We start from the raw sequence: 57469 nt of genomic DNA on the forward strand, positions 1-57469 counted from the left end.
CACACGCGCCGGGCCGATCGCCGCCAATACGGGGGAGTCGGCGGCCCGTGCAGCGCCAGGCGATGAAGTGCGGCGGCGGCCGTTGCGCGCGCGGGCGGCGCGCGGCCGATTGCGATTGCCCGATGCGGGTTCGTCCGTTATCACGGAGGTCAGCATGTTGAACTGGATCAGCCGTTGGGCGTTGCGGCACGCCCCCACGCCGGAAAAAACCGCTGCGTCGATGCTCGTCACGGCACGCATGGAACTGTTCACGGCCGAGCAGCGCGTCATCGATGCGAAATTACAAGCGGATTACTGGCGTACGCGCGTGTCCTTTCTCGAGGAGGTGCAGAGGCAGGGCATCGAACCTTGGGTGAGCGCGCAGCCGACGCAACGGCCTGAAATCGAGTCCAGTTCGCGCGGCACGGGCCCGCGTCTCGCCGCCAGCACCTGATGGTCGCGCGCGGCGCGCGATCGCTCGCGGCACGCAGCGGCGCGCCGCGTCATTCGGTGCGCACCTGAGATGCGTTGCCTCGCAGGTGCGCACGTTTCCTCACGTCGCTCATGCTGGATCGCGCGCGACGACAGCCGCATCATTCCCGACTTCGCCAGGGCCCGCGCACCATGCGCCGCATCTGCGCGAGCGCGCGTCGCAGCCATCCACCGCGCATCGCGTACGCGGTCGTGATCGACGCCTCGGCCGGCCGGTCGCCGTCCGTGCTCAGCCAGATGCGTTCGCCGCGGGGGATGCGCAGCACGTCGCCGGGCTGGATCCAGTAATCGTCGACGCTCGTCTGGCGCGTGAGCCACAGCGGCGCGTCGTGCGAACGGATCTCGGCGTCGTTCGGCGCGCGCCACGTCAGCGTCTTGCGCGGCGCGACGGCGAAGTGAATCACGACTCTCGGCAATGCGATCGCGCCGGGGCGGCGCAGATCGGGACGAACAAACAGCTGGCTCGCTTGGTCCATCGTCATCTCCATCCGTTGAGCCGGGCGGATGACGCGCACCAAAACAAAAAAGCCTCATCCGTTTCCGGCGAGGCCTTGTGACATGCAGTGCTGCTCTGGATGCTAACGCACAAGCGCCCCCGGTGATTCGCCCGCATGGGCGTCCACTCGATGATTAATCGCGATGGCGATGAGCTTGAACGTAGGCATGCGAACGAGTTTGTCGTGCAGGCGCGGCGTTGTCAACGGAAATTTTCGAGGCAAGCGCGGGTCACGCGTCGCGCTGCGCGAGCCCGTTGACGAGCAGTTCGGACAGCAGGCCGGTCATGCCGTCCGGATGCGTCGCCGCGCGCGCCTTCAACTGCTCGACGAGTTCCGCGTTGAGCTTGCACGCGAACGGCACGAGCCCTTGTTCCTGGTCGAGCTTGCGCTGCGCGCGGCGGTCGAGCGGCGTCGCCGTTTCGCTGCCCTTGCCGAAACGCGCGGAGCTGGATTGCTTCATCGCGTGCGTCAGCTTGAGCGCCTTGTTCTTCTCGAGATCGGTTTTTTTCATGGCCATCGCGGCACCTCCGGGGAAATGAAGCCGCGATTGTACGCATTTCGGCGCGGGCCGCGCGCGCCGCCGCGCGTCATGCGCCCTTCGTCGCGCCCCAGTTGCCGCCGTGCGCGGCCGCCTGCGCGGCCGGCGAGCGCGCCAGATAGGCGAGCGCCTGCTCGGTCGACCCTTCGTGGTGCGGCGTGTAGCTCGGCTTGAAATAGCGCAGCGCCGCGCCGATCACCTTCCAGAACGACGGCAGGTGCCCACGTCGCGAGCCCTGCCACCACGACCGCACGAAACCCGGATAGCGGCCCGCGCCCGGGTCGCGCCGGTACATGAACTTCGCGCCCTTCGTGATGTAGTAGAGCAGCAGCACGATCACGAACGCCATGTGCATGCAGCGCTCCGGATACGTGCCGCCCAGGTGGCGGTAGATGTCGAACGCGACGGTGCGGTGCTCGACTTCCTCGGCGCCGTGCCAGCGCAGCAGGTCGACCATCGTGGGATCGGCGTGGCCTTCGTCGAGCCCGTGCGCGTTGAGCACCCAGTTGCCGAGATAGCCGAAGAAGTGCTCGAGCGATGCGATCACCGCGAGCTGCTGGCGCAGCCAGAACCGCGTATGGCCGATCTTCAGCCCGAGCGGCGCTTCGCCGAGCACGCGCGTGAACAGCCAGTTGAGCTTCTGCGTGAACGGCTTCGTGTCGATCCCGTGGCGGTCGTAGTAGTGCTTGAGCACGCCGCCGTGCGAGCGCGAATGCACGGCTTCCTGCCGCAGGAAGCCTTCGGCCTCGTCGCGCAGCCGCGCGTCGGTGATGAGCGGCAACGCCTTGTTGTACACGCGGCAGAACCACAGCTCGCCTTCCGGAAACAGCAGGTTCAGCGTGTTGATGATGTGCGTGCTGCCCGGATCGTTCGGCACCCACGTGACCGGCGTGTCGCTGAAGTCGAACTTCACGTGGCGGGCCTTGATCTTGTGGTAGTCGGCGGTAGCGGTCATGCGTGTCTCCCTGTGCGTCGTCGTTGCCGTGTTGTTGCGCCGTCAATGCGATGCCATGCTGACGCGGGCGATCATCCGGCCGAGCCACGGCATGAAGCGGCCGACGAAGCGCAGCGCGTGCGCCTCGGCCCCGACCGCGACGACCGGCCGGTTGCGCAGCACGCCGTCGACCATCGCCTGCGCGACGGTTTCCGGCTTCAGGCCGCGCATCTGGTAGAGCTTCGTCGCGCGCTTGCGCAGGCGCGCTTCGTTCTGCGCATCGGCGCCCGCGTACTGCGTCGACGCCATGATTCCGGTTTCGGCGAAGCCCGGGCACACGGCCGTCACGCCGATGCCTTGCCCGGCCAGTTCCGCGCGCATGCATTCGCTGAGCATCAGCACCGCGGCCTTGGTCGTCGCATACGCGGGCAGGTCGCGCGACGGTCCGAACGCGGCCGCCGACGCGGTGTTGACGATGTGGCCGCCGGCGCCGCGCGCGGCCATCTGCTGCGCGAACAGCCGCGAGCCGTGGATCACGCCCCACAGGTTCACGTGCAGGATCCGCGCCCAGTGCGCGGCGCTCGTGTCGAGGATGCCGCCCGCCATGCCGATGCCCGCGTTGTTGATCACGACGTCCGCGCCGCCGAGCTCGCTGCCGACCCAGCCGGCGAGCGCTTCCATCTCGTCGGCGGAGCCGACGTCGACGCGTTTCGCATGAGCCTGCGCGCCGATCAGCCGGACCAGCAGCGCGGTGCGCTCGGCGCTTGCCGTGTCGATGTCGACCGCGACGACCGTCGCGCCTTCGCGTGCGAACGCGAGCGCCGCGCAGCGGCCGATCCCGCTGCCCGCGCCAGTGACGACCGCGACCTTGCCGCTGAAGCGTCCGCTCGTCGCGCGGCGCCGCGCGTTGGCGAGCGCGGGCGGTTCTTCGCCGCGCTCGACCGCGTCGATCAGCTGCTGCGCGAGGCCCGCGAAGCGCGCGGGATCGGCGAGCGGCAGCCAGTGTCCGGCGGCGACTTCCCGACGGTAGTACTGCGGCACCCAGCGCGACAGGTTCTCGGACAGCGCGGGGCTCACGTACTTGTCGCCGAGCGACACGATCGTCTGCACCGGCGCATGCGCATGGCGCTCGCGCGGCGTGAAGATGCAGCGGATGAAGTTCGCGCGATAGAGCCGCACGCCGCGCGCGCCGTCGTCGGCCTGCGTCGCGCGCGGCGCGGCGCGCGTCTTCTCGACGCGGTGCAGCAGGCCCGGCCAAGCGCGGCCGAGCCACAGCCGCCAGCTCAGCTCGGGAATGAACGGCAGGTGGAACAGGTACACGTACCACGACCGCGCGAGCTGGCCGCCGAGCCTGGCCAGCGACGCGGGCGTCGGACGCAGCAGGCGTTCGCGCAGCCAGAAGCCGACATGGTCGAGGCACGGGCCCGAGCACGACGTGTACGACGCGATGCGGCCCGCGAGCTGCGGCTCGGTGACGAATTCCCAGCCCTGGATCGAGCCCCAGTCGTGCGCGATCAGGTGGACGGGGCGGCCGGGGCAGAGCGCGTCGATCACCGCCACGAAATCGTCGGTCAGCTTCGCGAGCCGGTAGTCGGCCGTGCGCCGGGGCGCGCCCGACAGGCCCGCGCCGCGCACGTCGTACGCGATCACGTAATGCTGGCGCGCGAGCAGGGGCGCGACGTCCTGCCAGACGCTGCTGTTGTCCGGATAGCCGTGCACCAGCACGACCGGCGTGCGCGCCGGGTCGCCCCAGGTTCGGACCGCGAGCGTCAGGTCGCCGGACGCGACGGCGGTCTCGGTGAAGACGGAATCGAACAGGGCCAGCGGCGCTTCGTCGGAAAGTGGCTGCATCGTGGGTCCGCTCAGGTTCGGGAAAGGGTGGGGCGTCAGGCCGTGACCGCGTGCTCGGCCTGGCGGCGCTGCCAGCGGCGCACGTGCGGCAGGTCGTCGTCGAGCCAGTACGCGTCGTCGTCGGTGATCACGAGCAGCTCCTCGAATTTCGCGCCGACGCCCGCGAAGCCCAGGTGCGGCTCGACCGCCCACAGGCCCGGCACCGGCGCATGCTCGGAGCGGCGCTCGGTCGACCACAGCGGCGACCAGCCCTGCTGCTTCGCGGCGCGGCCCTGGTCGAGCAGCAGGTTGCGGGTCGCGTTCAGCCCGAAGCGCGCGACGAAGCGCGGCTTCGACAGCTTGTGGATCTTCGCGACGCGATGCGCGAGCACCTTGAACGGATAGGCCTTGTGGCGCGGCTCGACGCCCTGGCGGCGGCACAGCGCGTCGACTTCCTGCGCGACTTCGGCCATCGGCCGGCGCGCCTTGACGAGCCGCACGATCAACTCGCGGTGGTCCATCAGGTCGTCCTGCAGCTGCTCGAGGATCGGGTTCTCGCCGACGCAGTGCGCATAGCCGACGTCGGCGACGATGCCGTCGAGCACCGGCGCGACGTCGAGGATCACCGGCATGTCGGCTTCGAGCTGGCGATTGCTCGGGAAGAACGCGAGATTGAAGCCGCCCAGGTGCCTGAGGCCCGAGAAGCCCTCGAACGCGGTGCGCTCGCCGAACCACGCGAACGGCTTGTGCAGCCAGTCGCGCACGCCGTGGTCCTGCAGCCATTCGGCAAGCAGGCGCGCGGCTTCCTTCTCGGTGATCCCGGGGTAGAGCAGGTCGCCGACGGTTTCCACGCAGCGGTACGCGAGCTGCTGCACGGCACGGAACTGCGGCAGTTCGTCCAGGTGGACTTCCGGCAGGGGATGGTCGGTCATCGTGGCGTCTCCGGTTTCATGCAGGCTTGTCGTCGCTGATCCGGAACGCCCCGCCGGGCGTTGCCGCCGCCGGGTTATTCAGTCAGCTTTAAATGTGCCATTGAATAATGTAATTATCATAGACGGTTCCGCCGGACGCGCCAGCCCCTGGAGATGAGGATTTCTCCCAATGGAACGGGGAATTGGAGGGGACGCTCTAGCGTCCCGTTGCGAGGTTTCCCGAACGACGTCGGTGCAGCTTGCCGGCCCCGAATCGGGGCCGTGTCACTGCCACGATCGCGGCGAGAGGGAGAGCCGCTTGTTCTGCTCGGCAAGCGCCTGGATCAGCCCGTCGACGCCCTTTTGCTGGATGATTTCGTTGAACTGGTGCCGGTAGATCTGTACGAGCCACACGCCCATCACGTTCAGGTCGTACACGCGCCAGCCCGTCGGCGAACGGTAGAGGCGGTAGTTGATTTCAACGGGTTCGCCGTTGTAGACGGCCACCGTCTTGACGACGGTGTCGGTCGCGTCGGCCGGCCCGTGGGACGGCGGATACCGGAACTCCAGGTTGGGCGTCACGAGCCCGAGCGCACCCGAATACGTATGGATCAGCAATTGCTCGAACTGTTTCGTGATCGCGTCTTGTTGCTCGGGCGTCGTCTTTTTCCACGACGGGCCCATCGCCAGTCGGGTCGTGCGGCGCAGATCCGTGTACGGAAGGATGTTGCGATTGACGATTTCCATGATTCGCGCGGTGTCGCTCGGCGCGATCGCGCGGGTGCGCATTTCCTCCTGGATCTCGCGGGTGACGGTCTGGATCAGGGATTGCGCGGCGGACTGGTCGTCGATGTGAACCTCGGCCGTTTCGCAACGCGCCGCTGTTGACCAGGCAACCAGTGGCGCGGCCAGAACCAATGCCGTGGCGAATGTGATGATTCGTGCGTGTTTCGACATGTTTGATCCGACGAGTTGCTGACCTGATTGAGCATACTAAAAATGTCGTCGTCGGATGTGTCCGTGAAATCAATCTTTGCTTGCGGGATTCAACGTTCCCGCGACGACCCACGCGAGCCTTCTCAGCGCTTGCCGAGCAGCACGGCGACATTGCGCTCGGCCAGCGCGGCGATCGTGCGCGAAGGATTCAGTCCCAGCGCACGCGGGATCGTCGCGCCGTCCATCACGTACAGCCCGTCATAGCCGAATACTTTTCCGTCCGCGTTCACCACGCCGTCCGCATGCGTCAGCCCCATGTTGCAACCACCGAGCGGGTGCGGCGTGATCAGCTTGTGGAAAGCGCTCCACGTCGGAGGGACGAAGGGTTCGCCTCCCGTGGCGGCCGACAGGCGCCGGTGCACGTCGACCATCGCCTCGACGACGGGCAGGGATCGCGTATGCGACCAGTCGAGCCGCAGCTCGCGGCGCCATGGGGCAAACCAGCTGCGACCGAGACGCATGCGTCCGTCCCCCGGATCGACCGCCTGGCCGAACCACGGCATCATGTTGTCGACCGGGTCATCGCAATCGAAATGGCGCGCAAAGGCCCGCCAGAACGTTCGCATTACCCCGCGATGCGAACGCTGCAGGCGGCGGCGCACGAAATCGTGCGCGAGATCGGGCACGCCGCCGTCCTCCACGAACAGCGCCTGGCCATTGGCGGCGCTCCGGTCGAGCAGGTCGATCGCGGCGGAAATGGTGACGCCGTGCGACGGCGAGATCTTGCGGCGGCTGTAGAAGGTGGGAGTGACGAAGTCGCCATTGAAGGCCCAGCCCCAGCCAAGCCGGGCAGACAGATTCGGCAGCGTGCGATGCTCGTCGCGGCAGCGGAGCAGCAATTCGGTGCTGCCGATCGAGCCGGCGCCGACGATCACCTTGGCCGCCGTGGCGGTTCCGGGTGCGCAACTGCCGGCGGCGGGATCGATGACGTTGAAATGCACGCGCCATCCCTGGTCGAGCGGCTCGAGTTTTTGCACCACGTGCAGCGGCAGGATTTTTGCGCCGTGGCGCTCGGCCACGGCCAGATAGTTGAGGTCGAGCGTATTCTTCGCCGACACCTGGCATCCGATGTCGCAATTGCCGCAGTGCACGCACGTGCCTTGCGATACGCCATGGACGTTGACGTACTTGACCGAATGCCGGTCGTCGCGCGCATCGGGCAAGGACGGATCGTAGCTCGGCCAGAAGGACACCGCGAGCGGCAGCTTGCGAAAGCGATCGCCCCAGCCGCAGGCGTCGGCGGCGTCGCGCAACAGGCGGGTGCGTTCGCTGATCTGGTTGTCGGGCACCTCCTGGACCGACAGCATCCAGCCCACGCGCTCGTAGTACGGCTTGAGCGCGTCGTAGGTGATCTCCGGCGGCCAGCCGCGGTCGAAGGCGTCGGGCTTGGCCTCGACCGAGACGTTGGCGTAGATCAGGGATCCGCCGCCCACGCCCGCGGCCGCGACCACCGACATATTGGAAAAAACGCGGAAGTCGGCCCAGCCATGGAATCGTTGCGGGTCCTGCTGGTTCCAAAGCCACGGGTCGGACTCGTCTCGCGGATACGTATCGGGCGTCCAGCGGTGACCGCGCTCCAGCACCAGCACGCTGCGTCCTGCCTCCGCGAGACGGCAAGCCGCTACCGCCGCGCCGAAGCCGCTCCCGACGACGATGACGTCGTATTCCATCGCGTTCATGATGGCGATCTCCTGACATAGGTGCGCCACAGTTCCGATGCGAAAAACCTGAAGAACCGCCAGATGGCATTCGCGGCCCGACCGGACGTCCGGGCGTTCGTCGCATGTACCGTGCTCATCAGCCGCGCGAGCTCGGGCACGCCGAGATGCAGCACGCCGGCGCCGACCACCTTGCCGCTCGCATCGCAGCCTTCGTGCAGCGTCGTATAGAGCGTCGTCGTCTCGCTCCACATCCGGAACGGGCTGCCGATGCGCACGTGCTTCTTGCCCGCCAGGTAGTACGAGCGGCCTTCATGGCGAAAGCCGATTTCGTAAACCATATAGGTCAGCCCTGGATCGCCGCTCGGCGTAAACAAGCCGAAGACGCCGGACTCCGAAGGCATCGCGGCGCCCAGCGGCGCGAAGTCGATGTGGCCCGTCAGGCCGCCCACGTGCCGAGGATCGTCGATGAAGGCCGCGACATCCTCGATGTGGATCGTCGCGTGCATGGTCAACGCGAACGCACGGACATCGCGTTCGCCGGCTTGCGGGTCCGTCGCCCCGAGGCAAAAGCCGCCCGCCATCGTCTCGCGGAAGCCGAGGCCCACGCCCGGCTCGCGCATCGCGGATGCCGTCGGATCCAGCGGCGCCGATGTACCCGTGCGCAGCGTGCGCCGCGCGTCGCGGTAGCCCATGTCGATCAGCGTCGCGGCATCGATCCGGCCGCGGTAGAAATCCGGATCGAGCGGCAGCGGCACCTCCGGCTTGATCACGTGCACGACGATCGGCTGATCGTGACCGAACACGGCCTCGCCACGCGCGATGCGTCGATTGATGTCGGCAATCATGGCCAGCTCCCCGTTCAGCGCGCCCACGGCGCTCATTTCGATCATGTGCACGTACTGGTTGAACGCGCCGTTGTGGTAGACGGGCGTATCGCCGATGCACCAGACGAGCCACAGTTCGCGCGCGCCGCGCTCGACGCAGCTCATCAGGTTGGCGTCCTTGATCCACACCGCGTCGGTCCAGGTCTTGCCGTCGGCCACCACGGCCGGCATGAAGATGGGCAGCGAGGCCGCCGCGACCAGACGCTGCAGGTCGAGGTGCGGGTGGGGGATCGGCACCACGGTCTTGTCGTCGAAGCAACAGACGTTGAACGAGCCGTCGATGCCGATGGCCGTGCGGATGCGATCGACGGCGATCCCGAGCGCCGGATACACGTGCTCCGTCAGCCCCGACGCACTGCCCAGCGCGCTCATGTCGGCCACATGCAGATATTCGGTCACGGGCCTGAGCGCGGCGAACGCCTTGACGGGCAGCGCGCGCCAACGCGCGCAGAGTTCGTCCGGCAGCACGCCGGACAGCAGCGCGGACAAGTTGATCGTGCCGCCTGACGCACCGTCGGCGTGACTGAATCGCAAGCCTTCGTCGAACAGTGCCTTGACCGCGCCGGCCTGATAGGCCACGCGCATGCCGCCGCCCGCCAGCACCAGCGCGCGCCGGGCCATCGGATCGTCGGCGGCGATCGGGGGGCGATGCGCGGTGCTCATGACGCCCTTCCGCGAATGAACGTGCGCGAGCGCTTCATCGGTCACCCCCCTCTGCGTCGCAAGTCGAGATAGAGCAGGCCGCTGGCTCCGTCGAATGCCGCCACCAGCAGCGCCGCGTAAACGAATACGCCGTGCATCACGCCCCAGGTCACGAACGCCGACGCAAGCAGCTTCTGGAACGCGCCCCACAGCAGTACCACGGAAAGCGCTCCCGCGGCGCGCTGTGCATGCAGCAGGCTGCCCCCGAACAGCACCATGAACATTCCCACCGTCGCGAACAGCTGGGCCCCGAGCCCATCGGGCGGTGCGGCCGCGATGAGCGCCACCAGCCCGCCGGGAGCGAGCACCTGGGTCGCGCCGGTCAGCACGGTGACGGCGGCGATCGCGGTCGTCATTCGGCGCTCGACGCTCAGGACGTCCATCGTCACCTCAGCGCGGAATAGCGGGAGCGATTTGCCCAGCGGGCGAAATACCAGGCCAGCGCCAGCCACTGAATGCACCACAGCGCCACGCGCAGCCGATTGAGCCGCATCCAGTCGTCCAGCACCTGCCGCAGTCTCGCCGCATCCTTGATGTGGCCGGCCAGTTCGGCGTTGAGCGGGAAGATCCACCTGAGCGTGACGAACGTGGCGACGAGCACGCCGAGCAGCACCACGATCGGCACCCAGCGCGTGGGCTGGCGCCATTCGGCCACCAGCATCACGCTGCCGCTGGCGAGCATCAGCTTCGTCATGACCGTGAAGAACGCCGTGGCCGCCGTGACCTGGGGAACGAACTGCAGGTAGTAGTTGTCGGTCGTGAGTTGCGGCGCGACGGGAAACGAGAACAGCACGAGCGAGGCGCCCGTGCCCAGGTACATCGATGCGCACAGCAGCAGGAACGCGTGGTTGGCGATCAGCAGGCGGCCGCTCATGGCGCGGACTCCCAGTCGGCCGGGCGGGCCGGCGGCGCGAGCCATTGCTGCGACTGGTCGAGCGGGTAGGTGGTCTCGAGGCCCGGCATCGGCTGCGCGGGCGGCTCGGTCTCGGTCACGAACCAGCATTCGAAATAGTCGTCGAGCACACCCGCCGTGGACGGGAAAAACCCGGTGGCGATCGGCGTGGGATCGATATCCAGTGCCTTCAGCCAGGCCATCCGCGGGTGGTCGCCGATGAACAGGCGCGCCGAGCCGGGTGCGAACAGCGAGAAGCCGAGCTTGCCCTTGAAATAGATGTAAGACTTCATGAGCATGCCGCGAAAGCAGCAGTAATTGACTGCGCCCGTGCTGACCGGCAGCCATGCCGATTTCGGCTTCGTCACGTCGATGCGCATCATCATCTGGCCGTCGAGGTCATACTGGCTGCTCACCCAGCGCTCGCCGATCACGAAGTCGAGATTGGCCTGGTGCTTGGGCATGCCCCAGATGCCGCGGCCGCCCTTCACCGAAATATCGGTCGACACGGGCAGGTCCACGACGTATTGCCCGGTGCCGAAGGGCTTCATCAGCAGGCCCGGCAACAGCCGCGGAGGAGGGCGCCGGCCGTGCGTGCACGCGATGGCGATCGAGTACTCGACGTAGCGGCCGATGTTGGTGACGACATAGTCGATCACCGTCACGACGAGCAAGCCGCGGCGCCAGAGCTGAAACGGATGCACCTCGTTGCCCGGAATCACGCGGCGCGCCGCGTCGAGATCGATCGAGAACACCGCCATCAACGCCGGCGACGTGTCGGAGGCGACCGGCATCCGGAACGGGATGTCGTCGACCAGCGCATGGCGGCCCGCGAGCCGCGTCTGTCGCATCGGTATAGCCATGTCCGGCCTCCGCCAGGAGTCAGTGACGCGCAGCCAGTGCCGCCAGCAGGACGGGAAATACGTCTCGCGCGGCGTGCTTTCCAATGAAGATGTCGAGGTGGCCGTAGCCGCCCAGCACGTGAAGCTCGTGATAGTTCGGCCGGTGGCGCGCGAACCAGTCGAACGTGGCTTGCTGGCTCTGCCACTTGAAACAGTCGTTGAGCTCGCCGGCGATGAACGCGAAGCGCGCCTGCGTTCGCGGCGGCTGCGCCGTCGGGTCGGCCTGCAGCCCGGGCAGCTTCGACACCAGGTGGCCGGCGTCCAGGCACCGGGCCATCTGCCGGAAGAACGAGATCGGGACCTGCGCGAATTCCTGCCGGATCCAGTCGTGCACCGCGTCGCTGAGGTTTTCGTGGCGCCACAGCACGGGGAAGCCGGTGCCGTAGGTGAAGCTGGAAAAGCGGCAGACGCCGTTTGCGCATTCGTGGTGCGTGAGCAGCACGAGGCCCTTGAGCAGATTCGGCACGACACCCGTGGCGTGCTCGCCCCATCGAGGATCGAGGTAGTCGGTCATCGCACCGACGACGGGCAGCGCGTAGCGCCCCTTGAGACGCGAGATCGTCGAGACCTGCGGATGCAGCGACACGGCATTGGACACGATGGTGTCGACTTGCGGAACGAGGCCGCCCACCGCAGACAACATGAAACTGGTCGATCCCTGGCAGTGCACCACCGCCTTGATGGAGGGCGCGCCCGTCAGTTCGACGACTTTGCGCACCGCGGCCGGGTGGTCGTACAGGGCCGCATCGTCCAGCGTCCACTCGCAGGGAGGAAGATCGATGCTGGCCCGCCAGTTTTCCAGCCAGACGTCGTAGCCCTCGTCGATCAACGCATCGACGAAAGTCGTGTCGTTAGGTGGACGAAAGATATTGGCGCGAACGCCGGCTCCGTGAACCAGGAGGACGGGCGCCTTCGTCGGCCGGCCGGCGCCGAGGACGTGAACGAGGTTGCACCCATGGCCGTCGTCAGCGCGAAACGCAACAACTTCTTCTTTCGGCATGGGAGCTCCCTTCTTACTTCTTATGTGGACAGCATTGTCCATATATTTGACAATGTCAAACGCGCCGTGTATTGGCTCGATTCACGCACGCGACCGTGCCGGCGTGTTCATTCGTGCTCGTCGTCTCCTTCCCGGAGGACCGCATGCAAATCGACTTCCATCACGCCGTCACCTACGTGGCCGCCCGGCTCGGCGGATTGCCGCACGATCAGGCGAGCACGGTGGCCCAGGCCGCCCAATATGTCGACGACGCAACCTGCGACGGCCCGTTGCAGTTCGACAGCGGCGAGCGCTACGTGCGGGTCACGTCGTCGCACAAGCTGCAGGACGTCACGAAGAACGCCGAAGCGGCGGACAACCGGCTGGTCTGGCTGCCGTTCCACTTTCTGCCCGGCAATGCCGAGCCGCCGCCGGGTTGCTCTTCCAAAGAGGCTTTTCAGCATCGGCTGATATGCAAGCCGGATAGCGACATCGCGCGCGAGATGGTCGCGGACTGCATCCGTCACCGCGACCTGCCGTTTGCGCTGCACCGGCTCGGCGTCGCGCTGCACACCTACGTCGATACCTGGGCGCACCAGCAGTTCGTCGGCGGCGTGTGTGATCTCAACGACCTCGCGGATGTCGGTGTTGACGACGATCCTGCCTACAACCGTTCATCTGCCTATGCCGAGATGACGGGCCTCAAGCAGAGGCTGGCGCAGTACCTCGCCGACTTCCTGCCCGTGGGGCACGCCGCGGCCACGACGTTTCCCGACATCCCGTTCATTCGCTGGCACTTCACGCGCAAGAACGGCGAAACGGTGCAGCGCGACAACCCGACCGACTTTCTTGCCGCGGCGCACGGCGCCTTCAATATGGTGCGGCGCTACGTCGCCGAGGACGACACGTTGGCGGACGTGCCGCTGCCACCCGCCGACGCCGCCGCGATCGACAGTTTGCTGCGCGGCACCCAGGAGATCGATGGCGAAACGCGGCATCAAACCTGGATTGCAGAGATCGCAAACGGTAAGTTCTCGTTCGGCAAGGCGGAGATCACCTACGCCAGCCAGGGCCCGACCTCGTGGAAGATGCTCGCCCTCGGCAAGGATCCGCAGGATCCCGAAGCCGAAGAGGACGAGACTTTCGCATTCACGCCGGGCTTTCTCACTTCCGACTGGAAGCGCTTCCACGATGCGGTGCAATACCACCGGCTGTTCGTGCTGCACGACCTGCTGCCGCGCTTCGGCTTGTGCGCTTCCTGATCGACGCCGGCTTTCGAAATTTCGGATTCCATGCCCAATGCGCCGGAGTGTTGATTCATGTGCGCCGCTGGATCGTGGCGCACATGAGTCAAACAGGTTGCGCATCTGCACCCGGCTGTTCACATCCCCATCAGCGAATAGTCCGTCGACGTCCAGTGCATGTCGTTCCAGAACAACTCGACGTCGCGTCGTGACGAGACGCTGTCATATTGCCGCAATATTTTCGCCAGATCATTCGCCCCCATTCCGGATCCACCCCGGCATCGCAGGGCCGATGTGCCGCCGATGCGTCGAGCGGGGTAGCGACCGAAGCCGAATCGTCATTTCCACGGAGAGAGACCATGCAGCGCCGCACGTTCATGAACACCCTTGCCGCGGCGACCGCCGCGACGTCGCTGATGCTCAAGGCCGGCACAGCCGCCGCGAAGAACGCCGCTTCGCCGGACGCGCTGGACCCGGGCCGCTGGTCGCCGTTCAACGCCGCGCGCCTGCAGGCGGTGCTCGACCGGCATGGCGTCGGGAGCCCGCATTACGACGCGAAGCGGCGCCCCTACGCGGTGTTCGACTGGGACAACACGTGCATCATGAACGACTGCGAAGAGGCGTTGCTGATGTACCAGATCAACCATCTGCAGTACAAGCTGACGCCCGACGAATTCGTCGCCGTGATGTGGAAGGACGTGCCGAAGGGCGCGTTCATGAAGGACTACACGACGGTGGACGGCAAGCCGGTGACGATGGAGGATCTCGCCGCCGACGTCGAGGCCGACTATCGCTGGCTTTACGCGAACTACCAGGGCTTCGGCGGCGGCAAGAGCCTCGACGAGATTCGCGAGACCGATCAGTTCAAGGATTTCCGCGCGAAGCTGTACTTCATGTACGACGCGATCTGCGATACGCATCCGCTCGAGATCGGCTACAAGTGGATCATCTACTTCTACAAGAACATGACGACCGCCGAGCTGCAGGCGATGGCGGAAGCGTCGGACAACTACGGCATCGGCGATGCGCTGCGCAAGGTCCGCTACGAAAGCCCGAAGACGCTGCCGGGCAAGGCCGGCGTGGTCGCCGACACGCACTTCCACGGCATCCGCATTCATGAGGAAATCCGCGCGGTGATGCATACGCTGCGCGCGAACGGGATCGACGTGTACGTGAGCACCGCGTCGCTCGACGACGTCGTGCGCGTGTTCGCCGGCAATCCGAACTACGGCTACGGCGTGCCGCCGGAGAACGTGATCGGCCTGCGCCTCGACATGCAGGACGGCAGGTACACGAGCACTTATCCGGCGGGCTGGCATTTCAACTGGGGGCCCGGCAAGACGGTGGGCATCCGCAACGTGCTCGAATCGAAGAAGGGCTACGGTCCGCTGCTGGTGTTCGGCGATAGCGACGGCGACGCGTGGATGCTGCGCGACTTCAAGGACACCGCGGCCGGCGTGATCGTCAACCGGATGAAGAAGGGCGAGATCGGCGCGGACAGCAAGCTCGCGGCCGGGCAGATCGGCAATCCGGACGCGCGCTTCCTGCTGCAGGGCCGCGACGAGCACACGGGCCTGATGATCCCGGACGAGAAGTCGATCAAGTACGGCAAGACGGAACGCAAGCTGCTGGCCTGACATGCGACGGACGCGGGGCCGATGTGGCCCTGCGCGCGGCGGCGTATCCCGCCGCGTCGCGCATGCCGGGGGACGTTGCGCTCAGCGTTCGCGCGGCGGCCCGAAGCGCTCGAGCAAGGAACTCAGCAGTTCGACCGGCAGCGGAAACACGATCGTCGAGTTCTTGTCGGCCGCGATCGTCGTCAGCGTCTGCAGGTAGCGCAGCTGCATCGCCTGCGGCTGCTGCGCGAGCCGCTGCGCGGCCTGCAGCAGCTTTTCGGAAGCCTGCAGCTCGCCTTCCGCGTGGATCACCTTCGCGCGCCGTTCGCGCTCGGCCTCCGCCTGCCGCGCGATCGCGCGCACCATCGTCTCGTTGAGGTCGACGTGCTTGATCTCGACGGTCGACACCTTGATGCCCCATGCGTCGGTCTGCGAGTCGAGCGTCTTCTGGATGTCGGCGTTCAGCTGCTCGCGCTCGGCGAGCAGCGCGTCCAGCTCGTGCTTGCCGAGCACCGAACGCAGTGTCGTCTGCGCGAGCTGGCTCGTCGCGTCGAAGAAGCGCGCGACCTGGATCACGGCCTTCTCCGGATCGACGACGCGGAAATACACGACCGCGTTCACCTTCACCGACACGTTGTCGCGCGTGATGACGTCCTGCGCGGGCACGTCGAACACGACGGTTCGCAGGTCGATGCGCACTACCTGCTGGACGATCGGGATGATCAGCACGAGCCCCGGCCCCTTCACTTTCCAGAAGCGGCCGAGCATGAACACGACGCCGCGCTCGTATTCGCGGAAGATGCGGATCGACGACGCGACGAGCAGCACGCCGAAGACGATCAGCAGGCTGCTGAAGCCGAACGTATAGCCAATCATTGTTGTTCTCCTTTGAGTTGTTCTCGTTTGAGCGCGGGCGGCGGCTTGTCGTAAAGCGGGGCGACCGTCAGCATCAGCCCCTGGCGGCCCGTGACGCGCACCCGGCAGCCCGCGGCGAGCGGCGCGCTGCACGCGACCCGCCAGCGCTCGCCGCGCACCAGCGCCCAGCCGGCGGCGGACGGCGCAGGGCCGCCGGCCGTTTGCGGCTGGTCGGGCACGAGGCCGTCGTCGAGCACTTCGCCGATGCTGCCGACCATCGCCTCGGCGCCGGTGACGACCGGCCGGCGCCGCGCGCGCAGCGCGAGGCTCGACACGCCGGCCACCAGCAGCCCGCCGGTGAGCCCGAGGCTCGCGATCAGCGGCCACGGAATCCCGTAGCCGGGCACGTCGGTGTCGATCAGCATCAGCGCGCCGATCGTGAACGACGCGATGCCGCCGAAGCCGAGCACGCCGAAGGTCGGCAGGAACGCCTCGGCGACGAGGCACGCGAGGCCCAGCAGCACGAGGCCGAGGCCCGCGTAGTTGATCGGCAGCAATTGCATCGCGAACAGGCCGATCAGCAGGCAGATCGTGCCCACGAGGCCCGGCAGCACGAACCCCGGGTTCGCGAATTCGAAGAACAGTCCGTAGATGCCGAACGTCAGCAGGATCAGCGCGACGTTCGGATCCGTGATGATCGACAGGAAGCGGCTGCGCCAGTCGGGCTCGACGACGACGAGCGGCGCGTGCGCGGTCGCGAGATGCTGCGCGCCCGCGGACGTCGTCACGGTGCGGCCGTCGACCTGGCGCGCGAGGTCGGCCGGGTCCTGCGCGATCACGTCGACGACGTGCTGCGTGTGCGCCTCGCTCGCCGACAGGCTGACCGCTTCGCGCACCGCGCGCTCCGCCCAATCGGCGTTACGGCCGCGCAACTGCGCGAGGCCGCGGATGTAGGCGGCCGAATCGTGCATCACCTTGCGGGCCTCGGTCGATTGCGTGTCGCTTGGCAGCGCGCCCGACGCGCCTGATGCGCCCGACGCGGGTGACGCAGGCGACGCTCCGCCGGTCGGCGCCGGCGGGCTGCCCCCGGGCGCGCCGCCGATGCCGAACTGGACCGGCGACGCCGCGCCGAGGTTGGTGCCCGGCGCCATCGCCGCGACGTGGCTCGCGTACACGATGTAGGTGCCCGCGCTCGCCGCGCGCGCGCCGCTCGGCGCGACGAACGCGGCGACCGGCACCGGCGAGCCGAGGATCGCCTTGATGATCACCCGCATCGACGAGTCGAGGCCGCCCGGCGTGTCGAGCTGCAGGATCGCGAGCGGCGCACGCTCCTTCGCCGCGCGGCCGAGCGAGCGGACGATGAAATCGGCGCTGGCCGGCCCGATCGCGCCGTTGACCGGGATCACGATGATGGGTGGAGGGGCCGCGGCCGCGGGCGCGTTTGCGGCACGCGGCGCCGCGGCGACCGCGCAGACGACGAGCAGCGCCGCGAACAGCGCGGCGCGCGCGACCCGCGCCGACAGCGGGTGGTGGGAATGTCGGCCCGACGCGTCGGGCGTCGGCAGATGCCAATGGCGTTGGAAGCGCATCGACCGTCCGGGCAGCGCGCGGCTGCACGCCGTCCGGCCCGCAGGAAGGGCGCTGGCCCGATGTTTAAAGAGTAGGCGGTTTCTGCGGAAAGCGCGATGGCGGGGCCGGAGTGCCGCACGCCACTCGCCGTGCGCCACTAGCCGTGCGCCACGAAATCAGCGCGCGTCGGCCCCGCGCGCCAGCGCCTCGTCGCGAAACTCGGCCGGGCTGCGCCCGCTCCACTTGCGGAACGCGCGGTAGAACGCGCTCGGCTCGGCGAAGCCGGCCGCCGCGGCGACGTCGGCGATCGTGCGCGCGGGATCGGCGAGCGCCTCGAACGCGAGATCGCGCCGCAGCGCGTCCTTGATCGACTGGTACGCGTGGCCTTCCTGGTGCAGCTTGCGGCGCAGCGTCGCCTCGGCCACGTGCAGCCGCGCGGCCATCCCCGACGCGCCGGGCCACGCGGCGGGCGGCATCCCGCGCAGCACCGCGCGCACGCGCTGCGCGAGCGCGTTCGGGTTGCGGTACTTGACGATGAAGCTGGCCGGCGCGTTGCGCAGGAAGGTCTTCAGCGTCTTCGCGGTCTGCACGACCGGCAGCGTCGCGAATTCGGGATCGAAATCGACATACGAATCGGGCTGGTTGAAGCGCATGTCGTCGCAGAACATCGACGGGTATTCGTGCTCGGCGGGCGGCGTGTCGCAGCGGAAGCACGCGGCGAGCAGCGGGATGCGGCGGCCGACCAGCCAGCAGGTGAGCCCGTAGACGATGATGAAATAGGTCGCGTACGTGAACATCGCGGGCGTCGCGCCGTTGTTGCGGTGCACGAAGCGCAGCCGCACGCGCTGCGGGTTCGCGTCGAGCTCCGCGTGCAGGTCGTCGAGCACGCAGTGCATGAAGTTCACCGCGCGCGCCATCGCATGCAGGCCGTCGCGCGCCGACAGCGCCGCCTGGCTCATCGCGATGAAGCTGCCGCTTCGCATCGGGTGGCGGTCCTGGCCGAAGAACTCGTCGTCGAGCGTGCGCGCGATCGCGTTCCACAACGCGCCGTACTGCTGCGCGGACACCCGCGCGCGCGGCTGCTCGAGCAGCGCGGGCGGGATGCCGGCCTGCGCGAGCAGCGGCTCGGCCGCGACGCCGCGCCGCGTCGCGAGCGCGACGCTGTACGCGACGAGACTGATCGCGATGGTTCCCTTTTCTTCTTGCTTCATCGACGGCGCCGCTATGGCAAAAACGCTCAGTGTAAATGAGCGGTGCGAGCATCGAACAGTCGTGCACGGTTGCCTACACTTGATTCATCGAAAACACTTCGCGGCCGCGCCACGCCGGCCGCCGGGAGACGGCAGCGCCATGGACGAGCTTTACACCGAAGACCAGCGGATGATCCGCGATGCGGCGCGCGCTTTTGCCACCGAGGTGCTGGCGCCGAACGCCGCGCAGTGGGACCGCGACGCGCACCTGCCGGACGCGGTCGTCGCGCAGCTCGGCGAGCTGGGCCTGCTCGGGATGATCGTGCCGCAGGAGCTGGGCGGCGCGTATACGGATTACGTCGCATATGCGCTCGCGATGGAGGAGATCGCCGCGGGCGACGCCGCGTGCGCGACGATGATGAGCGTGCACAACTCGGTCGGCTGCGGGCCGATCCTCGGCTTCGGCACCGCCGCGCAGAAGGAGCGCTGGCTCGCCGACATGGCGGCCGGCCGCACGATCGGCGCATTCTGCCTGACGGAGCCGCAGGCCGGCTCCGAGGCGCACAACCTGCGCACCCGCGCGGAGCTGCGCGACGGCAAGTGGGTGCTGAACGGCGCGAAGCAGTTCGTGACCAACGGCCAGCGCGCGGGCATCGCGATCGTGTTTGCCGTGACCGATCCGGACGCCGGCAAGCGCGGCATCTCCGCGTTCCTGGTGCCGACCGACACACCGGGCTTCGTCGTCGGCAAGCCGGAGAAGAAGATGGGCATCCGCGCGTCGGATACCTGCCCGATCACGTTCGAGAACTGCGCGATTCCCGAGGAAAACCTGCTCGGCGCGCGCGGCGAAGGGCTGAAGATCGCGCTGTCGAACCTCGAAGGCGGCCGCATCGGCATCGCCGCGCAGGCGCTCGGCATCGCGCGCGCCGCGTTCGACAAGGCGCGCCGCTATGCGGGCGAGCGCGTGCAGTTCGGCAAGCCGCTCGCCGAGCATCAGGCGATCCAGCAGAAGCTCGCGGACATGGCGACGCAGATCAACGCCGCGCGCCTGCTCGTGCATCACGCGGCGAAGCTGCGCACGGCCGGGCTGCCGTGCCTGTCGGAAGCGTCGCAGGCGAAGCTGTTCGCGTCGGAGATGGCCGAGCGCGTGTGCTCGGATGCGATCCAGATCCACGGCGGGTACGGCTATCTCGCCGATTACGAAGTCGAGCGTCATTACCGCGACGCGCGCATCACGCAGATTTACGAGGGAACCAGCGAAGTGCAACGGATGGTGATCGCGCGGCAGCTTTGAGCGTCGCGCCGGTTGCCCGGTGACAGCAGCCAGCCCCAGAGACCCGAAGACGGCCGGGGCATCGCGCAGCGCGGGGGCGTCGGCCCGCCGCGCTGCGCAATATGGATGGAGACAACATGACGCCACAGGCTTTCCTGGACGCACGCGACTTTCTGCTGCGCCATCGCACCGACTACGAAACCGCGTACCGCGATTTCCAGTGGCCGACGCTCGACCCGTTCAACTGGGCGCTCGATTATTTCGACGTGATGGCGCGCGGCAACGACAAGCCCGCGCTGTGGATCGTCGACGCGGCGACCGGCACGGGTGAACCGTATTCGTTCGCGCAGATGTCCGAACGCTCGTCGCGGATCGCGAACTGGCTGCGCGGCATCGGCGTCGCGCGCGGCGACCGGATCCTGCTGATGCTGCCGAACCGCGTCGAATTGTGGGACGCGATGCTCGCCGCGATGAAGCTGGGCGCGGTCGTGCTGCCCGCGACCACGCAGCTGTCCGCCGACGACGTGCGTGACCGCGTGCAGATCGGTGGCGCGAAATACGCGATCGTCGACGAGAACGAAACCGCGAAGTTCGAGCAGCCCGATCTCGGCCTCGCGCAGCGGATCGTCGCCGGCGCGCCGCGCGACGGCTGGCTCGCGATGAACGACGGCTACGCGGCGCCGGCCGCGTTCGAGCCGGACGGCGTCACGCATTCAGGCGACCCGATGCTGCTGTATTTCACGTCGGGCACGACGTCGAAGCCGAAGCTCGTCGAGCACACGCACCGCACCTACCCGGTCGGCAGCCTGTCGACGATGTACTGGGTCGGCCTGCAGCCGGGCGACATCCACTGGAACATCAGCTCGCCCGGCTGGGCGAAGCACGCATGGAGCTGCTTCTATGCGCCGTGGAACGCGCAGGCGTGCGTGTTCGCGTTCAACTATGCGCGCTTCGAGCCGAAGGTCGTGCTCGACGCGCTGGTCAAGTACCAGGTGACGACGCTGTGCGCGCCGCCAACCGTCTGGCGGATGCTCGTGCAGCAGCCGCTCGCGTCGTTCGACGTGAAGCTGCGCGAGATCGTCGGCGCGGGCGAGCCGCTGAACCCGGAAATCATCGAGCGCGTGAAGAAGGCGTGGGGCATCACGATCCGCGACGGCTACGGCCAGACCGAGACCACCTGCCTGATCGGCAACTCGCCGGGCCAGCCGGTGGTCGCCGGCTCGATGGGCCGCCCGATGCCCGGCTACCGGATCGAACTGCTCGACCCGGACGGCGCGCCGGTGAGCGAAGGCGAGGTCGCGCTGCCGGTCGGCGCGGGCGTCGAGCGCCCGGTCGGCCTGATGACGGGCTACGCGAACAACCCCGACGCGACCGCGCATGCGATGCGCGACGGCCACTACCGCACGTCCGACATCGCGATGCGCCGCGACGACGGCTACTTCGTCTACATCGGCCGCGCGGACGACGTGTTCAAGTCGTCCGACTACCGGCTGAGCCCGTTCGAGCTGGAGAGCGTGCTGATCGAGCATCCGGCGATCGCCGAGGCGGCGGTCGTGCCGAGCCCGGACCCGCTGCGGCTCGCGGTGCCGAAGACCTTCATCGCGCTGCGCCAGGGCTACGAGGCAAGCCCGGCGCTGGCGCTCGAGATCTTCCGCTTCTCGCGCGAGAAGCTCGCGCCGTACAAGCGCATCCGCCGCCTGCAGTTCGCTGAATTGCCGAAGACGATCTCCGGCAAGATCCGCCGCGTCGAGCTGCGCCGCCGCGAGATCGAGCGCGGCGACGACACGAGCGCGCGGATGCCCGGCGAATACTGGGAAGAGGATTTCGCCGCCGAACTGAAATGACCCGAGCGCGGGCCGCGCGTGTCGCGCTGCCCGCCGATGCATCGAACCGGCCGCCCGTGCGCGACGTCGCGCGGCGGCACTCCCAAGGAGAGTCAAGCGATGAACGCGAATCCAGCGCCCCAGGCGGGGCAAGACGTGCCGACGGTCAAGCTGCTGATCGACGGCGAATTCGTCGAATCGAAGGCGCACGAGTGGCGCGCCATCATCAATCCGGCCACGCAGGAGGTGCTCGCGCGCGTGCCGTTCGCGACCGTCGCCGAAGTCGACGCGGCCGTGCAGGCCGCGCAGGCGGCGTTTGCGTCGTGGAAGAACACACCGATCGCCGCGCGCATGCGCATCATGCTGAAGTTCCAGGATCTCGTGCGCACGAACCTGCAGCGGATCGCGAAGACGCTGACCGCCGAGCAGGGCAAGACGCTGCCGGACGCCGAAGGCGACATCTTCCGCGGCCTCGAAGTGGTCGAGCACGCATGCTCGGTCGGCACGCTGCAGCTCGGCGAGTTCGCGGAGAACGTCGCGGGCGGCGTCGACACCTACACGCTGCGCCAGCCGCTCGGCGTGTGCGCGGGCATCACGCCGTTCAACTTCCCCGCGATGATTCCGCTGTGGATGTTCCCGATGGCGATCGTCTGCGGCAACACGTTCGTGCTGAAGCCGTCGGAGCAGGACCCGCTGTCGACGATGCAGCTCGTCGAGCTCGCGATCGAGGCGGGCATTCCGAAGGGCGTGCTGAACGTCGTGCACGGCGGCAAGGAAGTCGTCGACGCGATCTGCACGCATCCGCTCGTGAAGGCGATCTCGTTCGTCGGCTCGACCGCGGTCGGCACGCACGTGTACCAGCTCGGCAGCGCGAACGGCAAGCGCGTGCAGTCGATGATGGGCGCGAAGAACCACGCGGTCGTGCTGCCCGATGCGAACCGCGAGCAGACGCTCAACGCGCTCGTCGGCGCCGGGTTCGGCGCGGCGGGGCAGCGCTGCATGGCGACGTCGGTCGCGGTGCTGGTCGGCGAGGCGCGCGACTGGCTGCCCGATCTCGTGGCGAAGGCGAAGCTGCTGAAGGTGAACGCGGGCGCGGAAGCCGGCACCGACGTCGGCCCGGTCGTGTCGAAGGCCGCGAAGGAACGCATCCTGTCGCTGATCGAAGCGGGCGTGAAGGAAGGCGCGAAGCTCGAGCTCGACGGCCGCGGCGTGCAGGTGGCCGGTTACGAGCAGGGCAATTTCGTCGGCCCGACGATCTTCTCCGGCGTGAAGACCGACATGTCGATCTACACGCACGAGATCTTCGGTCCGGTGCTCGTCGTGCTCGAAGCCGACTCGCTCGACGATGCGATCGCGCTCGTCAACGCGAACCCGTTCGGCAACGGCGTCGGGCTGTTCACGCAGAGCGGCGCGGCCGCGCGCAAGTTCCAGAGCGAGATCGACGTCGGCCAGGTCGGCATCAACATCCCGATCCCGGTGCCGGTGCCGTTCTTCAGCTTCACCGGTTCGCGCGGCTCGAAGCTCGGCGATCTCGGCCCGTACGGCAAGCAGGTCGTGCAGTTCTACACGCAGACGAAGACGGTCACCGCGCGCTGGTTCGACGACGACACGACGGCCGGCCCGGTGAACACGACGATCCGCCTGCATTGAGAGGGAGGCTGACATGAAGATCGGTTTTATCGGCCTCGGCCACATGGGCGCGCCGATGGCGCTGAACCTGCTGAAGGCCGGCCATGACGTGCATGTATTCGACCTCAGCGCCGACGCGCTGCGCGCGTTGCAGGACGCGGGCGCGCAGGCGGCCGGCTCGCCGCGCGACGCGGCGGCCGGCGCGGAGTTCGTGATCACGATGCTGCCGGCAGCGCCGCACGTGCGCTCGGTGCTGACCGGCGAGCACGGCGTGCTGGCCGGGCTCGGCGCGGGCGCGACCGTGATCGATTCGAGCACGATCGACCCGGCCAGCGCACAGGCGTTCGGCGCGCTCGTGCGCGAGCACGGCGGCGCGTTCGTCGATGCGCCGGTGTCGGGCGGCACGGGCGGCGCGGCGGCGGGCACGCTGACCTTCATGGTCGGCGGCGGCGACGCGGATTTCGAACGCGTGCAGCCCGTGCTCGCCGGGATGGGCAAGAACATCGTCCATTGCGGCGCGACCGGGATGGGGCAGGTCGCGAAGGTCTGCAACAACCTCGTGCTCGGCATCTCGATGGCGGCCGTGTCGGAGGCGATGTCGCTCGGCGTCGCGCTCGGCATCGATCCGAAGGTGCTCGCGGGCATCGTCAACACGTCGACCGGCCGCTGCTGGAGCTCGGACACGTACAACCCGTACCCGGGCGTGATCGGCACCGCGCCGTCGTCGCGCGGCTACACGGGCGGCTTCGGCACCGACCTGATGCTGAAGGACCTCGGCCTCGCGAACGACGCGGCGAAGCAGGTGCGCCAGCCCGTCTATCTCGGCGCGCTCGCGCAGCAGCTGTACCAGACGATGAGCAGCCGCGGCGACGGCCAGCTCGATTTCTCGGCGGTGATCCGCCTCTACCAACCGGCAACGAAGAAGGACGCCTGATGATCGAACTGGACTTCGTCGACGACGGCGCGATCGCGTGCGCGACGCTCAAGCGGCCGCCCGCGAACGCCTTTACCGCCGACGGCCTGCGGCAGCTGCAGGAGACCGTCGGCGCGCTCAACGCGAACCCGCGCGTGCGCGCGCTCGTGATCACCGGCGACGGCCCGAAATTCTTCAGCGCGGGCGCGGACCTGAACACGTTCGCCGACGGCGACCCGGCGGTCGCGCGCGCGATGGCCACGCGTTTCGGCTCGGCGTTCGAGGCGCTCTCCGACGCGCGCTTCGTGACGATCGCGGCGATCAACGGCTATGCGATGGGCGGCGGGCTCGAATGCGCGCTCGCCTGCGACCTGCGCATCGCGGAGACGCATGCGCAGATGGCGCTGCCCGAGCCGTCGGTCGGGCTGCTGCCGTGCGGGCTCGGCACGCAGACGCTGCCCTGGCTCGTCGGCGAAGGCTGGGCGAAGAAGATCATCCTGGCCGGCGTGCGCGTCGACGCGGCGACCGCGCTGCGAATCGGCCTCGTCGAGGACGTGGTCGACACAGGGGCCGCGCGCGACGCGGCGCTCGCGCTCGCGCGCAACGTCGCGCGGCAGAGCCCGCACGCGGTCGCGTACAGCAAGGAGCTGATCGGCCTCGCGCGCCGCGGCGTGCCGCGCAGCGCGGCGCTCGCGGTCGAGCGCGAGCGCTTCGTCGACCTGTTCGATACGAACGATCCGCGCGAAGGCGTCGCCGCGTTTCTCGGCAAGCGCGCGCCGCAGTGGCACGCCGACGGGGAGCAAGACCGATGAGCACGCCGATCACGACGCATGACGCGTTTGCCGACGCCGCGCCCGAGGTGCTGTGTCGCGTGCTGAACCGCGTGGCGCTGATCACGCTGAACCGGCCGGCCGCGCTCAACGCGCTGTCGCACGGGATGGTGCGCGAGCTGGCGGCGCTGCTGGAGCGTTGCCGCGCCGACGACCAGATCGTCGCCGTCGTGCTGCGCGGCGCGGGCGAGAAGGGCTTCTGCGCGGGCGGCGACGTGCGCGCGCTGTACCGGGGCGCCGCGCAGCGCGACACGTGGCTGCCGTTCTTCGTCGACGAATACCGGCTCGACTACGCGATCCATACGTTCCCGAAGCCGGTCGTCGCGCTGATGGACGGCATCACGATGGGCGGCGGCATGGGGCTCGCGCAGGGCGCGGCGCTGCGGGTCGCGACCGAGCGCAGCAAGATCGCGATGCCGGAGACGCGCATCGGCTTCGTGCCGGACGTCGGCGCGACGCATTTCCTTGCGCGCATGCCGGTCGAGCTGGAGCTGTACGTGGGGCTCACGGGCGCGACGCTGTCCGGTGCGGATGCGTTCGCCGCGAAGCTCGCGGACCTGTGCGTGCCGTCGTCGTGGCTCGACACGTTCGAGACGCGCATCGAGAACCTCAAGTGGGACGGCGACGTGCCCGCCGCGCTGCGCCGGGTGTTCGAGCCGCCGTGCAACGTCGTGCCGCACGCGGCGATCGACAGCCAGCTGCCGTGGATCGTGCGCCACTTCGACAAGCGCTCGACGGTCGAGCGGACCGTCGCGACGCTCGCGCAGGAGCTCGCGCGCGACGAGCTGTCGCGCGAGCATCGCCAGTGGCTGCAGGCGACGCTCGACGCGCTGCTCGGCCATTCGCCGACGATGCTCGCCGTGACGCGCGAGGCGCTGCTGCGCGGCCGCCAGATGACGCTGGCCGAATCGTTCCGGATGGAGCTCGGCATCGTCGCGCGGGCGATCGAGGAGGGCGATTTCCGCGAAGGCGTGCGCGCGCATCTCGTCGACAAGGACCGCAAGCCGCGCTGGGCGCCGGCGTCGCTCGTCGAGCTGCGCGCCGAACGCGTGCGGCATTTCCTCACGTCGCCGTGGAAGCTGCCCGCGCATCCGCTCGTCGAGCTGGGCAACGCGTGAACCGACCCTAGTCGGTAAACAGCGGCGTGAGCGCGTCGACGAGCGCGTCGATCGCGCAGCGCGTCTTGCGCGGCAGGTAGCGGGTCCGGGGCCAGACGATGTTGATCTCGCCCTGGTCGACGAAGCATCGTTCCCGCAGGACGACGAGTTCGCCGCGGCGCACGTATTGCGCGAGCAGCCAGCACGGCAGCCACGCGATTCCAAAACCCGACACGGCCGCCGCCGCGATCGCCTGCACGTCGTCGAAGCTGAGCTGATGCCGGACGTCGACGCGTATCGCGCGTCCGTCCCCATCGCGCACTTCCCACGGCCGCGGCACGCCGCCGCGCGAGTAGGCGATCGTCCGGTGCTGCGCGAGCGCGTCGAGCGTCGCCGGCGTGCCGTGGCGCGCGAGGTACGAAGGCGCTGCGCCGAGGCTGCCGTACTGCGTGCCGACCCGGCGCGCGACGAGGCTCGTGCTGTCGCGCAGCCGGCCGATCCGCACCGCGAGGTCGATGCCTTCCTCGACGAGGTCGACGGCCCGGTCGGTGAGCGACAGGTCGATCTGCAGATGCGGGTAGGTGTGGGCGAGCTCCGTCAGGATCGGCGCGACGCAGTGATGGCCGAACGCGAGCGGCACGCTGACGCGCAGGCGCCCGCGCGGCTCGTGGCGGCCGCTGTCGAGATCGGCCTGCGCGGCGTCGAGCTCGGCGAGCGCGCGCACGCAGCGGTCGTAGTAGCTCTGGCCATCGTCGGTCAGGCTCTGGCTGCGGGTGGTGCGGTTCAGCAGCCGCGCGCCGAGCCGCTTTTCGAGGCGCGCGACCGCCTTGCCGACCGCCGAGCGCGTCATGTCGAGCCGCTGCGCGGCGAGCGCGAAGCTGCCGGCTTCGACCACCTGCACGAATACCTCTACCCCTTCCAGTCTGTCATCCATTGGATCGCTCGCTCGATTGGTGCCTTGCATTCCCCAGTCATGCGAACTGCATGAGTCAATGGGGAGTGAGGTTCCCAATATAGTACCGACTCCCGTTCATTGCGCGACGCCGCGACTTCCCATGACGCAATCCGATACCCGACGAAATGCGGCCGCGCTCGCGGCCGTCTGTCTCACTTCACTGATGTTCGGCCTCGAGATCTCGAGCGTGCCGGTGATCCTGCCGACGCTCGAGGTCGTGCTGCACGGCGACTTCAACGGCATGCAGTGGATCATGAACGCGTACACGATCGCCTGCGCGACGGTGCTGATGGCGGCGGGCACGCTCGCGGACCGCTTCGGCCGCAAGCGCGTGTATGTCGCGGGCACGCTGCTGTTCGGCGCGACGTCGCTGCTTTGCGGGTTCGCGCCGAACGTGCCGGTGCTCGTCGCGGGCCGGCTGCTGCAGGGCGCGAGCGGCGGCGCGATGCTGACCTGCCAGATCGCGGTGCTGTCGCACCAGTTTCGCGAGGGCCGCGAGCGCAGCCGCGCGTTCAGCGCCTGGGGGATCGTGCTCGGGATCGGGCTCGGCTTCGGGCCGATCGTCGGCGGCGCGATCGTCGCGGTCGCGAGCTGGCCGTGGGTGTTCCTCGTTCACGTGCCGCTCGCGGCCGTCGCGCTCGCGCTGATCGGCGGCGGGGTGCGGGAGTCGCGCGATCCGCACGCGGGCACGCTCGACGTCGCGGGCATCGTCACGCTGTCGCTCGCGCTGCTCGGCCTGTCGTTCTATATCACGCAGAGCGCCGAGATCGGCCTGGCCAGCGCGACCGGGCTCGCGGTGCTCGGCGCGACCGTGCTCGCGCTCGCCGGCTTCGTCGTCGCCGAGCGCCGCAGCGCGCGCCCGATGTTCGATTTCTCGGTGTTCCGGATCCGCGCGTTCACCGGCGCGATCTTCGGCTCGATGGGGATGAACTTCAGCTTCTGGCCGTTCATGATCTACCTGCCGATCTACTTCCAGGTCGCGCTCGGCTACGACAGCGTGACGGGCGGCCTCGCGCTGCTCGCGTACACGCTGCCGACGCTGGTCGCGCCGCCGTTCGGCGAGCGTCTCGCGCTGCGCTACGGGGCGGGCGTCGTGATTCCGGGCGGCCTCTTCACGATCGCGGCGGGCTTCGCGCTGATGCGGGTCGGCAGCGCGGCCGCGCACGCCGACTGGCTGACGATGCTGCCCGGCTGCCTGCTCGCGGGCATCGGGCTCGGCCTCACGAACACGCCGGTCACCAACACGACGACGGGCGCGGTGCCGAGCGCGCGCGCCGGGATGGCGTCAGGCATCGACATGAGCGCGCGGATGATCTCGGTCGCGCTGAACATCGCGATGATGGGCTTCGTGCTGGTCGCGGGGATCGTGTCGGGCCTGAAGGCGAGCGTCGGCGGCGCGGTCGGGGACGCGGCGCTGCGCGCGCTCGCGCAGGAGATCGCGGCCGGCCGCGCCGACGGGGTGCGCGCGCTGGCCCCTGCGCTGGCGCAAGCCGACCCGACGGGCGCGGCGCTGCACGCGGCGCTCGTGCACGGGTTCGGGTGGGTGATGGTGTATGGCGCGGCGGGTGTCGCGGTGCTGGCGACCGCGAGCGTGATCGCGTTCGCGCCCGCGCGGCGGCGGGCGGCGGTCGCGGAATGACGGGCGGTCGCGGCGCGAACGTCGCACCGCAACCGTTACTTGCACTTGCTACGCGCCGCCGCCGAGCGCCCGATACAGCGTCATCTGGTTGTTGAGCCGGTTCAGCCGGTTCTGCGACTCGGCGCTTTGCGCGTCGCGCAGCCGCTGCTGCTGGTCGAGCCACGGCTGCACGTCCGTCGCGCCGGCGGCGAACCTCGCGGCGGCCAGCGTTTCCGCGCGCTGCGCCTGGGCGCGCGACAGCGTGCGCTGCTCCGCCTCGCGTTCGAGCTGCACGCGCGCCGACAGCGCGTTCTCGACCTCGGCCAGCGCCGAGTAAAGCCGCTGGCGGAATCCGACGACCGCCTCCTGGTACTGCGTCTGCGATACCTTGATCTGCAGCTGCATCGTGTTCCACTGGATGAACGGCAGCGCGAGCCCGAGCCCGAGCGTTGCGACCGGATTCGAGAGCACGCGCTCGAGGCTCGTGCTGGACGTGCCGACGTTGCCCGTCAGCGTGAAGGTCGGATAGAAGCTCGTGCGGGTCGCGTCGACGTTCGCCAGCGATTCCCGCAGCCGGAATTCCGCCGCGCGCAGGTCCGGACGCCGGCCGAGCAGGTTCGCGGGCAGGCCGGCCGCGACCGCGGGCAGCGGCCCGTCGGGCAGCGTCGGCGGTTCGGCGGCGGGCTGCTGCGGCGGCCGGTCGAACAGGATCGCGAGCGCATGGCGGTTTTCGGCGCGCTGCTGGAGGAGTTGCGTCTGCGCGGCCCGCTGCGCGGCGAGGCTCTGCTCGGCCTGCGCGAGGTCGAGGCCGGAGGTCGCGCCGGCCGCGTGGCGCGAGCGCACCAGCGCGACCGTGCGCGACGCATACGCGATGTTCGCGTCGCCGAGCGCGATCTGCCGGTTCAGGTAGCCGAGCTGCCAGTACAGCGCGGCGGTCGTGCCGATCAGCGACAGCCGCGCGGCTTCGCGGTCGGCCTCGGTCGCGTCGGCTTCCCAGCGCGCGGCGTCGCGCAGCGCGGCGAGCCGGCCCCACAGATCGAGCTCGTAGCTCAGCGCGCCGGTGACGCCGCTCGCGCGGCCCATCTGGTGCGTATCGAGCGTGCGCGACACGCTGCCGTTCGCGCCGAGCGTGACGGCGGGCGTCAGGTTCGTGTCGGCGATCCCGGCCTGCAGCCGCGCGCGGTACACGCGGATCGCGGCGATCGCGAGGTCGTTGTTGGTGCGCAGCGCGTCGTCGATCAGGCGGTCGAGCACCGGGTCGCCGAAGCTGCGCCACCAGTCGGCCGATGCGGCGGGCGCGTTGGGTGCGTCCGGCGGCACGGGCGATTCCCAGTGGGCCGGCATCGTGACCGGGGGCAGCGGCCGGTCGCGCGTGGCCGCGCAGCCGGCCGCGAGTGCGGCGGCGCACGCAAGCGCGCCCAGGCGGCGGATCGGGGAGGGCAGGGTCATGGTCAAGTTTTGTCAGTCCCGCGCGAGCGCATCGATCGGATCGAGCCGCGACGCGTTGCGCGCCGGCATGAAGCCGAACACGACGCCGGTCAGCGTCGAGCACAGGAACGCGGTGGCGATCGCGCCGGCGGAGAACACCATCTTCCATTGGTCGACGAGCATCGAGAACAGGATGCCGACGCCGAACGACAGCGCGATCCCGACCGCGCCGCCCAGCAGGCAGACCAGCACGGCCTCGACGAGGAACTGCTGCAGGATGTCGGCCTGGCGCGCGCCGACCGCCATCCGGATGCCAATCTCGCGAGTGCGCTCGGTGACCGACACGAGCATGATGTTCATCACGCCGATCCCGCCGACCACCAGCGAAATGACCGCGATCAGCGACAGCAGCAGCGTCAGCGACCGGCCGGTCTTCTCGACCGTCTTCACGACGCTGTCCATGTTGTACGTGAAGAAGTCCTTGCGCCCGTGCCGCTGGGTGATCAGCTTCGTCAGGCTCTGCTCGGCGGCCTGGCTCGGCTGGCCGGCGCGCACGCGCACGGTGATGCTGTCGAGATGCTGCTGGCCGAACAGGCGCCCGCTCGCGGTCGTGTACGGCACCCACGCGTTCAGGCTCTTCACGTCGCCGAACGCGCTTTTCTTGTCGGCCACCACGCCGATCACGACGCACGGCAGGTTGCCGATCAGGATCACTTCGCCGAGCGGATTCGGGCGCGCGCCGAACAGCTTGCGCCGCGTGTTCTGGTCGATCACCGCGACCTGCGCCTGGCGGCGCACCTCGTCCGCGCCGAACGCGACGCCCAGCGCCAGCTTCATCCCGCGCACCTGGAAGAACCGCTCGCCGACGCCGCTGACGAGCGCGTTGACGTCGACGTTGCGGTAGCGCAGCAGCAGCGTGCGCGACGTTTCGGGCGTCGCGCTGTCGACGTACGGCTGTTCGGCCAGCGCGGCGACGTCGGCGGGGACGAGCGTCTGGATCGCGTCCGCGCGGCTGTCGCCCCAGTCGAGGCCCGGATACAGGTTGATGGTGTTCGTGCCGATGCTGCCGATCTCGTCGAGCATGTAGCGCTTCGCGCCTTCGCCGATCGCGACGATCGACACGACCGACGTGATGCCGATGATGATGCCGAGCATCGTCAGCGCCGTGCGCAGCCGGTGCGACACGAGCGCGCGCCACGCCATCCGGAACGCCTCCGCGAAACGGCCGGCGCCGGCCGACAGGCGGCGCGCGGGCCGCGCGGGTCGTGCGGTTGTGGCGACGGCGAGCGCCGGATCGGCGTTGGCGCCGGCGTGCGCGAGCAGCACGGGCGTCGCGTGCCACGCGGTATCCGGCTCCGCCGCCGTTTCGGTGGCCACGACGTAGTGCGGGTTGGACCGGTCCGCGACGATCTCGCCGTCGTGGATCTCGACGATGCGGCGTGCGTGCCGGGCGACGTGTTCGTCGTGCGTGACGATGATCACCGTGTGGCCGAGCGCGTTCAGCTCGCGCAGGATGCGGATGACTTCCTGGCCGCTTTTCGAGTCGAGCGCGCCGGTCGGCTCGTCGGCCAGGATCACTTCGCCGCCGTTCATCAGCGCCCGCGCGATGCTCACGCGTTGCTGCTGGCCGCCCGACAGCTGGCTCGGCCGATGGTCTTCGCGGTCCGCGAGCCCGAGGCGCGCGAGCAGGCGCTGCGCGCGTGCGCGGCGCTCGGCCGGCGTGCTGCCGGCGTAGATCGCCGGCATCTCCAGGTTCGCGACCGCGCTCAGGTGCGGCAGCAGGTGATAGCGCTGGAAGATGAAGCCGAAGCGCTCGCGGCGCAGCTGCGCGAGTTCGTCGCCGTCGAGCGTCCGGGTTTCGCGTCCGCCGACCGTGTAGCTGCCGGCGCTCGGGTGGTCGAGGCAGCCGAGGATGTTCATCAGCGTCGATTTGCCGGAGCCCGACGCGCCGACGATCGCGACGATCTCGCCGGCGTCGATCGACAGGCTGACGTGCTTCAGCACCACGACGTCCCGGTCGCCGGCCGGGAAGCGCCGCGTGACGTCGGTCAGTTGCAGCAGCGGCCGCGTCATCGTCACGCTCCCGGCGCGGATGCGGCGAGCGTGTCGGCGTCGGCGTCGCCGATCACGACCTGCTCGCCTTCCTTCAGGCCCGCCAGCACCTCGACCTTCACGTTGTTGTTGATGCCGGTGCGGATCGCGCGCGTCTCGGTCTTGCCGTCGGCGCGCAGCACGCGCACCGCGTACGCGCCGTTCTTGTCCTTCGCGCCGAGCGCGGCGGCCGGAATGTTGAGCGCGTTGCGCGCGCCGCCGAGGACGATGTTGACCTGCGCGGTCATCGAGATGCGCAGCCGATGGCCGGGGTTGGGCACTTCGAACAGCGCGTTGTAGAACACGGCGGCGTTCGTTTTCGTGCCGCCGCCGGCGCCGCCGCCGAGGCCGGCCTGCGATTCGAGGAAGTTCTGCGGCGCCGGCTCGATCGCGCGCAGCTTGCCGTAATAGCGCCGGTCCGGTTCGCCGAGGATCGTGAAGTACGCGGTCTGGCCGGGCTGGACGCGGATCACGTCGGCTTCGGAGACCTGCGCCTTCACCGTCATCGTGTCGAGATCGGCGAGCTTGAGGATCACGGGCGCCTGCTGCTGCGCGATCACGGTCTGGCCTTCCTGCGTGACGATCGCGACGACTTCGCCGTCCATCGGCGCGACGATGCGCGTATAGCCGAGATTGGCCTGCGCGGTGTCGATCTGGATGCGGGCCGCGCGGATCTGCGCGTCGAGCGACGCGAGGTTCGCGCGCTGCACGTCGAGCGCCGCGCGCGCGGATTCGAACGCCTCGCGGGAGGTCGCATCGTCGGGCAGCATCGTCTGCTGGCGGCGGAACGCGAGGTCGGTCTGCTTGAGTTGCGCGGCGGTCGCGCGCTGCTGCGCGAGCAGGCTTTCCTCGCTGGTGCGCGCCTGCCGCAGCGCGTTCTGCGAGATGACCGGATCGATTTCCGCGAGCCATTGCCCCTTCTCGACCTTGTCGCCGAGCCGGACCTTCAGCGTCTTCAGCTGTCCTGACACCTGGGCGCCGACGTCGACCTGCCGGAACGCCTGCAGCGCGCCCGTGGCCAGCACCGCGTTCTCGAGATCGCCGCGCGCGACCGGCGCGCTCAGGTAGCGCGGATGCCGGTCGGGCGAGAGGTAGTGGAGCGACAGGCCGCCGGCGATTGCGACGACGACAACACTGGCCAGCGCGATGCGCCAGCGGCGACGGTTCTGTTTCATGGGGGCACGGCGAAGATGAATCGGGCGTCGGCGACGCGTGCGGCCGATCCGGCATTCAGGTGGCCGGAGACCGGAACGAGAGGCCGGATCGGAGCCGGCATGCGTTGCGATGCGGCCACGATGAATCGAATCGGGGGCTCATGATAAGCGAATTCATCCGAGGAAATCTTGCCGAACTGTGCGCGATTGTGGGCAATCGTTACCGCGCAGCGGCGGCCTGCGCCCGCCGCTGCCCGATCACGCGTGCCGCGCGCCGGCGTCGATCCGGCTTTGCGTGTCGGCGTCGACGATCGCCCGGATCGCGCGGAACAGCGGACTCGCGTCCGTATAGCGCCGGCCGTAGCCGAGATTGAACGCGTAGTCGAAGTCCGGCGGATTGTCGCCCTGGTTGTGCTGCAGGATCGTTTCCAGCTTGTCGAGCGCCTTGACGGCCTTCGCTTCCGGCGACGCGGCCTGCTCGTATTCGTCCCACAGCGCCACGATCTCGTCGCGCAGTGCTGCGTCGAGGCCGGCGGTCAGCGTCAGCAGGTCGCGCCGCTCGTGTGTGCTCTTGTCCGGATGCGCGGCCTGCTCGACCGCGGGGATGTCGCCGTGCAGCGCCTCGCCGAGGTCGTGGACGACGCACAGCTTCAGCAGCTTCAGCGGGTCGACGCCGTCGAGCGCGTCGGCGAACACCAGCGCCATCAGGCACAGCCGCCAGCTGTGCTCGGCGGTGCTTTCCGCGCGGCCGGCCGATGTGTGGCCGCTGCGCAGCACGTCCTTCAGGCGTTCCGCTTCGCGCAGGAACGCGAGCCGCGCGTGGATCGTGTCGGGATTCATCGATGAGGTCCGCAAGGTCCGGGTTGGGAGCCGTCAAGCGTAGGCCGGACACCGGCGCGCCGTCCACGCATGAAATATGCGCGGCGCGTCACAGCGTTTCGACGAGTCGCGCGGCCGAGCCGTCCGACAGGATCATCCGCGTCCAGCGGCAGGTGCTGCGACGGATCGGCACGATGCGCGATGCGTTCGCGCCGCTGTCGAACTCGACGCACGACGGGCCGGCGCTGTCGCGCCAGCCGAGCGTGTCGAGCGACGCTTCCAGCGCGGCGATTTCCGGCGTCGCATAGCGCCACAGCGACGCGCCGAGCATCGTCGGCAGCGGTTTCGCGAACTCGGCGGCGCGCAACGACGAGCACGCCAGCAGCCGGTGCGTGAGGTCGCACACGAGGTGCACGCGGCCGGGATGGTCGCCGACGAGCCGCGCGAGCGCGCGGTCGCCGGCGGAATCGAGCCGCGCCGCGAGCAGGCGCTCGGCGATCGCGCGCTCGTCGGGCGACATCTGCTGGACGCCGGCTTCCCAGCGGGAAATCGTCGACTGCGCGACGCCGAACAGCTCGGCCGCGTGGCTCTGCTTCACGCGGCGCAGGAGCCGCCAGCGCTTCAGCAGCGGGCCGAGCGGCGGCGTTTGAAGCGGCGAGTCGGTCATGTGGAGGCTCCGGTTGCGGTTGTCGCGAATGGCCAAGGGAGGTGGAGTCCGCCTTGCGCGGTCAAAGGTGGCTTTCAGTGGCTTTCGCCCTCGGAGCCGATGATTCTGGCGCAAGTGCCGGGCCTTGTCGAACCGCGGCGCGGCATTCACATTCGTGCCATGTTGCTGCGGCGACAATCGCGGGCAGACGTACGACAATCTCGCGGCGCATCCCGCGACCGCGAGCCTTTTCCGAGGGAATCCCCATGCTCAAGACGCTCATCCGCGCCGCGACCGCGCTCGCCGTTACTGCCGCCTCGATGCACGCCGGCGCGCAGACCAGCTACGACTACCTGCTGCTTGCCTCCTCGTGGGAGCCGGGCTTCTGCGCGACGCATTCCACGCCGGAGTGCTCGAACCTCGCCGGCTCGTATGCGGCGACCAGCCTGTCGCTGCACGGGCTGTGGCCGAACAGCTACGACGGCAACCAGCCGTTCTTCTGCGGCGTGCCGCAGAGCGACATCGATCTCGACAACAGCCACCAGTGGTGCAGCATGGACGCGTATCCGGTCAGCGCCGCGACCCGCAGCACGCTGTCGACCTACATGCCGGGCGTCGCGTCGTGCCTCGACAAGCACGAGTGGTTCAAGCACGGCACCTGCGCGAATGCGGCGTCGCCCGATGCGTACTGGAACCAGGCGGCCGGCATGATCAGCCGCCTCGGCAACACGTCGTTCAACGCATTCCTGCAGGCGAACGCGGGCGGGACCGTGACCCGCAACCAATTGCTGTCCGCGTTCGAAGGCGCATTCGGCAGCGGCACGCGCAGCGCGGTGTCGCTGAAATGCACGAAGGCGAACGGCGTCAGCTATTTCACCGAGGCATGGATCGCGGTGAAGTCGGATGCGACCGCGCAGTTTCCGAGCGCTGCGTCGCTCGTGACCGACGGCAGCACGCAGGGCACGTGCCCGACGACGGGCGTGTACATCGCGAAGTAAGCAAGGCGGGCGGCGCGGGCCCGGCGGCCGGCGCCGCGCCCCCCGTCCCGTCGGCCGGCGGATGCGAACGGCCGGAAAGTCCGGTCAGGTCGAGCGACGAAATTCTGCTGGATAAATGGCTTAATTATTCGAATTAATAGAGCGATGCCATTATTCAGTAATGGAAAAATATCGATCATGCCGATTCGCTATATTTAATTTTACGGTTTTATATTTGCAAATCAGGTTTTGTAAGCTATTCTCGGAGTGGCTCGAATCAGGCCGGTTCGGGCCAGGCAGGGCGGTTCAATCCGATGCAGGAAAATCCGACGTGTTGAAGCAAACTTTGACAGGAGTGGATCATGTCTTCCTCGGGCTATATCGCAATTGCATTGCAGGCAGACGATGGGCTGTATCTGAGCCGCATCAATCGGGGCAATGAAAATCCGATCGAGGCGGCAAAGAAGGAAATCGATGTTTTTTCGAAATTCCGGGTGGTGACTGTCGGTCCGCAGCAGATCGCGCTGCTCGCCGATAACGGCCTGTACCTGAGCCGGATCAATCGCGGCGCGACCAATCCGATCGAGGCCGCCAAGCAGAACGTCGACGTGTTCTGCCTGTTTACCGTGTCGAACGTGGGGCCGAACAAGATCACGCTGCGCGCCGACAACGGGCTCTATCTGAGCCGGATCAATCGCGGCAGCATCAATCCGATCGAGGCGGCCAAGGAGCGCCCGGACGTCTTCTGCGAGTTCGCCGTCACGACGTTCTTCGAGTAAGCGCCGGCCGGTGTGGAGCCCTGCGCGGAATCTGTCGCACGGCTCCATGAGCAGCATGCCGACGTTGCGCGACGGACTCGCCGATCGGTTCGTCGCGCTTCCCCCCGCCCATACGGGCGAATCCGCCTGACGTTGAAACGGACCGATGCGCGTGTCCGCCGTCCGCTGACCGCGGGCGCCGCGCCGTCAGAAAATCGACCACCTAGCCGCCTTCGACGACCGGTTTAATCCGCAGTCGGTTACGGCCACCCGCATGGCGCGAAGCCGCCGATGAACAACCGGCCCGACGTGCAGGCTACCCATCAGGGTGGTGCGCGTCCGTCGCGCGCCTGTCATCGTGAATCCACGCGTCCGCGCTTGCCTGCCTGTCATCTTCAGGCGGGTCGGCCGAGCGAAGCATCGATTCAGACAGCACATGGCAGGAGTCGTCACATGGAAACCCCAACCCCCAGCGGAAATCCATTGCAGGATCTTTCCGCCAACCTGGCGGCCATCGTCGAGCGCGTTGGCCAGAGTGTCGTCGCGGTGCACGGGCGGCACCGCTTTCCGTCCAGTGGAGTAATCTGGCAACCGGGCGTGGTGGTCACGGCGGCGCATACGCTCAGGTACGAAGAAGGCATTGAAGTCGGCCTGGCCGATGGTCGCACCGTGGCGGCCGTCCTCGCGGGGCGGGACCCTGGCACCGACCTGGCCGTACTGAGGATTGGCGACGTGACGCCGGGCCCGGCCGAGACCGGCGACGCGCGCTCGCTCAAGGCAGGCCATCTGGTGCTCGCGGTGGCGCGCGTGGACCGGCTCGGCACCAGCGCGGATTTCGGCGTCGTAGGCACGGCGGGCGGCCCATGGCGCACCTGGCGAGGCGGCCAGTTCGATGCCTTCGTGCGACTGGACGGCGGACTGCGCCCCGGTTTCTCCGGTGCGGCTCTGGCGGATATGCAGGGGCGGGTGATGGGGCTGTGCACGTCGGCGCTCGCGCCTGGCGCCGGCATGCTGATCCCGGCCTTGACCGTGGCGCGCGTGTGCGACGAGTTGTCGAGAAAGGGACGTGTCTCGCGCGGCTACCTTGGCGTGGGCACACAGACGGTGAACCTGCCGCAGGCGTGGGTGACGAAACTGAATCTGGCTTCAGGGCGCGGGCTGCTGGTGGTGTCGCTTGCGGCGGGCGGGCCTGCGGAGCAAGCCGGGGTGCTGATCGGAGATGTGCTGATCGAGCTGGACGGCCAGCCGTGCCGCGACATGGACGACGTGCATGCCGCACTTGGCGGCGACCGCATCGGACAGTCGTTGAAGATCGGATTGATCCGGGGCGGCGAGCGCAGCGAGTGCTCGGTCACGGTGGGCGAACGCCCGCAACGGAATTCATGCTGCTGAGAATCGTGCAAGGCGTCGCATGCCGAATGCCGGGATGACACCGATGAGTCCGCTCAGGGTCGCCGTCGTCGCCGCGTCGCCGCAAGCGCGCGCAAGCCTGCAGGCGCTTGTCGACGCCACGCCGACGCTGGATTTCGCAGGAAGCGCGGCCGACGTCGCGGCGATCGCCGACCGCTTTGCCAGCGAATTGCCGGAGGTGGTCCTGGCCGAGCTGGAGCCGCAGGCCGGCGACTGGCCGATGTCGGGAGCGGACCGCCATCCCGCGATGCCGGCGCTCGTCCTGCTCACGGACGAGGCGGACAGCGACTGGATCCATGACGCGCTGGCGGGCGGCGCCACGGCGCTGCTGCCGCGCGGCGCGACGCCCGGCGAAATCACCGCCGCGATCGAGGCCGTGGCCGCGGGCCTTTGCGTGTTGTCTCCGGAGATCCTTGCCCGGCTGCTGGCGGAGCGCAAGGCGCCTCGCCAGATGGCGTCCGCGGCGCTGGTCGAAATGCTCACCCCACGCGAGATCGAAGTGCTGACGATGCTTGCCGAAGGGCTCGGCAACAAGGAGATCGCGCGCCAACTCGACATTTCGGACAACACGGTGAAGTTTCACCTGTCGTCCATTTTCGGCAAGCTCGGCGCCAGCAGCCGCACCGAGGCCGTCATGCAGGGGATGCGGCACGGCCTCGTCATGGTGTAGCCGGTCGTCGGGCCGATGCTGGCCTGAACCCGTCAGCCGTCACCGGTGGATGAGGCGGGGATCGGCGACGAACGGCGGCCTGCGCGTTTGATCCGTGCGTGACAAAGTGACCGATCTCAGGGTTTCCGAGCGTGTTGGCTGGCACCTGCCTTGACTAGAAACAAAAGAGCCTCGCCACGCGATTCCTGCCATTGGCATCACGCGCGGCGACCCGGGACCTCTCCCACGACAATGGCATCGTGACGGACAGCACTGCCGGGCCGCCCGGCGCCACTTTCGACGATCGTGCGTGAAGTACGCCCTTCGCCCTGCGGAGGAGGTCATCATGAATCACAGGCAGCTAACCGGCGCATGCGTGCTCGCGATCCTCGCGGCGGCTCCCGTGCTCGCCCAACACGAAGAACACGTCGCTGCGGAGCCGGGGGGCGGGAAGTTCGGCACGGTGACGTTCCCGACTTCGTGCAGCGCGGCGGCACAAGTCCAGTTCGAGAAGGCGCTGGCGATGCTGCATTCGTTCTTTTACCCGGCGACGCTCAAGGCGTTCGAGGCCGTAATCAAGACCGATCCGCAATGTGCGATTGCGTATTGGGGCCTTGCGATGGCCCAGCCGCCCAATCCGCTGGTTCCGCCGTTCGACGAGGCGGCGCTCAAGCGCGGATCGGATGCGGTGGAAAAAGGTCTCGCGCTGGGTCCCGGGACCGAACGGGAGCGTGACTGGCTGCTCGCGGCCGAGGCGTTTTACAAGGATTACGACCAGGTCCCCCAAAGTCAGCGCACGCTGGCATACGAGCACGCAATGGCGCGCCTGACGCAGAAATATCCCGGTGATTCGGAGGCCGCGATCTTCTACGCGCTCGCACTCAACGAGGCCGCGCCGCCCAGTGACAAGACGTACGCGAATCAACTCAAGGCGGCAGCGATCCTGGAGAAAATCTACCGTGAGCAGCCCGACCATCCCGGTATTGCGCACTACCTGATCCACAGCTACGACTATTCACCGCTCGCGCAGCGTGGATTGCCGTTCGCCAACAAATACGCGCAGATCGCTCCGGCGGCGCCGCACGCCGTGCATATGCCCTCGCACATCTACTCGATGCTCGGCATGTGGGCCGCGTCCGTCAAATCGAACGAAGCGGCGCTGAAGGTGATGCGCGAAGAGGCCGCCAGGACCTGGCCGGGCGCCACCCATCCGTCGGCGCCCCATTCATGGGACTTCATGGAGTACGCGTACCTGCAGCTGGGCCAGGACGCACACGCAAGACAGGTCCGCGACGACGCCGATGCCGCCACGAAATTTCCGTTCGACCGACTGGTAACCTATACCGGGCTGGAAGCCATCCCGGCACGCTATGCGCTCGAGCGCGGCGCCTGGCAGGAAGCGGCTGCGCTGGAGCCGCGCGGCAGTCGCTGGCCGCAGGCCGAGGCAATCACGTACTTTGCCCGCGCGCTGGGCTGCGCTCGCGGCGGCAAGGCGGACATGGCGCAGCCGAATATCGACATGCTCACGCAGTTGCGCGCGAAACTCGAACAGTCAAGCCAGCCTTACTGGGCCGAGCAGGTCCAGGTGCAGATCCTGGCCGCTTCGGCGTGGCTGGCTCATGCCCGGGGCAACGACGACGAGGCGCTGAAGCAGATGCGCGCCGCGGCCGATCTGGAGGACGGGAGCGAAAAGAATGTCGCGATGGAGAACCGGCTTTACCCGATGCGCGAACAGCTCGGCGAGATGTTGCTCGATCTGATGCGGCCTGCCGATGCGCTGAAGGAATATGAAGCATCGATGCAAGCGACTCCCAACCGCTTGCGCGGCCTGTATGGCGCGGCGACGGCGGCGGATCTGGCGCAGGAAAAACGGAAGGCGAAGCTCTACTACGGAAAGCTCGTTGTGCTTACTCATGACGCGGACACCACTCGGCCGGAGGTCCGCCAGGCCAAGCTGTATCTTGACCAGCATTGAGGTGGGCGGCGTTGACCGACGCACGTTGACCGCTGCCGAAGGGCGATTTCTCCATTGCGCATGCCGACGCGCGCCGCTATCGACCTGCCGGCGTTGCGCCGGACGAGCGGCGCTTGACTTTCGTGCCTCAAAAAATCGACCGCCCCGAATAAGTCGTCAGCCATTCCAGCGCCAGCGTGCGTGCACTCTGGAAATATAAACTGACATGTAACCCCTCCGGCGCGGACTGCGCGGGCAAGTGCCCGCCGCCTTCGACGACCGAGTTCGGCCAAGAGCGGTCGATTGGCATGGAAGGCCAGATCGTTGACAATCCCTGCCCAGGGAGGATGTCCGGGTGCAATACAGCAGGGAGTTCTTCGATTTGCAGATTCGCTTTGCACGAGCCGCTGCCAGCCTAACAGGCATGAGGATCGAGCAGGCGTTGCTGGTCTATACGAACGTCTACGTCCGTCTCGGGCTTGGCCGCGGCTTCGACGAAGCGCATCCGGCATGGCGCCATTACATAGACGGCTTCAGGCAGGCTACAGACCTGTCCGACTGGACCTATCGCTGCTATCTCGCACGTGTCGAAGGTGCGCGGGGGCAATCAGTACCCGCAGCGTTCGGCTGCTTCTCATATGTCATGCAGGATGATGGATGCGTTCGCGTTCACTTCCAGAATGTCGACCCGCTCACGGTCTCTCCGTTGAGCATTGACCGCCTGCCCGAGCGACTTTGTGAACTCCGCTCGCTGTTCGATCACGTCGGGCGGAACCACAAAGATGCGGCACGTGTTGTCGGCACATCTTGGCTTTATAACCTGGGCGCTTATCGACGGTGCTTTCCAGAGGAGTATGTTGCGAGTGCCAGGGTTGCAGAATCGCGATTCCGCAACATGCCTCTGTGGGGGCAATTGCTCAATCGTTACGGCATGGTCAGGGGCGGCGTCGCCGACAGTTTCATAAACCGGCTATCGCACGCAGCGGACATTCAAGACTTGGCGCTCTGCTTTCCGTTCCAGGCGCTGGCGGTCGAAGCTCCAATCGCTGTGTTCAAGAGCTTCTATGGTCTGGAGGACGATCGCCGAACGGCTGCTTTGCGAACCAAGGGATGACGGCAGTGGGTCGATTACTGCCGATGGCCGAATTCCCCATTGAGCGCGCCGGCGCGCGTCGATATGAATCTGCCGCCGTTGCGCCAAATGAGGCACGCTTGACTTCGGCGCTTCAAAAGATCGACCGCCCCGAATAAGTCGTCAACCATTCCAAAGCCCTGGTCCCCGCGAGCGAGTTCCCGTTCGCGTCGAGCCCCGGCGCCCACACGCACACGGCCATCTCGCCGGGCAGCACCGCGACGATGCCGCCGCCGACGCCGCTCTTCGCGGGCAGGCCGACCCGGTACACGAAGTCGCCGGCCGCGTCGTAGGTGCCGCAGGTCAGCATCAGCGCGGACAGCCGTTTCGCGGAGCTCGAATCGACGATCCGTTCGCCCGTGACCGGCGCGACGCCGCCGTTCGCGAGGAACAGCGCGGCGCGTGCGAGCTCGACGCAGTTCATCTCGATCGCGCACTGGCGGCAGTACGCGTCGACGACCGTCTCGGGCGGCATCTGCATGTTGCCGAAGCTCGCCATGAAGTGCGCCATCGCGCGGTTGCGCTCGGCGTGCTGCAGTTCCGACAGCGCGACGCGCGAATCGTAGTCGACGTCGGCCGCGCCGATCAGCCGCCGCACGAACTCGACGAGCGCGGTCTCGGCCTTCACGAAGCGGCGGCACAGCACGTCGGTGACGACGAGCGCGCCGGCGTTGATGAACGGATTGCGCGGCTTGCCGCGCTCGGTCTCGAGCTGGACGAGCGAGTTGAACGCGTTGCCCGACGGTTCGCGCCCGACCCGGTCCCACAGCGCGTCGCCGAGCAGCTGGAACGCGAGCGTGCACGCGAACAGCTTCGAGATGCTCTGGATCGAGAAGCGCTCGCGCGCGTCGCCGACCGTGTAAACGTTTCCGTCGAGCGTCACGACCGCCATCCCGAACTTGTCGGCCGGCACCTTCGCCAGTTCGGGAATGTAGTCGGCGACGCGGCCCTGGCCGATCCAGGGGGCGAGTTCGGTGTGGATGCGTTCGATGATCGATTGGTAATTCATGACGTCAGGCGAGGGCGGCGCGGGGCCCGGATTGCGGCGAGCCCGTATGGAACCGTCTCGGCGCGGATTCGTCAAGCGTCATGCGCCGCCGGCTGGTCTTTGCGCCCTCCTTTTTGGAGATAAGAAGGTGCGCACCCGGCAGGCGCAGTATCATGCGGTACGTTTCGGCCGCCGAACCTTGTCCGTTTCGGCGCCGCTTCCCCGTTGAACCGATTGTTTGCCCATGTCTTTCCGGATCCTGCTCGTCGAAGACGACACTCGCCTATCCACGCTGATCGCCGGCTATCTGCGCAAGAACGACTACGAAGTCGACACCGTGTTGCACGGTGATGCCGCAGTGCCGGCGATCCTGTCCATCCGCCCGGATCTCGTCATCCTCGACGTGAACCTGCCGGGCAAGGACGGCTTCGAGATCTGCCGCGAGGCGCGCAAGCAGTACGACGGCGTCATCATCATGGTGACCGCGCGCGACGAGCCGTTCGACGAGCTGCTCGGCCTCGAATTCGGCGCGGACGACTACGTGCACAAGCCGGTGGAACCGCGCATCCTGCTCGCGCGGATCAAGGCGCAGCTGCGCCGCGCGCCGGCGCGCGTCACCGACAGCTCGGCCCCGCAGCCGGAGCGCTATACGTTCGGCAAGTTCTCGATCGACCGCACCGACCGCACCGTCATGCTGCCGGACGGCAGCGCGCCGGACCTGACGTCGGCCGAGTTCGACCTGCTGTGGGCGCTCGTCTGCCACGCGGGCGAGGTCGTCAGCCGCGACGACCTGATGCTGCAGTTGCGCGGCGTCGAATTCGACGGCCTCGACCGCACGATCGACGGACGCATCTCGAAGCTGCGCCGCAAGCTGCGCGACGACGCGAGCAACCCGCAGCGGATCAAGACGATCCGCAGCAAGGGCTACCAGTTCAGCAAGCAGGCGTGGGATTGACGCCGCGCGGGCCGGCCGCGGCCGCCCCATCCGATAGCCGAGACCCGAGACCCGCGATGATCAAACGTACCGCCGCGCATCCCGATGCGCCCCACCTGTCGCCGCTGCGCTACGTCAGATGGCGCTGGATGCATTTCCGCCGCGCGTGGACCGACACGCGCGCCGACCGCATCCCGAGCTGGTCGCGCCTGTACTTGCGCACCTACCTGCATCTGCTCGGCCTCGTGCTGCTGACGGCGCTTGTGCCGGCGCTCGCGCTGTGCGTCGTGCTGTCGCCGCGCCTGGTGTGGCATGCGTTCGACGCGCTGCCGGGCGACGTGTGGCTGGTGCTCGCGTTCGTGTTCGCCGCGCCCGCGCTTGCCGCGTACCGCTGGATGCGGCCGGTGTGGTCGGACCTCGTGATGGTGCGCGAGCGTGCGATCGACTTCACGGGCGGGCGCTTCAACACGCGCGCGCGCGAATCGCACAGCGTGATCATCGGCCCGCTCGCGCGCACGCTGAACGCGCTCGCGATGCGGATGGAGCGCCTGATCGCCGCGCAGCGCGATCTCACGAACGGGATCTCGCACGAGCTGCGCACGCCGCTCGCGCGCGTGCGCTTCGCGCTCGAGATCCTGCGCGAGCCCGGCTCGGCGGCCGAATACGAGAGCGCGCTCGACAGCATCGCGCAGGACGTCACCGAGCTCGACGAGCTGATCGACATGAGCCTGACCTACGCGCGGCTCGAATACAGCTCGCTGCAGTCGAACCTCGAGCCGACGGCGCTGGCCGCATGGCTCGAGCATCAGATCAACGACGCCGCGCTGCTGTATCCGGAGAAGACGATCGAGACGCGCATCGCGATCGCGACCGACGTGCGCGTGGAGATGGACCGGCGCCTGATGTCGTACGCGATGCGCAACCTGCTGCGCAACGCGAGCAAGTACGCGCGTTCGCGCATCGTGGTCGGCATTGCGATCGACCACGGCAACATCGGCGTCTACGTCGAGGACGACGGCCCCGGCGTGCCCGAGGCCGAGCGCGAGCGGATCTTCGAAGCGTTCGTGCGGCTCGACCGGCGCACCGGCGGCTACGGGCTCGGTCTCGCGATCACGCGGCAGGCGCTGCAGGCGCACAACGGCCGGATCGCGGTGGTCGATCCGGCCGAACTCGGCGGCGCGCGCTTCGAAATCAGCTGGCCCGCGTGACCGGCGCGGCCGGCGGCCGGCACATGCCGCTGGCCGCGCGGCGCATCAATACGTGCGGCCGAGCTGCAGGTAGATGTTGCGCCGGCCGCCCGGCGCGAGCGCGACCCCCATGTACACCGGGCCGAACGCGGTGGTCAGGCTGGTGAAGAACGTGTAGCTCTGCTTCAGCGCGCCGCCGCCGATCCCCGTGCCGCCCGACCACACGTTGCCGACCTCCGCGCTCGCACCGATGAAGAGCGCCTTGACGGGCGACGAACTGAACGTCGCCAGCTGGTTCATGTAGGTCATCTGCCCGTAGACGAGCGAATCGCCGTTCAGCTGGTCGGCCGCGTAGGCCGACAGGTGCTGGAACCCGCCGAGCGTGAAGTTGAACGCGTTGATCAGGTTCGTGCCGCCGATGCTCTTGCCGCCCTCGACGCCCGCGCTGACGCTGTGCCGGCCGAACTGCTGCGCGACCATCAGCTTGCCGTACAGCTCGGTGTACGGCGCGTTGGTGATCCTGGAATCGAAGTTATCCGACGACGCGCCGTTGCGCGACATCAGCGAGCGCTCGACGCGGAATTCGGCGAAGTAGCCCTTGCGCGGGAACATCGGATCGTCGAGCTGGTCGATCACGAGCCGCGCACGGGCCGACAGCGCATCCGCGGAGTAGCTGGGGAACAGCAGCGTCGTCTGGCCGCTGTCGTCGAAGTCGAACGGCAGGTTGTAGGTCGGCGAGCCGTGGCTGTGCGTGTAGGCGAGGCCGATCCGGAAATCGCCTAGCCGCCCGATCGGCACGCCGAAGTCGATGCCGGCGCGCGCCGTCTGGATCATGTACTGCGTGACCTTCACGTCGCCGCTATCGTCGTACAGGTTCGCGTAGCGGCGCTGGTATTCGGCGTACGGCGCGATGTAATCGCCGTACTTCACCGACAGCGGCTGGCGCAGCTCGACGTGCACCGCATCCAGGTCGCTGCCGACCGTCGCGTCGGTGCGGAACTCGAGACCGGACTCGGTGAGCCACGGGCGCCGGTAGCCGACGTGCAGCCGGAACCCGCCCTGGTCGGTCGAGCTGCTCGACATGCCGAGGCCGAACAGCAGGAAATTCGGACCCCAATATTTTTCGCGCGCATCGATCACGAGCCGGTTCTCGTCGCCGTGGCTGACGACCTGCTGCGTGACGCTCTCGAAATTGCCGCCCGTCGTCAGCGTCAGCAGGTCCCGGCTGACCGCCTTCGGGTCGTAGGTGTCGCCGGGCTTCACATGCAGCGCGTCCCTGACGACCCGCTGCGGCACGCCGCCGCTGGTCCGGATCTCGATGTCGGTGATCCGGATCGCCGGCGGCAGCGGCTGCGTGTGCGCCGCACGGTAGGCGGCATACTGCTCCGGCGTGAGCGCGTAGCGCTGCAAGTGCGGCAGCGCCGCGTTCGCGGCGGCAGCGCCGGCGGCGATGGCCTCGTTCGCCTTCTGGAAATCGGTGAACGCGAGCGAGCCGAGCTCGGGCGTGAGCAGCACGTCCTGCGGCGTCATCGCCTTGCGTTGCGACGCCACGTTCTGGCGGATCAGGATGCCGACCATCTGCTGCATCACGTCGGCGGGCGACGCGAGCGCGTCGAGCGGCCGCAACTGCGAGCCGATGTCGACCGCGATCACGACGTCCGCGCCCATCTGCCGCGCGCTATCGACGGGCAGGTTCCTGACGAGGCCGCCGTCCACCAGCGCCCGGTCGTTGATCTCGGCGGGCGCGAACAGGCCCGGCATCGCCATGCTCGCGCGGATCGCGAGCGGCAGCGAGCCGTGATCGAGCACCACCATCTGCCCGGTCTGCAGGTCGGTCGCGATCGCGCGATACGGAATCGGCAACTGGTCGAACGGCTGGTTGATCGGCACGGCGGCGGTCCAGTCGGCGAGCAGCGCCTGCAGCCGGTTGCCCTGCACGATCCCCGCCGGCGCCTTCACGCCCTTGCCGCTGAAGCCGAGCGTCGCGCCGTTCGCGTACAGCCGCTCGTCCTCGCGGCGGCTCTGCGGCAGGTCCGCGCGCTCGGTCACGTCGAACGCGATGTCGGCGAGATTCGTTTCCGACAGGCGCTTCTGCATCTCGGCGGCGGGCATCCCGCTGGCATACAGGCCGCCGACCACGGCGCCCATGCTGGTGGCGGCGATGCAGTCGATGGGGATGCGGTTTTCCTCGAGCACCTTCAGCACGCCGAGATGGGCGTAGCCGCGCGCGCCGCCGCCGGACAGCACGAGGCCGACCGCCGGCCGGCCGGCGGGGCCGCCGTCGGGATGGCAGGCGTGCGAAGCGTTCGGGAGCGCGGCGGCGTCGGGCGCAGCGGCCGCGCCGGCGGCCGGCACGGGTTGCGCAATGGCGGCGCAGCACCACAGGGCGGCGAGCATCGGGCAGAGGCGGCGCACCTCCCGCCAGCGGTAAGAATCGGGCGCTGTCATCGTGGTTAGCAGGCGTGATGGGCGTCGGAAGCCTGCCGGAAGCAGGCAAAGCCGAGAGATTAACGTGTTTTGCGGGCCCGGAGCGAGGGTCGGGACCCGTTGCCGGACGCCGTCGACGCGCCGCAAACGATATCGTCGCGAAAAAATCACGTGGATTGCCTAAAGTGTCGGCATAATTTGCCGCTAAGTCGGGGATGGGCCGGCACGCGCCGTGCGTCGCCGGAAACGTTTTTTCCCCGCTCGTAAAGGTTTGCTCATGTCGACACCGCTGTTCGGAAAGCTGTTCGCGCCCCCCGTCGCGATCGATCCGGGTACCGCGAGCACGCGGATCTACACGCACGACCGGGGCGTGGTGCTGAACCAGCCGTCGGTCATCTGTTTTCGCAAACCGGGCGGCGTGGTCGCGCGGCAGACGCTCGAGGCGGTCGGCGAGCGCGCGAAGGCGCTGCTCGGCCGCGAGCCCGTCCATCTCGAGGCGGTACGGCCGCTGCAGCACGGCGTGATCGCCGACGCGCATGCAGCCGAGCAGATGATCCGTCACTTCATCGACATGTCGCGCACGCGCTCGCGGTTCGGCCGGCGCGTCGAGGTCACGCTGTGCGTGCCGTCGGGCGCGACGGCCGTCGAGCGGCATGCGTTGTCCGAGGCGGCGCTCGCGGCGGGCGCCGCGAGCGTCACGCTGGTCGACGAGGCGCTCGCCGCCGCGTTCGGCGCGGGCCTGCCGGTGACCGACGCAATCGGCTCGCTCGTCGTCGATATCGGCGGCGGCACGACGGAGGTCGCGGTGGTTGCGCTGGGCGGCGTCGTCTATCGCGAGGCGATCCGCATCGGGGGCGAGCAGTTCGACGCGGCGATCATCAATCACGTCCGCGCGCTGTACGGCGTGCAGCTCGGCGAGCAGACCGCCGAGCATGTGAAGAAGACGATCGGCACCGCGAGCGCCGGCGTGCCGCGCGAAACGATGCGGGCGGTCGGGCGCAGCGTCGTCGACGGCCTGCCGCGCACGATCGAGCTCAGCAACCACGACGTCGCCGATGCGCTCGCCGCGCCGCTGAACGCGGTGGTGAGCGCGGTCAAGCGCACGCTCGAGAACGCGCCGCCCGAGCTCGTCACCGACATCGCGAACTGCGGCATCGTGCTGACGGGCGGCGGCTCGCTGCTCTCGAACCTCGGCAAGCGGCTGCACGACGAGACCGGGCTCGCGGCGCGGGTGGCCGACGATCCGCTGACCTGCGCGGTCCGCGGCGCGGCGGCGGCGATGGGCCGCGTGTCGATGCGCGCCGCCGCCTGACGCGCGGCGCGTTCCGCCTCCTTACTTCCTCTCTTTCCGCGCGGCCCGGCTCCCGGCTCCCGGCGCCCGCCGCCGGCATCGGCCGGCGATCTCCATCTCCCGTCCGCCGGCCTCCCGCCGCTTCCTGAATCCATGTCGGCCCGGCCCCCGTCCCCCGGCCCGCTGGCATGCCTGCCTGCACACGCACCGTTCGGGCGTCCCGCCCGTCGCGACAGCAGATTCCATGCCATCCGATTCAAGCGAGTCGAAAACAGAAATGATCCAGGTCAAATTGAATGGATGTAATCGATTTTGATGCGGTGCATCCAGATATTTATTATGGAGGTATTTAATAATTCGGCGAGCATCGATTTCTTATACTGCAAGAATTAATAAAATCGTTCAATAAATCGAGTTTTGAGTTTTTCCCATTTTCCGGTTGAAGCCGGAGCGCAGCGCGGCGCCTGCCGGCACGGGAAAGCCAGTGCGGGAAAATACCGACGTATTCTAATTTCCGCGCCGATAACGACATATCGTTTGGCAAATGGGACCTCTTTGATATACCTTGTCTGACAATTAGCAGGGCAGTCATCAAATCAACCAGAACGTCGCTGCCAGAGGGGCCGCCATCATGTCATTCGGCTAACACCGCTTTCCGCGTTTCCGGGCTGATTTTCCACATTGCAACCTGCATGAATCCGACTCCACTCCGGAGCATCGGAGGGGCCTCGTTCATCCCGTGTTTTTCGCTTGCCGCAGTGGCCCGTCGTTGTCGTTTCGCGCCGTCTATTCGTTTCTTGCCGTCCGTTTCCGACTGAGGGAGAGAAAGCATGAGCAGCGTGCGTTCGAGAAAAACCAGAGAGCCGTTTCCGCGATTCCTGCTGCCGACGGGCGTTGGCCTCGCGCTCATGGGCGCGGGCATCATTCCGGCGTACGCCACCTGCAGCACGGCGGGCACCACCGTGACCTGCTCGGGCGTCGCCAACCCGCTCCAGCCGAGCTATGCGAACAGCGCGAACAACATCAACGCGACCGTCAACCCCGGCGCGAGCGTCGGCGTGCTGCTCGGCGTCGGCGGCACGGCGATGTCGCTGACCGGCAACAACACCACGCTGACCAACAACGGCACGATCGACCCGTCGGCGCTCGGCTCGGGGCTCGGCGTGCTGTCGAGCGGCGCGGTCGTCGGCAACGCGTCGGCGAGCATTTTGACCACGGTCGTCAACAACGGCACGATGAACGGCTCGACCGGGGTGGCGGTCAGCGGCGTGACGGGCATGGCGCTGTCGGTCCAGAACGGTACCGGCGGCACGTCGCACATCACGAACACCGGCACGATCGGCTCGAACCCGCTGGTCGGCGCGACCCTCGTCGGCGCGGATGCGCCCGTGGTCGCCGCGTACGGCGGCGGCCAGGTCCAGATGTCGAACAGCGGCACGATCAACGGCCGGGTCACGTTCGGTTCGAACGGCACGCCGGGGCAGGGCAACACGTTCGTCAACTCGGGCACGATCAACGGCGGCGTGTCGATGGGCGCGAACAGCAACAACACGTTTACCGCGGTCACCGGCTCGTCGGTCAACGCGGCGGGCGGCACCGGGAGCGCGTTCAACATCACGGTCGGCCCGAACACGCTCAACGTGGCGGCGACGGGCGTCGTCGACGGCGGCGCGGGCGGCAACAACACCCTCGTGCTCCAGCAGGGGACGTCGGCGAGCGGCACGATCGCGGTCAACAACTACATCAACTTCAATCACCTGAACGTTGAGGCCGGCAACTGGACGATCAACGGCGCGTCGACCGCGCAGGACGCGACGCTGGCGGGCGGCGTCGCGATCATCGGCAACAACGCGTCGCTCGGCACGGGCAACATCACGGCCAGCGGCGGCGCGCTGCAGGCCGGCACGGCGGGGCTCAACGTCGCCAACACCGTGACGCTCGACCCGGGCGGACTGACGGTGCAGGGCGCGACCGGAATCACGCTGTCGGGCACGGTGTCGGGCGGCGGCGCGCTGACGAAGAACGACGGCGGCACGCTGACGCTGTCGGGCGCGAACAACTTCACGGGCGGCACGAACCTGAACGGCGGTGGCCTGGTGGTCGGCAACAATGCGTCGCTCGGGACCGGCGCGGTGAACGTCAATGCGCCGGCGTCGCTCGACTCGAGCACGAACGTGACGCTCGCCAACATGGTCAATCTCGCCAACGGCTCGACGCTGACGATCGGCGGCAGCAACGATCTCGGGCTGGCCGGCGCGATCAACGGCAACGGCGGCCTCGTGAAGAACGGCGCGGCGAGGACGACGCTGAGCGGCGTGAACACGTACACGGGCGGCACGACGATCAACGGCGGCACGCTGGCGATCGGCGCGGGCGGCAGCCTGTCGGCGACCGGCACGGTGAACCTGGCGAGCGAGGGCACCGTCTTCGACATCAGCGCAGGCGGCGCGCAGACGATCGGCGCGTTGACGGGCGCGGCCAGCTCGAACGTAAACCTCGGCGGCAGCACGCTCACGCTGGCCGGCAGCGGCAACGCGACGTACAACGGCACGATCGGCGGCACCGGCGGCCTGACGCTGGCCGGCACCGGCACGCAGACGCTGACCGGCGCGAGCAACTACACGGGCGGCACGAACCTGAACAGCGGCACCGTGGTGCTCGGCAACAACACGGCGCTCGGCAACGGCGTGGTGAACGTCGGCGGCGCGGCGACGCTCGATACGACCACGAGCCTGACGCTCGCCAACGCGGTCAACCTCGGCACCGGCGCGGCGCTGACGCTCGGCGGCAGCAATGCCCTCGGGCTGAGCGGCCCGATTTCCGGCGGGGGCGGTCTCGTGAAGAACGGCGAGGCGACGACGACGCTGACCGGCGCGAACACGTACACCGGCACCACGACGATCAACGCCGGCACGCTGGCGCTCGGCACGGGCGGCAGTTTCGCGTCGACCGGCGCGGTGAACCTGACGAGCGCGGGCGCGGCGCTCGACCTGAGCGGCGCGACGGGTGCCCAGTCGCTCGGCGCGCTGTCGGGCGTCGCGGGGACGAACGTCAATCTGGGCGGCAACGCGTTGACGCTGGGCGGGACCGCCAGCGGCACCTTCGGCGGCACGATCGGCGGCGCCGGCAGCCTGACGCTGGCCGGCACCGGCACGCAGACGCTGACCGGCGCGAACAACTACACGGGCGGCACGAACCTGAACAGCGGCACCGTGGTGCTCGGCAACAACACGGCGCTCGGCAACGGCGTGGTGAACGTCGGCGGCGCGGCGACGCTCGATACGACCACGAGCCTGACGCTCGGCAACGCGGTCAACCTCGGGACGGGCGCGTCGCTGGCGCTCGGCGGCAGCAACGCCCTCGGGCTGAGCGGCCCGATTTCCGGCGGAGGCGGTCTCGTCAAGAACGGCGCGGCGACGACGACGCTGACGGGCGCGAACAACTACACGGGCGGCACCACGATCAACGCCGGCACGCTCGCGCTCGGCGAGGGCGGCAGCCTCGCGTCGACGGGCGCGGTGAACCTGGCCGGCGCGGGCGCGACGTTCGACCTGAGCGGCGCGACGGGCGCGCAGACGATCGGCGCGCTCTCCGGCGCGGCCGGCACCAACGTGAACCTGGGCGCGAACGCGCTGGCGCTGAACGGCGCCGGCACCGCGTTCGGCGGCACGATCGCCGGCACGGGTGGCGTCACGGTGGCGAGCGGCACGCAGGTGCTGACCGGCAGCAACACGTACACCGGCGGCACCACGATCGCGGCCGGCGGCACGCTGCAGCTCGGCAACGGCGGCACGTCGGGCAGCGTCGCGGGCAACATCGCCAACAACGGCGCGCTCGTATTCAACCGGTCCGGCAACGTGACGGTCGCCAGCGTGCTGTCCGGCACCGGCTCGCTCACGCAGGCGGGCAGCGGCCAACTGACGCTCACCGGCACGAGCACGCTGTCCGGGCCCACGACGGTCGGGGCCGGCACGCTGGCCGTCAACGGCTCGCTGGCCGCATCGACCGTGACCGTGCAGGGCGGCGCAACGGTGACGGGCACCGGCACGATCGGCGGCCTCGTCGTCGCGAGCGGCGGCACCGCGTCGCTGCCGCTGCCGGGGCAGGCGCTGAACGTCGCGGGCAATGTGACGTTCCAGCCGGGCTCGACGATGCAGGTCGCCATGACGCCGCAGCAAAGCGGCAGCCTCGTGGCGACGGGCAGGGCGACGCTGAACGGCGGCAACGTGCAGGTGATCGCGAGCCAGGCGTCATACCAGGCGAACCAGCGGTACATGATCATGAGCGCGGGCGGCGGCGTCCAGGGGCAGTTCGCGGGCTTGAGCTCGACCTATGCGTTCGTGACGCCGACGCTCAGCTATGACGCGAATCACGTGTACCTGCAACTGGGGTCGAACGGCACGTCGTTCGCGTCGGTCGCGACGACGCCGAACGAGCTGGCGGTCGCCAACGCGATCAGCACGCTGAGCGCCGGCAATGCGGTGTACGACTCGGTGCTCGTCGCGGACGCACCGACCGCGCGTACCGCGTTCCGGCAACTCGACGGCGAGTTCTACGCGAGCGCGAAGAGCATGCTGATGACCGACAGCCGTTACGTGCGCGATGCGGTGTCGGACCGCGTGCGCCAGGGGCTCGCGGCGGGGTCGGGACCGCTCGCGGCGCTGTCGTCGGGCGGCTCGGCGCTGTGCGACGACACGGGCGGCGCCGCGGCGCGCGGCAACGCGCTGCCGCCCGAGCGGCGGCTCGGCTCGCACGCCGGCTGCGTCAGCAACGTGCCGTACCGGCCGGTCGTGTGGGGGCAGGGCTTCGGCGGCCGCAGCCGGCTCGCAGGCGACGGCAACGCGTCGACGATCAACCGCAGCATGACGGGCTTCATCGCCGGCGCGGACATGGCGCTCGACGACCGCACGCGCGTCGGCCTCGCGGGCAGCGTCACGCACGGCTCGCTCGACAACGACCAGGCTTCGTCGGCCTCGCTGAACAGCTACTCGGTCGTGCTGTACGGCGGCGCGCAGTTCGACGCGCTCGGCGTGCGCGGCGGCGCGGCCTATACGTGGCACCGGATCAACGCCGACCGTCATCCGTCGTACGCGGGCTTCAGCGACAGCAACTCGGCCAGCTACGACGCGAACACCGCGCAGGTGTTCGGCGAAGTCGGCTACGCGCTTCCCGTCGGGCGCTTCGCGCTCGAGCCGTTCGCGGGGCTTGCCTACGTGCGCCTGCATACGAACGCCTACACGGAAAGCGGCGGCGCGGCCGCGCTGCACACCGGGTCGGACACGAGCCATGTCGGCTTCTCGACGCTCGGCGTGCGCGCGGCGACGGAGCTCGGCGTGCTCGCGAAGGGCACGTTGACCGCGCACGGGACGGCCGGCTGGCGGCATGCGATCGGCAACGCGCGGCCGACGTCGACGTTCGCGTTCGCGGCCGGCGGCACGTCGTTCCAGGTCGCGGGCGTGCCGATCGCGCGCGACAGCGCGGTGCTCGAGCTCGGGGTCGATGCGAGCGTCACGAAGAACCTGACGCTCGGCGTGTCGTACAGCGGCCAGTTCGGCAGCGGCGCGCGCGACAACGCGGTGCTCGGCAACATCCTGTGGCGGTTCTGATCCGCTTGTGACCCGCGCCTGACCCGCGCCTGGCGCGGCGTCGCGGGCGAGCGGCCCCGCACGGCATCGACGCCGTGCGGGGCCGCGGTTCGTTCGTCGCTGCGGACGCAGCGCAATCTGGCCTATCCTGTGCGGAACGAGCGACGCGCGCTGCGCGTGCTGCCCAACACAGGAGCATCGATGCCGAATCACGCCGACGAGACAACGACGCGCGCGCCGCAGGTCGCGCCTGTGCCCCCGACCCAGGCGTCGGGCCCCGCATTCATCGCGCCCGAGGCCGACCCGCAGGCGGCCGCGCGCAACAACCAGTACGTGCTGAAGGCCGGCGACGCGTTCGTGGTCAGCGACGCGCTCGGCGACGTCAGCGGGCACGACGACGGCCTGTTCGTCGACGACATGCGCGTGCTGTCGAAATGGCGGCTGACCTTCGGCGGCCGCGCGCCGTCGCTGCTGTCGGGCGCGACCAGCGCCGACAACGCGTCGTTCACCGCGCACCTGACGAACCGGCCGCTGCCGCCGCTCGGCGGCCACGAGACGCCCGAAGGCGTGATCCACATCGAGCGGATGCGCGTGCTCGCGAACAACGTGCTGTACGAAGCGCTGACGTTGACGAACTACGGCGCGAGCGAGGCCGAGGTGCCGCTGTCGCTGTCGTTCGGAGCCGACTTCAAGGACATGTTCGAGGTGCGCGGCACGCGCCGCGCGCGCCGCGGCACGATCGCGCCGCCGCGCATCGACGCGGGCGCGGTGCGCTTGCGCTACGACGGGCTCGATCGCGTCGAACGCGCGGTGACGCTCAACTTCTCGCCGGCGCCCGACGCGCTGTCGGTCGACCGCGCCGATTACCGGCTGACGATCGCCGCGCAGGCGTGCGTGTCGATCTACCTGACCGTCGAGGCGACGGTCGGCAAGGCGGGCGGCGAAAAGCCCGGGTGCGGCCGCGCCGCGTTGCGCACCGCGCTCGTCGCGGTGCACCGCGCGATGCGCGCGCGGCGCGCGACGATGGCCCGCGTGCGCACCGGCAACCCGCTGTTCAACGCGTGGCTCGACCGTTCGCTCGCGGATCTCGGGCTGCTGACGACGCAGCTCGACACCGGCCCGTATCCGTATGCCGGCATTCCGTGGTTCTCGACGCCGTTCGGCCGCGACGCGGTGATCACGTCGCTGCAGATGCTGTGGCTGCAGCCGTCGCTCGCGCGCGGCGTGCTGCGTTTTCTTGCCGCGCATCAGGCGCGCGAGACGTCGGCGTTCCGCGACGCCGAGCCGGGCAAGATCATGCACGAGTTCCGCAAGAGCGAGATGGCGGCGACGGGCGAGGTGCCGTTCGCGCTGTACTACGGCGGCGTCGACACGACGCCGCTGTTCGTCGTGCTGGCGGGCGCGTATGTCGAGCACACCGGCGACGACGCGCTGATCGACGAACTGTGGCCCGCGCTCGAACGCGCGATCCAGTGGGTGAGCGACAAGTGCGACCGCAATCCTTACGGACTCCTCGATTACCAGCGCACGTCGGAGCGCGGGCTCGCGAACCAGGGCTGGAAGGACAGCCACGATTCGGTGTTCCACGCGGACGGGCGCTTTCCCGATGGGCCGATCGCGCTCGTCGAAGTGCAGGCGTATGCGTGCGCGGCGTTCGACGCGATGTCCGCGTGCTCGCAGCGGCGCGGGCATGCGGCCGACGCGACGCGCTATGCGCTGCGCGCGAAGACGCTGCGCGAGCAGGTCGAGGCGCTGTTCTGGATGCCCGACGCGAATTTCTACGGGATCGCGCTCGACGGTCACGGCGAGCTGTGCCGCGTGCTCGCGTCGAACGCCGGGCATCTGCTCGCGTTCGGCCTGCCGGACCCGGCGCGCGGCGCGGCGGTCGCGGACGCGCTCGGCTCGACGCTGTTCCAGACCGGCTGGGGCGTGCGCACGCTGGCGGCCGGCCAGCCGCGCTTCAATCCGATGGCGTATCACAACGGCTCGGTGTGGCCGCACGACAATGCGCTCGCCGCGCGCGGGCTCGCGCGCTACGGCGACAAGGCCGCCGTGCTGAACCTGCTGCGCGCGTTGTTCGAGGCGGCGGTCAGCTTCGAGATGCGGCTGCCGGAACTGTTCTGCGGGTTCCCGCGCCGGCGCGGCGAGCCGCCGACCGCGTATCCGGTCGCGTGCCTGCCGCAGGCGTGGGCGGCAGGCGCGCCGTTCATGATGCTGCAGGCATGCCTCGGCGTGAGCGTCGACGCCGCGCGTCGCGAAGTGCGGGTCGAGCGGCCGGCGCTGCCGGAAGGCGTCGACTGGCTGCGGATCGACGATCTGCGGGTCGGCGACGACAGCGTGTCGCTGACGTTCCGGCGCGTCGACGGCCAGGTGGTCGCGGCGGCGGAGCCGGGGCGCGTGAAGGTCGTCGCGGTGCTGTAGGGGAGCGGCCGGCTCTAGCCCGCGCGAACGTTGCGCGATGTCGCGCCACGCTCGCGCGCAGCGGCATAGAATCGCGACATGACCCTTGAACATTCCCGGAGGCACACGATGACGACCGACAAGCGGCCCGACGACGGCGAGCAGAAGCTCGAGCACCTCGAAGCGGCGGTCAACCACCTGCACGAGTCGATCGAATCGCAGAGCATCGCCGTCGGCGCGGCGAAAGGCATTCTCTTCAGCCTGATCGAAACCCTGGGTGCGCTGATCGGCGACCCGGACCTGCCCGAGCATGCGCGCTCCGGCTACGAGGCGCTGCGCGACAAGGCGCGCGAACTGCGCGGCTCGCTCGACAAGCACTGAGCCCGTACGCGGCGGCGCGCTCGCGCCGCCGCGCTTCCATGTGGCTTCCCGCCGCGCTGCACAATCGTGCGCGCGCGACACAAAATGCCGTGCGTTCAATGAGTTAGGGGGCGCATGCGCAGGATATCCACAAGCTTGCCAACAAAATCTGTGGAGAACGCACGCGCCGCCGGCGCGGCGCGCGGCGATCCGATCACGTGTGCCTCGTGCTTGCCGCCCGGGTGGTGTCGGATCGAATTCCCTGTTGCGTCAAATGCTTACGCGCCGCGTCAGCAGGATATCCACAGGCTTGCCAACAAAATCTGTGGACAAGCTGCGCGCCATTGCGTCGCGAAGGTTGGCAATGCGGGGCCGCGGCGCATTCGTCGCGGTGCTGCGCGGGCGGCCTGCCCGATTCGTGCGTCGCAACAGGAAATCGTGCGGGATCAATGGGTTAGGGGCCAGATGCC

General features: G+C 68.6%; 45 protein-coding genes. 22 read left to right on the plus strand and 23 right to left on the minus strand.

The genetic code is table 11. From position 1 onward, the window contains the following. Window positions 1-154 precede the first annotated feature (154 nt). Complete coding sequence (locus tag ACFIMZ_RS22875) at window positions 155-433, plus strand: hypothetical protein (RefSeq protein ID WP_431824583.1); 279 nt, start codon at window positions 155-157, stop codon at window positions 431-433. Window positions 434-572: 139 nt separating this feature from the next. On the opposite strand, the gene ACFIMZ_RS22880 is transcribed toward ACFIMZ_RS22875, so the two are convergent. The 12 genes from ACFIMZ_RS22880 to ACFIMZ_RS22935 form a co-directional block, all read right to left on the minus strand. Beyond that, complete coding sequence (locus ACFIMZ_RS22880; RefSeq protein ID WP_431824584.1) at window positions 573-947, minus strand: DUF2917 domain-containing protein; 375 nt, start codon at window positions 945-947, stop codon at window positions 573-575. Between the two features lie 250 nt (window positions 948-1197). Continuing rightward, the gene (locus ACFIMZ_RS22885; RefSeq protein WP_431824585.1) at window positions 1198-1485 is read right to left on the minus strand and encodes a hypothetical protein; all 288 of its coding nucleotides are present in this window, start codon (window positions 1483-1485) and stop codon (window positions 1198-1200) included. A 70-nt stretch (window positions 1486-1555) separates the two neighbouring features. Continuing rightward, a complete protein-coding gene (locus ACFIMZ_RS22890; protein ID WP_431824586.1) occupies window positions 1556-2461 on the minus strand; it encodes a metal-dependent hydrolase in 906 nt (301 codons plus the stop codon). Between the two features lie 42 nt (window positions 2462-2503). Continuing rightward, entirely contained in the window at window positions 2504-4291 is a 1788-nt protein-coding gene (locus ACFIMZ_RS22895) for an SDR family oxidoreductase (RefSeq protein ID WP_431824587.1), read from the minus strand. Between the two features lie 35 nt (window positions 4292-4326). Next, window positions 4327-5202: a M24 family metallopeptidase gene (locus tag ACFIMZ_RS22900; protein ID WP_431824588.1), complete on the minus strand. Its 876-nt coding sequence runs from the start codon at window positions 5200-5202 to the stop codon at window positions 4327-4329. Window positions 5203-5466: 264 nt separating this feature from the next. Next, window positions 5467-6138 carry an MlaC/ttg2D family ABC transporter substrate-binding protein gene (locus ACFIMZ_RS22905; protein WP_431824589.1) on the minus strand — a complete coding sequence of 224 codons (672 nt, stop codon included), beginning with the start codon at window positions 6136-6138 and terminating at the stop codon, window positions 5467-5469. Between the two features lie 122 nt (window positions 6139-6260). Continuing rightward, window positions 6261-7856 carry a GMC oxidoreductase gene (locus ACFIMZ_RS22910; protein ID WP_431824590.1) on the minus strand — a complete coding sequence of 532 codons (1596 nt, stop codon included), beginning with the start codon at window positions 7854-7856 and terminating at the stop codon, window positions 6261-6263. Beyond that, window positions 7853-9385: a patatin-like phospholipase family protein gene (locus ACFIMZ_RS22915; RefSeq protein WP_431824591.1), complete on the minus strand. Its 1533-nt coding sequence runs from the start codon at window positions 9383-9385 to the stop codon at window positions 7853-7855. Before ACFIMZ_RS22915 ends, ACFIMZ_RS22910 begins: the two co-directional genes overlap by 4 nt. Window positions 9386-9426: 41 nt before the next feature. Then, window positions 9427-9807, minus strand: a complete 381-nt coding sequence (locus ACFIMZ_RS22920) for a hypothetical protein (protein ID WP_431824592.1) — start codon at window positions 9805-9807, stop codon at window positions 9427-9429. A 2-nt stretch (window positions 9808-9809) separates the two neighbouring features. After that, on the minus strand, window positions 9810-10298 hold the full coding sequence (locus tag ACFIMZ_RS22925) for a hypothetical protein (RefSeq protein ID WP_431824593.1): 489 nt from the start codon (window positions 10296-10298) through the stop codon (window positions 9810-9812). Next, on the minus strand, window positions 10295-11179 hold the full coding sequence (locus ACFIMZ_RS22930) for an acetoacetate decarboxylase family protein (RefSeq protein ID WP_431824594.1): 885 nt from the start codon (window positions 11177-11179) through the stop codon (window positions 10295-10297). The genes ACFIMZ_RS22925 and ACFIMZ_RS22930 overlap by 4 nt, the downstream gene beginning before the upstream one ends. 19 nt (window positions 11180-11198) lie before the next feature. Beyond that, complete coding sequence (locus ACFIMZ_RS22935) at window positions 11199-12218, minus strand: esterase (RefSeq protein ID WP_431824595.1); 1020 nt, start codon at window positions 12216-12218, stop codon at window positions 11199-11201. Between the two features lie 143 nt (window positions 12219-12361). On the opposite strand from ACFIMZ_RS22935, the gene ACFIMZ_RS22940 reads away from it, so the two are divergent. Next, window positions 12362-13459, plus strand: a complete 1098-nt coding sequence (locus ACFIMZ_RS22940) for a DUF6765 family protein (protein ID WP_431824596.1) — start codon at window positions 12362-12364, stop codon at window positions 13457-13459. 341 nt (window positions 13460-13800) lie between these two features. Further along, window positions 13801-15078 carry a haloacid dehalogenase-like hydrolase gene (locus ACFIMZ_RS22945; RefSeq protein WP_431824597.1) on the plus strand — a complete coding sequence of 426 codons (1278 nt, stop codon included), beginning with the start codon at window positions 13801-13803 and terminating at the stop codon, window positions 15076-15078. Window positions 15079-15159: 81 nt separating this feature from the next. On the opposite strand, the gene ACFIMZ_RS22950 is transcribed toward ACFIMZ_RS22945, so the two are convergent. The 3 genes from ACFIMZ_RS22950 to ACFIMZ_RS22960 form a co-directional block, all read right to left on the minus strand. After that, window positions 15160-15933 (minus strand): slipin family protein, encoded by a 774-nt coding sequence (locus ACFIMZ_RS22950; protein ID WP_059611400.1) that lies wholly within the window; start codon window positions 15931-15933, stop codon window positions 15160-15162. Continuing rightward, the gene (locus ACFIMZ_RS22955) at window positions 15930-17501 is read right to left on the minus strand and encodes an NfeD family protein (RefSeq protein WP_431824598.1); all 1572 of its coding nucleotides are present in this window, start codon (window positions 17499-17501) and stop codon (window positions 15930-15932) included. The genes ACFIMZ_RS22950 and ACFIMZ_RS22955 overlap by 4 nt, the downstream gene beginning before the upstream one ends. Window positions 17502-17657: 156 nt before the next feature. Continuing rightward, entirely contained in the window at window positions 17658-18692 is a 1035-nt protein-coding gene (locus ACFIMZ_RS22960; protein WP_431824599.1) for an AraC family transcriptional regulator ligand-binding domain-containing protein, read from the minus strand. A 139-nt stretch (window positions 18693-18831) separates the two neighbouring features. On the opposite strand from ACFIMZ_RS22960, the gene ACFIMZ_RS22965 reads away from it, so the two are divergent. The 6 genes from ACFIMZ_RS22965 to ACFIMZ_RS22990 all read left to right on the plus strand — a co-directional run bounded on the left by ACFIMZ_RS22965 (window position 18832) and on the right by ACFIMZ_RS22990 (window position 26257). Continuing rightward, the gene (locus ACFIMZ_RS22965; RefSeq protein ID WP_431824600.1) at window positions 18832-19965 is read left to right on the plus strand and encodes an acyl-CoA dehydrogenase family protein; all 1134 of its coding nucleotides are present in this window, start codon (window positions 18832-18834) and stop codon (window positions 19963-19965) included. Between the two features lie 116 nt (window positions 19966-20081). Beyond that, window positions 20082-21788, plus strand: a complete 1707-nt coding sequence (locus ACFIMZ_RS22970) for an AMP-binding protein (protein WP_431824601.1) — start codon at window positions 20082-20084, stop codon at window positions 21786-21788. A gap of 99 nt (window positions 21789-21887) precedes the next feature. Then, window positions 21888-23417: a CoA-acylating methylmalonate-semialdehyde dehydrogenase gene (locus tag ACFIMZ_RS22975; protein ID WP_431824602.1), complete on the plus strand. Its 1530-nt coding sequence runs from the start codon at window positions 21888-21890 to the stop codon at window positions 23415-23417. 13 nt (window positions 23418-23430) lie between these two features. Further along, on the plus strand, window positions 23431-24330 hold the full coding sequence (gene mmsB / locus ACFIMZ_RS22980) for a 3-hydroxyisobutyrate dehydrogenase (RefSeq protein WP_431824603.1): 900 nt from the start codon (window positions 23431-23433) through the stop codon (window positions 24328-24330). Beyond that, window positions 24330-25121, plus strand: a complete 792-nt coding sequence (locus tag ACFIMZ_RS22985; RefSeq protein ID WP_431824604.1) for an enoyl-CoA hydratase — start codon at window positions 24330-24332, stop codon at window positions 25119-25121. Before mmsB ends, ACFIMZ_RS22985 begins: the two co-directional genes overlap by 1 nt. Next, window positions 25118-26257: an enoyl-CoA hydratase/isomerase family protein gene (locus ACFIMZ_RS22990; RefSeq protein WP_431824605.1), complete on the plus strand. Its 1140-nt coding sequence runs from the start codon at window positions 25118-25120 to the stop codon at window positions 26255-26257. The genes ACFIMZ_RS22985 and ACFIMZ_RS22990 overlap by 4 nt, the downstream gene beginning before the upstream one ends. Window positions 26258-26264: 7 nt before the next feature. Here ACFIMZ_RS22990 and ACFIMZ_RS22995 read toward each other — a convergent pair whose 3' ends face one another. After that, complete coding sequence (locus ACFIMZ_RS22995; RefSeq protein ID WP_431824606.1) at window positions 26265-27170, minus strand: LysR substrate-binding domain-containing protein; 906 nt, start codon at window positions 27168-27170, stop codon at window positions 26265-26267. A 121-nt stretch (window positions 27171-27291) separates the two neighbouring features. On the opposite strand from ACFIMZ_RS22995, the gene ACFIMZ_RS23000 reads away from it, so the two are divergent. Beyond that, entirely contained in the window at window positions 27292-28830 is a 1539-nt protein-coding gene (locus ACFIMZ_RS23000; RefSeq protein WP_431824607.1) for an MFS transporter, read from the plus strand. Window positions 28831-28878: 48 nt separating this feature from the next. Here ACFIMZ_RS23000 and ACFIMZ_RS23005 read toward each other — a convergent pair whose 3' ends face one another. From ACFIMZ_RS23005 to ACFIMZ_RS23025, 5 genes are all read right to left on the minus strand, one after another. Beyond that, window positions 28879-30258, minus strand: coding sequence for an efflux transporter outer membrane subunit (locus tag ACFIMZ_RS23005; protein ID WP_431824608.1), 1380 nt, complete (start codon window positions 30256-30258; stop codon window positions 28879-28881). Window positions 30259-30270: 12 nt separating this feature from the next. Next, window positions 30271-32310 (minus strand): MacB family efflux pump subunit, encoded by a 2040-nt coding sequence (locus ACFIMZ_RS23010; protein ID WP_431824609.1) that lies wholly within the window; start codon window positions 32308-32310, stop codon window positions 30271-30273. Between the two features lie 2 nt (window positions 32311-32312). Further along, the gene (gene macA, locus ACFIMZ_RS23015; RefSeq protein WP_431824610.1) at window positions 32313-33503 is read right to left on the minus strand and encodes a macrolide transporter subunit MacA; all 1191 of its coding nucleotides are present in this window, start codon (window positions 33501-33503) and stop codon (window positions 32313-32315) included. Window positions 33504-33740: 237 nt separating this feature from the next. Beyond that, window positions 33741-34322 (minus strand): HD domain-containing protein, encoded by a 582-nt coding sequence (locus ACFIMZ_RS23020; RefSeq protein WP_431824611.1) that lies wholly within the window; start codon window positions 34320-34322, stop codon window positions 33741-33743. A gap of 88 nt (window positions 34323-34410) precedes the next feature. Then, window positions 34411-34968, minus strand: coding sequence for a helix-turn-helix domain-containing protein (locus ACFIMZ_RS23025; protein WP_431824612.1), 558 nt, complete (start codon window positions 34966-34968; stop codon window positions 34411-34413). 245 nt (window positions 34969-35213) lie between these two features. On the opposite strand from ACFIMZ_RS23025, the gene ACFIMZ_RS23030 reads away from it, so the two are divergent. The 6 genes from ACFIMZ_RS23030 (at window position 35214) to ACFIMZ_RS23055 (ending at window position 41809) form a co-directional block, all read left to right on the plus strand. Beyond that, entirely contained in the window at window positions 35214-35945 is a 732-nt protein-coding gene (locus ACFIMZ_RS23030; RefSeq protein ID WP_431824613.1) for a ribonuclease T2, read from the plus strand. Window positions 35946-36286: 341 nt separating this feature from the next. Then, window positions 36287-36703 (plus strand): fascin domain-containing protein, encoded by a 417-nt coding sequence (locus ACFIMZ_RS23035; RefSeq protein WP_431824614.1) that lies wholly within the window; start codon window positions 36287-36289, stop codon window positions 36701-36703. A gap of 432 nt (window positions 36704-37135) precedes the next feature. Then, window positions 37136-38074 carry a S1C family serine protease gene (locus ACFIMZ_RS23040; protein WP_431824615.1) on the plus strand — a complete coding sequence of 313 codons (939 nt, stop codon included), beginning with the start codon at window positions 37136-37138 and terminating at the stop codon, window positions 38072-38074. Between the two features lie 19 nt (window positions 38075-38093). Continuing rightward, window positions 38094-38762 (plus strand): response regulator transcription factor, encoded by a 669-nt coding sequence (locus ACFIMZ_RS23045; RefSeq protein WP_431824616.1) that lies wholly within the window; start codon window positions 38094-38096, stop codon window positions 38760-38762. 325 nt (window positions 38763-39087) lie between these two features. Then, a complete protein-coding gene (locus tag ACFIMZ_RS23050; RefSeq protein WP_431824617.1) occupies window positions 39088-40716 on the plus strand; it encodes a hypothetical protein in 1629 nt (542 codons plus the stop codon). 334 nt (window positions 40717-41050) lie between these two features. Next, window positions 41051-41809: a hypothetical protein gene (locus tag ACFIMZ_RS23055; RefSeq protein WP_431824618.1), complete on the plus strand. Its 759-nt coding sequence runs from the start codon at window positions 41051-41053 to the stop codon at window positions 41807-41809. A gap of 112 nt (window positions 41810-41921) precedes the next feature. Here ACFIMZ_RS23055 and ACFIMZ_RS23060 read toward each other — a convergent pair whose 3' ends face one another. Beyond that, a complete protein-coding gene (locus tag ACFIMZ_RS23060; protein WP_431824619.1) occupies window positions 41922-42836 on the minus strand; it encodes a glutaminase in 915 nt (304 codons plus the stop codon). A gap of 223 nt (window positions 42837-43059) precedes the next feature. Here ACFIMZ_RS23060 and ACFIMZ_RS23065 point away from each other — a divergent pair, with 223 nt between their 5' ends. Then, window positions 43060-43770: a response regulator gene (locus ACFIMZ_RS23065; protein WP_431824620.1), complete on the plus strand. Its 711-nt coding sequence runs from the start codon at window positions 43060-43062 to the stop codon at window positions 43768-43770. Between the two features lie 56 nt (window positions 43771-43826). After that, window positions 43827-44957: an ATP-binding protein gene (locus tag ACFIMZ_RS23070; RefSeq protein ID WP_431824621.1), complete on the plus strand. Its 1131-nt coding sequence runs from the start codon at window positions 43827-43829 to the stop codon at window positions 44955-44957. Window positions 44958-45002: 45 nt separating this feature from the next. On the opposite strand, the gene ACFIMZ_RS23075 is transcribed toward ACFIMZ_RS23070, so the two are convergent. Beyond that, window positions 45003-47384, minus strand: a complete 2382-nt coding sequence (locus ACFIMZ_RS23075) for a patatin-like phospholipase family protein (protein ID WP_431824622.1) — start codon at window positions 47382-47384, stop codon at window positions 45003-45005. A 256-nt stretch (window positions 47385-47640) separates the two neighbouring features. Here ACFIMZ_RS23075 and ACFIMZ_RS23080 point away from each other — a divergent pair, with 256 nt between their 5' ends. From ACFIMZ_RS23080 to ACFIMZ_RS23095, 4 genes are all read left to right on the plus strand, one after another. Further along, on the plus strand, window positions 47641-48675 hold the full coding sequence (locus ACFIMZ_RS23080) for a rod shape-determining protein (protein ID WP_431824623.1): 1035 nt from the start codon (window positions 47641-47643) through the stop codon (window positions 48673-48675). 809 nt (window positions 48676-49484) lie between these two features. Further along, window positions 49485-54260 carry an autotransporter domain-containing protein gene (locus ACFIMZ_RS23085; RefSeq protein WP_431824624.1) on the plus strand — a complete coding sequence of 1592 codons (4776 nt, stop codon included), beginning with the start codon at window positions 49485-49487 and terminating at the stop codon, window positions 54258-54260. Window positions 54261-54440: 180 nt separating this feature from the next. Continuing rightward, entirely contained in the window at window positions 54441-56660 is a 2220-nt protein-coding gene (locus tag ACFIMZ_RS23090; RefSeq protein ID WP_431824625.1) for an amylo-alpha-1,6-glucosidase, read from the plus strand. A 108-nt stretch (window positions 56661-56768) separates the two neighbouring features. Continuing rightward, a complete protein-coding gene (locus ACFIMZ_RS23095) occupies window positions 56769-57020 on the plus strand; it encodes a hypothetical protein (protein ID WP_431824626.1) in 252 nt (83 codons plus the stop codon). Window positions 57021-57469 lie beyond the last annotated feature (449 nt).

The organism is Burkholderia sp. F1, from assembly GCF_050813845.1.
In the GTDB taxonomy this organism is placed as follows: Bacteria; Pseudomonadota; Gammaproteobacteria; order Burkholderiales; family Burkholderiaceae; genus Burkholderia; species Burkholderia ubonensis.

Bases quoted from the DNA above. Each gene is read 5' to 3' on its own strand.
- ACFIMZ_RS22875 (WP_431824583.1), top strand. From the start codon at position 155: ATGTTGAACTGGATCAGCCGTTGGGCGTTGCGGCACGCCCCCACGCCG.
- ACFIMZ_RS22880 (WP_431824584.1), bottom strand. From the start codon at position 947: ATGGACCAAGCGAGCCAGCTGTTTGTTCGTCCCGATCTGCGCCGCCCC.
- ACFIMZ_RS22885 (WP_431824585.1), bottom strand. From the start codon at position 1,485: ATGGCCATGAAAAAAACCGATCTCGAGAAGAACAAGGCGCTCAAGCTG.
- ACFIMZ_RS22890 (WP_431824586.1), bottom strand. From the start codon at position 2,461: ATGACCGCTACCGCCGACTACCACAAGATCAAGGCCCGCCACGTGAAG.
- ACFIMZ_RS22895 (WP_431824587.1), bottom strand. From the start codon at position 4,291: ATGCAGCCACTTTCCGACGAAGCGCCGCTGGCCCTGTTCGATTCCGTC.
- ACFIMZ_RS22900 (WP_431824588.1), bottom strand. From the start codon at position 5,202: ATGACCGACCATCCCCTGCCGGAAGTCCACCTGGACGAACTGCCGCAG.
- ACFIMZ_RS22905 (WP_431824589.1), bottom strand. From the start codon at position 6,138: ATGTCGAAACACGCACGAATCATCACATTCGCCACGGCATTGGTTCTG.
- ACFIMZ_RS22910 (WP_431824590.1), bottom strand. From the start codon at position 7,856: ATGAACGCGATGGAATACGACGTCATCGTCGTCGGGAGCGGCTTCGGC.
- ACFIMZ_RS22915 (WP_431824591.1), bottom strand. From the start codon at position 9,385: ATGAGCACCGCGCATCGCCCCCCGATCGCCGCCGACGATCCGATGGCC.
- ACFIMZ_RS22920 (WP_431824592.1), bottom strand. From the start codon at position 9,807: ATGGACGTCCTGAGCGTCGAGCGCCGAATGACGACCGCGATCGCCGCC.
- ACFIMZ_RS22925 (WP_431824593.1), bottom strand. From the start codon at position 10,298: ATGAGCGGCCGCCTGCTGATCGCCAACCACGCGTTCCTGCTGCTGTGC.
- ACFIMZ_RS22930 (WP_431824594.1), bottom strand. From the start codon at position 11,179: ATGGCTATACCGATGCGACAGACGCGGCTCGCGGGCCGCCATGCGCTG.
- ACFIMZ_RS22935 (WP_431824595.1), bottom strand. From the start codon at position 12,218: ATGCCGAAAGAAGAAGTTGTTGCGTTTCGCGCTGACGACGGCCATGGG.
- ACFIMZ_RS22940 (WP_431824596.1), top strand. From the start codon at position 12,362: ATGCAAATCGACTTCCATCACGCCGTCACCTACGTGGCCGCCCGGCTC.
- ACFIMZ_RS22945 (WP_431824597.1), top strand. From the start codon at position 13,801: ATGCAGCGCCGCACGTTCATGAACACCCTTGCCGCGGCGACCGCCGCG.
- ACFIMZ_RS22950 (WP_059611400.1), bottom strand. From the start codon at position 15,933: ATGATTGGCTATACGTTCGGCTTCAGCAGCCTGCTGATCGTCTTCGGC.
- ACFIMZ_RS22955 (WP_431824598.1), bottom strand. From the start codon at position 17,501: ATGCGCTTCCAACGCCATTGGCATCTGCCGACGCCCGACGCGTCGGGC.
- ACFIMZ_RS22960 (WP_431824599.1), bottom strand. From the start codon at position 18,692: ATGAAGCAAGAAGAAAAGGGAACCATCGCGATCAGTCTCGTCGCGTAC.
- ACFIMZ_RS22965 (WP_431824600.1), top strand. From the start codon at position 18,832: ATGGACGAGCTTTACACCGAAGACCAGCGGATGATCCGCGATGCGGCG.
- ACFIMZ_RS22970 (WP_431824601.1), top strand. From the start codon at position 20,082: ATGACGCCACAGGCTTTCCTGGACGCACGCGACTTTCTGCTGCGCCAT.
- ACFIMZ_RS22975 (WP_431824602.1), top strand. From the start codon at position 21,888: ATGAACGCGAATCCAGCGCCCCAGGCGGGGCAAGACGTGCCGACGGTC.
- mmsB (WP_431824603.1), top strand. From the start codon at position 23,431: ATGAAGATCGGTTTTATCGGCCTCGGCCACATGGGCGCGCCGATGGCG.
- ACFIMZ_RS22985 (WP_431824604.1), top strand. From the start codon at position 24,330: ATGATCGAACTGGACTTCGTCGACGACGGCGCGATCGCGTGCGCGACG.
- ACFIMZ_RS22990 (WP_431824605.1), top strand. From the start codon at position 25,118: ATGAGCACGCCGATCACGACGCATGACGCGTTTGCCGACGCCGCGCCC.
- ACFIMZ_RS22995 (WP_431824606.1), bottom strand. From the start codon at position 27,170: ATGGATGACAGACTGGAAGGGGTAGAGGTATTCGTGCAGGTGGTCGAA.
- ACFIMZ_RS23000 (WP_431824607.1), top strand. From the start codon at position 27,292: ATGACGCAATCCGATACCCGACGAAATGCGGCCGCGCTCGCGGCCGTC.
- ACFIMZ_RS23005 (WP_431824608.1), bottom strand. From the start codon at position 30,258: ATGACCCTGCCCTCCCCGATCCGCCGCCTGGGCGCGCTTGCGTGCGCC.
- ACFIMZ_RS23010 (WP_431824609.1), bottom strand. From the start codon at position 32,310: ATGACGCGGCCGCTGCTGCAACTGACCGACGTCACGCGGCGCTTCCCG.
- macA (WP_431824610.1), bottom strand. From the start codon at position 33,503: ATGAAACAGAACCGTCGCCGCTGGCGCATCGCGCTGGCCAGTGTTGTC.
- ACFIMZ_RS23020 (WP_431824611.1), bottom strand. From the start codon at position 34,322: ATGAATCCCGACACGATCCACGCGCGGCTCGCGTTCCTGCGCGAAGCG.
- ACFIMZ_RS23025 (WP_431824612.1), bottom strand. From the start codon at position 34,968: ATGACCGACTCGCCGCTTCAAACGCCGCCGCTCGGCCCGCTGCTGAAG.
- ACFIMZ_RS23030 (WP_431824613.1), top strand. From the start codon at position 35,214: ATGCTCAAGACGCTCATCCGCGCCGCGACCGCGCTCGCCGTTACTGCC.
- ACFIMZ_RS23035 (WP_431824614.1), top strand. From the start codon at position 36,287: ATGTCTTCCTCGGGCTATATCGCAATTGCATTGCAGGCAGACGATGGG.
- ACFIMZ_RS23040 (WP_431824615.1), top strand. From the start codon at position 37,136: ATGGAAACCCCAACCCCCAGCGGAAATCCATTGCAGGATCTTTCCGCC.
- ACFIMZ_RS23045 (WP_431824616.1), top strand. From the start codon at position 38,094: ATGCCGAATGCCGGGATGACACCGATGAGTCCGCTCAGGGTCGCCGTC.
- ACFIMZ_RS23050 (WP_431824617.1), top strand. From the start codon at position 39,088: ATGAATCACAGGCAGCTAACCGGCGCATGCGTGCTCGCGATCCTCGCG.
- ACFIMZ_RS23060 (WP_431824619.1), bottom strand. From the start codon at position 42,836: ATGAATTACCAATCGATCATCGAACGCATCCACACCGAACTCGCCCCC.
- ACFIMZ_RS23065 (WP_431824620.1), top strand. From the start codon at position 43,060: ATGTCTTTCCGGATCCTGCTCGTCGAAGACGACACTCGCCTATCCACG.
- ACFIMZ_RS23070 (WP_431824621.1), top strand. From the start codon at position 43,827: ATGATCAAACGTACCGCCGCGCATCCCGATGCGCCCCACCTGTCGCCG.
- ACFIMZ_RS23075 (WP_431824622.1), bottom strand. From the start codon at position 47,384: ATGACAGCGCCCGATTCTTACCGCTGGCGGGAGGTGCGCCGCCTCTGC.
- ACFIMZ_RS23080 (WP_431824623.1), top strand. From the start codon at position 47,641: ATGTCGACACCGCTGTTCGGAAAGCTGTTCGCGCCCCCCGTCGCGATC.
- ACFIMZ_RS23085 (WP_431824624.1), top strand. From the start codon at position 49,485: ATGAGCAGCGTGCGTTCGAGAAAAACCAGAGAGCCGTTTCCGCGATTC.
- ACFIMZ_RS23090 (WP_431824625.1), top strand. From the start codon at position 54,441: ATGCCGAATCACGCCGACGAGACAACGACGCGCGCGCCGCAGGTCGCG.
- ACFIMZ_RS23095 (WP_431824626.1), top strand. From the start codon at position 56,769: ATGACGACCGACAAGCGGCCCGACGACGGCGAGCAGAAGCTCGAGCAC.